The following is a 57,671-nucleotide window of genomic DNA, read 5'->3' on the forward strand; positions in this document are numbered from 1 at the left end:
AACGATCAGATCGGTGGCTCACTCAACTCGCTCGTTCCCACGCTCTGCGTGGGAATGCCTCCTGAGGCGCTCCGCGTCCCGCCCTGTGGGCATGGCTTGAATACCGGGCACTTTGTGACGCGGAGCGTCATGGGCTGCATTCCCACGCGGAGCGTGGGAACGATCGTTTAGAACTCGATGCGCACGTCGCCCTTCGGCACGCTGCAGCACGACAGAATGTAGCCTTCGGCTTCGTCTTCCTCGGTGATCCCGCCGTTGTGGTCCATCTCGACCTCCCCACCCAGCTTCATCACCTTGCAGGTTCCACAAATGCCCATGCCGCAGGCTTTGGGTATCAGCAGGCCAAGCTTGGCCGCAGCCGCGTGCACGGTTTCGCCCGGTGCCACACGAATGCTTTTGCCGGAGGCGATAAATTCCACTTGGTGCAGGTCCGCCAGGTCGACCTCTGGTGCATCAGCCGCTTGCTCGGCCTGTTCCACCGCATCGGCACGGGCCTCCGGCGGCGTGGCGCCGAAGGATTCCTCGTGATAGCGCGTCATGTCAAAGCCGGCAGCCTCCAGCAGGCGTTTCACCGCGCTCATGTACGGCGTAGGGCCGCAGCAGAACACTTCCCGCTCAAGAAAGTCCGGCACCATCAATTCCAGCATCTTGTGGTTCAAGTAACCGCGATAACCCGCCCAAGGCTCGCCCAGCCCGTGTTTTTCGCAGATCAGGTGCAGGCTGAAGTTATCGATCCGCGACGCCATGTGCTCCAGCTCGCGGTGGTAAATGATGTCTTTGGGCGAGCGGGCGCTGTGGATAAACGTCATGTCGACATTCGCGTTGGTGTCGTAGAACCAGCGCGCCATGGACATCACCGGCGTGATGCCGACACCGCCACTGAGGTACAGCACTTTGGGGCTTGGGAAGTCGATGGCATTGAACAACCCGACCGGCCCGTGCACCGCCAACTCCTGGCCTTCATGCAGGGTGTCGTGCAGCCAGTTGGAAACCCGCCCGCCCGGCACGCGCTTGATGGTCACCGAGAAGCTGTACGGCACCGACGGCGAACTGGAAATGGTGTAGGAGCGCATGATCGGCTGGCCTTCGATCTCCAGCTCCAGGGTGACGAACTGCCCCGGCTTGAAAAAGAACAGAATCGGCTGGTCGGCCATGAAGCAAAAGGTGCGCACGTCCCAGGTTTCCTGGATGACTTTGACGCAACGGACGATGTGCCGACCATTGGCCCAGGTCTGGGTGGTTACCGGGTTCAGGAAATTGTTGGACATGCTTGCTCTCCACTGCCGATGCTCGGCTTTATGGTGGCGATTCTGCGTAACGCCGCAACCGCCCATTTACCTATCTGCGACATTCACATACTTATCGCGACCAGCCCCCATACCACGGGGCTTGCGCGTCGGGATCAGAGTGGGCCATGTCGTTAATGGACAAGGTTCTGGTGTTCGGCGGCCCCACACTCGCTCCCAACAACGACGCTTTCTTTACGCCTTGCTGCAAAACCTGATTAGCCACTTTCGCCGGCCACACAGAATGGCCATGAGGACACACACGATGGACGTCACCGCAACCTTAAGCTTGGGCGATCCGCTGGAACCCGCACGCAAGGCCACCGCGCAAATGCTGCAAGAGCGCGAGCGCACTTTTTCGCTGCCGCAGCCGTTCTACTCTGATGAGCGGTTGTTTGATATCGACATGCAGGAGATCTTCCAGAAAGAGTGGTTGATCGCCGGCATGACCTGCGAGATTCCTGCCAAGGGCAACTACATCACCCTGCAAATCGGCAAGAACCCGATCATCGTGATCCGTGGCGCCGACGGCGTGGTACATGCCTTCCACAACGTGTGCCGCCACCGGGGTTCGCGCTTGTGCACCAGCGACAAGGGCAAGGTCGCCAAGCTCGTCTGCCACTACCACCAGTGGACCTACGAGCTGGACGGCCGCCTGCTGTTCGCCGGCACCGAAATGGGCGCCGACTTCGACATGAAGCAGTACGGCTTGAAGCCTGTAAACGTGAAGACGGCTGGCGGCTACATCTTCATCAGCCTGGCCGAAAACCCGCCGGCCATTGATGATTTCCTGTCGACGTTGAACCACTACATGGAACCCTACGACATGGAGAACACCAAGGTGGCGATTCAAACCACCTTGTTCGAAAAGGCCAACTGGAAGCTGGTGCTGGAAAACAACCGCGAGTGCTACCACTGCAACGCATCGCACCCGGAACTGCTGAAAACCCTGCTGGAATGGGACGACGTCACCGACCCGCGTGCCGACCAGGCCTTCAAGGACCACGTTGCCGCCTCCGCCGCTGCGTGGGACGCCGAAAAGATCCCTTACGCCCACGCCAGCTTCGGCCTGCGCAACCGCATCGTACGCATGCCGTTGCTCAAAGGCACCGTGTCGATGACCCTGGACGGCAAGCAAGGCTGCGCCAAGCTCATGGGCCGCATCAAGAACCCGGACCTGGGCTCGATGCGCATCCTGCACCTGCCGCATTCGTGGAACCACTGCATGGGCGACCACATCATCGTGTTCACCGTGTGGCCGATCAGCGCCCAGGAAACCATGGTCACCACCAAATGGATCGTGCACAAGGACGCCGTGGAAGGTGTGGACTACGACGTGGACCGCATGCGCCAGGTCTGGGACGCCACCAATGACCAGGACCGCCGCCTGGCCGAAGAGAACCAGCGCGGGATCAACTCCACCGCGTACCAGCCAGGCCCGTACTCCAAGACCTATGAGTTTGGTGTGGTGAACTTTGTCGATTGGTACAGTGAGCGGCTGCTGAACAACCTGGGCGCGGCGCCTGCGCCTTACCTCAAGGGTGTGGCAGCGCACGAGTAACTGACACACCCAAGATCAAACTGTGGGAGCGGGCTTGCTCGCGAATGCGGTGGTTCAGCCATGAATGAATTGACTGATACACCGCTATCGCAGGCAAGCCAGCTCCCACATGTACATGGGTTACTGTTCAAAAATCGATCAGCTCCCTTACAGCCCTTTGCCACCCTACCCTTCAGCCTTCGCCCAACAACTTATCCACAAAGCCACCCACAGCAATTGTGGGCAAGTGTGCTCAACCCTCGAAATTAACTGAAGAAAATCCGTGACTTATTCAAGTCTTGCGGTTTTAGCCACATCTGATCACTTATTGAACAATCTCTTGAAACCCCCTGAATACGTGGTCTACAGCAGTAGGCGAACACCTTATCCACAGAAGCACCAACAGACTTTGGGGGCAACTTCGCCAGCCTTGTGGAAAACCACCTCAAACCTTCATAAATCGGGGCATTCAGGGATTTCAGCGAGCCAATCAGGCAAATTGATCGTATTTTGATCAAGTCACTGAAAGCCTTTATTTACAAGGCTTCCAGCCGAGAGCGAACATCTTATCCACAGAAGCGCCAACAGACTTTGGGGGCAAGTTTGTACATGGTTTCAAACTTGCCCAGGAAAAAACCCAAGCAAAAACCGTCAGTTAGCCTGGTTGTTTTTCGTACAGAGGGCTGCAGGGCTTGATTAGCCGGGGGTGTGGACAACCGCGAACAGGTTATCCACAGGCGGATCAACAGGGATTGTGGGTAATCCTTTAGCGCACCACGCCTTCTTCGATGAGTAGCTTCAGAATCGCTTCAGCGCCCGCTTCAGGGCTAAGCCCCTTGAGCACCTGCCCACCGCCGCCGCTGGCCTTGGCAGTCGCCGCCTTCATCCGATCGGCGCCGCTCTTGGCCTTGATCACCTTGAGGCGCTTGGGCCGGGGCTTGGCCGGTTGCAGCACCGCACCTGTGAGTAACTCATCGTGTTCAACCTCAACCTCATGGGCCGCCAGCTCACCGCGCTGCGCCGGGCCATAGGCGCTTTGCCGTGGTTTGGGCGCGGCGTTATCCACAGTTGCCAGAAACGGCAGGCGCACCTTCAGGCGCCGCCGCTGCCCGCGCGGCAACGCTTGCAGCACATGGGCAATGCCGCCGTCGATAGACTCCACTTGCGCCAGCCCGACGATCAACGGCCAACCCAATTGCTCGGCCAACAGAAACGGCAACATGCCCGAGCCTTCGCCGGTTTCCGCCTGGCTGCCGGTGAGCACCACCTGGGCCCCGGCCTCGCGCAGGTAATCACTGAGCACCGGCAAAGCGTCGCTGCCCGCCGGTTGTTCCAGCACCTGCAACTGCGGCAGGCCCATGCCCAGGTAGCTGCGCAACGTCGGCTCGTTAACGTCACCGGCATGCAGCACCTGCAAACTATCCCCAGCCAGCTGCAGGCCCAGTTCGACAGCGCGGGCATCTTGCTCGGCGCGGCGTGGGCGGCCGGAGGTCGGGTGGGCGCCGATGGACACCAAGCTGATTACATTAGTGGTCATAGTCATGTCCTTAAGCCGCATCGCGCTTGGCGCCGTTGCGGTACACCTGCACCGCCTCGATCAAGGCTTGCAGAATCGCGGCGCTTTCGCCGATCACCGACAGGTCGGCACGCTTGATCATGTCGCAGCCAGGGTCGAGGTTGATCGCCACCACCTTGTCGCAGGCACCAATGCCTTGCAGGTGCTGGATCGCCCCGGAAATACCCACAGCCACATAAACCCGCGCCGTGACCCAGGTGCCGCTGGCGCCGACCTGGCGATCACGGGCCATAAAACCATCGTCCACTGCCACCCGTGACGCGCCTTCGGTGGCGCCCAGGGCAGCGGCGGTCTGGTGGAACAACGCCCAATCTTTTACGCCATTGCCACCAGAGAAAATAAACTCCGCCTCGGCCATCGGAATCGCCCCAGGGTCCACCGCCACTGCGCCGAGATCCTCGATGCGCGGCAGGCTGCGCGCCAGGGCTGTGGATAACTCCACGGGCAAGGCTTCGTGACGGGTTTCGCTGACGGGCTCGGCGCATTCCACCGCTGCCAGAATCAGGCGCGGCAGTGGCCGGGCCAGATCCTGCTGGCCAGCACCGGCGCGGCCGATGCACTCTTCGCCCTTGATCTGCCAGACGCGTGTGGCTGGGCGCTCTTTGAGGCTCGCGGCAAAACGCCGGCCCAATTCTCCGCCGCCACTGCGGCTGTCAGGCAGCAACCAATGGCGTGGGTTGAACTGGTTATCCACAGCCCGCAAGCCCTGGACGCGTTGCTCCGGTGAATAACCCTCGAACTCGTGGCCTTCCAACACCAGCAGGCGATCGACGCCCGCCGTGGCAAAAGCACTTTCTTTGTGTTCGCCAAACACCACGGCCAGTACCGCGCCGTCGCTGCCGGCCAGTTGCCGGGCCAGGCCGAGCAAGTCGCGGTCATGGCTGCTCAGGCGGCCGCCGACCATGTCCGGTACCACGTTGATGTAGAACGCCGGCGTTGGCACCTGGTGCAACGGCAACTGTACTTGCACCGCCGCCGTGCGCTTGGCCGCGCCGCCCTGCTGGGCGCCGCTGCGGTCGATGCGTTTGATGCCGTTGGGGCCGATAAACCCCACGCCATGCACGTTTTTGCGGATAACGCCGTTCGGCCCCATCCAGCTGTGCTGCACCGGCTGCATGGCCGCGTGCAGCGGGTGCAGGCGGTTACGGGCGATCCATTCGGCCCGTGGGTCGCGGCGGATAATGTCGCTCATCAGTGCACCTCCGCAGGTTCACGCTTATTGGGAGCCTTGGCAGGTGCGGCGTCTTCAAGCAACGCGTCGGCCACCAGTTCGGCGATGTCCTTGATCAGTGGCCGTGGCTCGACCACGCCCTCAAGCATCGCCGTGCACTGCGGGCAACCCACGGCCACCAGCTCGGCACCGGTTTCGCGGATGTCGTCCATGCGCATATCCGGGATCCGCTGCTTGCCGGGAATATCGGTGATCGGCGCACCGCCACCGCCGCCGCAGCAGCGTGAACGGAAGCCCGAGCGTTGCATTTCCTTGACCTCGATGCCCAATGCCCGCAGCACTTGGCGCGGCGCCTCGTATTCGCCGTTGTAGCGGCCCAGGTAACAGGGGTCGTGATAGGTCACGCTGCTGCCCTTGTGCTGGCCCAGGTTCAGCGCGCCCTCGCCGATCAGTTCGGCCATGAAGGTGCTGTGGTGCTGCACAACATAGTTACCGTTGAAGGCGCCGTATTCGTTTTTCAGCACGTGAAAGCTGTGCGGGTCGCAGGTGACGATGCGCTTGAAGCTGTACTTGGCCAGGGTCTGGATATTGCGTGTGGCCAGCAGTTGGAACGTGGCCTCATCACCCAGGCGCCGTGCCACGTCGCCGCTGTCGCGTTCTTCCAGGCCGAGCACGGCAAAGTCGACCCTGGCCGCTTTGAGCACTTTGACGAACGCGCGCAGGGTGCGTTGGTTACGCATGTCGAAAGCACCGTCGCCAACCCAGAACAGCACGTCGGCGCTGCCTTTTTCGCTGAGCAACGGCAGGTTCAGGTCCGCCGCCCAGTTAAGACGACCACCCGGTGCGAAGCCGCCGGGGTTGTCGGTGGCGATCAGGTTTTCCAGGACTTCGGCGCCCTTGTTCGGCGTGGCGCCTTTTTCCAGGGTGAGGTGGCGGCGCATATCGACGATGGCGTCGACGTGCTCGATCATCATCGGGCACTCTTCCACGCAGGCGCGGCAGGTGGTGCACGACCACAGGGTTTCAGCGTCGACCAGGCCGTTGACGATCGGCTGGTGCGGGTTGCCGCCGTGCTCGCCGATGGCCTTGCCAGGGTACGGGCTGCCGGCGAACTTGGCATCGGTGCCACCGGCCAGGCCGACGACCATGTCCTGGATGAGTTTTTTCGGGTTCAGCGGCTGGCCGGCAGCGAACGCCGGGCACGCGGCTTCGCACTTGCCGCACTGCACGCAGGCGTCGAAACCAAGCAGTTGGTTCCAGGTGAAATCCTTGGGTTTTTCCACGCCCAGTGGCGCGGATTTGTCGCTGAGGTCGAGCGGCTTCAAGCCGGTAGAACGGCCGCCACCAAAACGCTCGGCGCGGCGGTGCCAGGCCAGGTGCAAGGCACCGGCGAAAGCGTGCTTCATCGGCCCGCCCCAGGTCATGCCGAAGAACATTTCGCTCACGCCCCACAGCACGCCCACGCTCAACAGTGCCGCGAGCAGCCAGCCGCCGAAGTCGGCGGGCAGAATCCCGGCCACCGGCAAGGTCACCAGGAAGAAGCTCACCGAGAACGCCATGAGGCTTTTCGGCAGGCGCATCCACGGGCCTTTCGACAGGCGTGATGGCGGGTTACGCCGACGCAGATACACGAAGGTGGCGCCGACAAACATCAGCACCGAGGCCAGCAGCAACGCATAGCCGAGGATACGGTTATGCAGGCCAAAACCATGCACCAAAATGGCCAGCAACGTCGACAGCACAAAGCCCAGGGCGGTGGCGACGTGGGTGTTGGCGATGTATTTATCGCGGGCCACCACGTGGTGCAGGTCGACCATGTAGCGCTTGGGCATGGCCAGCAGGCCGCCCAGCAAGTCAACCTTGGAAGCACGCCCACGGCGCCACATGTTCACCCGGCGCAAGGCGCCGAGGGCGGCGAGGCCCAGGGCAGCGAAGAGCAGGATGGGAAGAAGGGTGTTCAACATGGTGAAGCTCCCACAATGATCGTCCCCACGCTCTGCGTGGGGATGCATCCTGTGACGCTCTGCGTCACGACCTTAAGAGCGGACGCGGAGCGTCCAGGGCAGCATTCCCACGCAGAGCGTGGGAACGATCAGGTGCGTCAGAAATCCTTGCACAAGCGCAGGGCGTCATAGATCGCGGCGTGGGTATTACGCTGCGCCACACAGTCACCAATGCGGAACAGCAAGTACCCGTCACCCGCCTCGCTCAAGCACGGCTGCGGCTTGATCGCGAACAAGGCTTCAACATCGATCTGGCCCTTGTTGCGCGAACCTTCCTTGAGCCCGTAATAAATGGCCTCGTCCGGGCGCACGCCGTTCTCGACCACCACCTGGTCAACCACACGCTCTTCCTTGGCGCCGGTGTATTCGTTCTCCAGCACCGCCACCAGCTTGTCGCCCTCGCGGTAGACCTTTTCCAGCATCATGTCGCCGGTCATGATCACTTCTTTGGGGTACATGCTGCGGTAGTAAGTCGGGAACGACGTACCGCCAATCGCCACGCCAGGCTTGATGTCGTCGGTGACGATTTCCACCTGGCTGCCTTTGTCGGCCAGGAAGTCGGCCACCGACATGCCGGTGAACTCGCAGATGGTGTCGTACACCAGCACGTTCTTGCCCGGCGCCACTTTGCCGTCGAGCACGTCCCAGCTGCTGACCACCAGGCCTTCAGCGGCGCCCCAATGTTCGTTCTGCTCGATATTCGGATGGCCGCCCACTGCCAGCACCACCACATCCGGGCGCAGGTCGAGGATGGTCTCGGCATCAGCGGCGACGCCCAGGCGCAGGTCGACTTTCAAGCGCGCCAACTCCAGCTGGAACCAGCGCGTGATGCCGGCGATCTGGTCACGCTGCGGAGCTTTGGAGGCTGTAGTGATCTGCCCGCCAATAAATTCTTTCTTCTCGAACAAGGTCACGTCGTGGCCACGTTCGGCCGCTACGCGCGCAGCTTCCATCCCGGCCGGGCCGGCCCCCACCACCACGACCTTGCGTTTGACCCCGGTGGACTTCTCGATGATGTGCGGCACGCCCATGTACTCACGGGAGGTCGCGGCGTTCTGGATGCACAGCACGTCCAGCCCTTGGTACTGGCGGTCGATGCAATAGTTGGCGCCAACACATTGTTTGATCTGGTCGATCTGGCCCATCTTGATCTTGGCGATCAGGTGCGGGTCGGCGATGTGCGCACGGGTCATGCCGACCATGTCCACATAGCCGCCTTCCAGAATCCGCGTGGCCTGGTTCGGGTCCTTGATGTTCTGCGCGTGCAGCACCGGCACCTTGACCACTTCCTTGATACCGGCCGCCAGGTGCAGGAATGGCTCCGGCGGGTAGCTCATGTTGGGGATCACGTTGGCCAGGGTGTTGTGGGTGTCGCAACCCGAGCCCACCACGCCTATAAAATCGAGCATGCCGGTGTCGTCGTAATACTTGGCGATCTGCTTCATGTCCTCGTGGGACAGGCCGTCCGGGTGGAACTCGTCACCACACAGGCGCATGCCCACGCAGAAGTCGTCACCGACCTCGGCGCGCACGGCTTTGAGCACTTCCAGGCCGAACTTCATGCGGCCCTCGAAGGTGCCGCCCCATTCGTCGGTACGCTTGTTGACCCGTGGGCTCCAGAACTGGTCGATCATGTGCTGGTGCACGGCGGACAGTTCCACACCGTCCAGGCCACCGGCCTTGGCGCGTTTGGCGGCGCTGGCGTAGTTACCGATCACGCGCCAGATCTCTTCCGGCTCGATGGTCTTGCAAGTGGCGCGGTGCACCGGCTCACGCACGCCGGACGGCGACATCAGGGTTGGCCAGTTAAAGCCGTCCCAACGCGAGCGACGGCCCATGTGGGTAATCTGGATCATGATCTTTGCGCCATGCTTGTGCATGGCGTCGGCCAGGTTCTGAAAGTGCGGGATGATGCGGTCAGTGGACAGGTTCACCGAGCTCCACCATTCCTGCGGGCTGTCGATGGCCACCACCGAGGAGCCGCCACAGATCGCCAGGCCGATACCGCCCTTGGCTTTCTCTTCGTAGTACTTCACATAGCGATCGGTGGTCATGCCGCCGTCGGTGGCATACACCTCGGCGTGGGCGGTACTGAGCACGCGGTTGCGGATGGTGAGTTTGCCGATCTGGATCGGCGCAAACATTGCTTCGAAAGCCATGGCACGGTTCCTCGACTTACAACGGCTTGACGGTGAACAGGCCGTCGTCGTGGCCCTCTTCGGAGCCTCCGTAGACTTGCTCGGCGACAGTGCGAATCTGGCTGCCGCGCGCTTGCAGAATCTGGTCCATGGCACCGGCAAACCAGCCGGTGAACATGTAGTCCACTTTGCGCCCGACCTTGCCGTACACGTAGACAAACGCCGAGTGCTCGAGCTTGACGCTGGCGGTGCCTTTGTCGAGGTCGATGTCCTGGATCTTGAACAGGCCCCAGCCGCGTTGCGACAGGCGCTTCATGTAGTGCTCGAATACCGCAACGCCTTCCAGGCCGTGGCACTCAGCTTCTTTTTCACACCAGTGCCAGGCAGATTTGTAGCCGGCCTTGTAGAGGATCTCGGCGTAGGCATCGCTGCCCAGCACTTCTTCGATGCCCATGTGGTTGTTGACGAAGAAATGCCGTGGCACATACAGCATCGGCAGGGCGTCGGAGGTCCAGACACCGGTTTCGCTGTCGACTTCGATAGGCAATTGCGGGGCGATTTTGGCCATGGAAACTTAACTCCAGAAAATTCGGTTTCAGTGCTTAGCAAAGCTTTTGCTTTGCTCTTATAAACAAGCCGTGTGAATGACTTTGGAGCCGTAGCGAGCACGTCGAGAGCAAGGAAGGACCGGAGCGACAAGCGAGACAGTACGGTACGTACGGCGAGCTTGGCGCGAGGACCTGACGCAGCTATCGGCGAGCGGAGTAGGCTCCAGAGTTATTCATTCGCCCCAGACGTCTTTCAGGACACTGACCCAGTTCTCGCCCATGATCTTGCGCACCACGCGCTCGCTGTGGCCGCGTTTGAGCAGGGTCTCGGTGAGGTTGGGGAACTCGCCTACGGTGCGGATACCCAGCGGGTTGATGATCTTGCCGAAGCTGGTCAGGCGGCGGGCGTAACCCTTGTCATGGGTCAGCATTTCGAAGAAATCCTGGCCATGGCCCTGGGTGAAGTCGGTGCCGATGCCGATGGCGTCTTCGCCGACGATGTTCATGGTGTATTCGATGGCTTCGGCGTAGTCATCGATGGTCGAATCGATGCCCTTGGCCAGGAATGGCGCGAACATGGTCACGCCGACAAAACCGCCATGGTCGGCGATGAACTTGAGTTCTTCATCGGACTTGTTGCGCGGGTGCTCTTTAAGGCCCGACGGCAGGCAGTGGGAGTAGCACACCGGTTTTTTCGATTCGAGGATGACTTCTTCGCTGGTCTTGGAACCGACGTGGGACAGGTCGCACATGATGCCGACGCGGTTCATTTCACCGACGACCTCACGGCCAAAGCCCGAAAGGCCGCCATCGCGCTCGTAGCAACCGGTGCCCACCAGGTTCTGGGTGTTGTAGCACATCTGCACCACGCCCACGCCGAGCTGCTTGAAGATCTCGACGTAGCCCAACTGGTCTTCAAACGCATGGGCGTTCTGGAAGCCGAAGATGATGCCGGTTTTGCCCTGCTCTTTTGCACGGCGAATGTCGGCGGTGGTTTTCACTGGGATCACCAGGTCGCTGTTCTCACGGATCAGGGTCTGGCTGGCAACGATGTTGTTGATCGTGGCCTGGAAGCCTTCCCATACCGACACCGTGCAGTTGGCGGCGGTGAGGCCACCTTTGCGCATGTCTTCGAACAGGTCGCGGTTCCACTTGGCAATAATCAGACCGTCGATAACGATGCTGTCGGCGTGCAACTCGGCTGGGCTCATCAGGCGTCCCCTTATTGGCGATTCATGCGCCGAATCGTCTGCCGGCGCTTTGGGGCCAGCATATGCTCAGGGGCCGACAGAGCCGGGTGCAAAAACGACAGGGGAATTGCCGAAAGCGTCAATCAACGACAAAGGCCTACATGACATCTCTGACGAGTGGCTGTTCTTTGTCCCACGCTTGAGCCAGAATTTGCTCATTACCTGATATGAGACGGCGCAATGAAATCGATTTTCCTGGCTTTGGCACTCATCGCAACCGGCGTCCACGCGGCCGAAGACACCGACAGCACGCCTTGCGATGGCATCGAAAACGACAAACAAACCCTGGAATGCGCCACCTATAACAAAACCACCGCCGAGCAATTGCTCAAGGATAACTACCAGGGCTTGCTGGAACGCATGGGTTCGACCTATGGCAGCAACAAGTCGCAACTGGCCGACATTACCGCTCGTCTGAAGGACGCCCAGCAAAAATGGGAGAAACTGCGTGATGCCGATTGCGCGGTGGACACCTTCCCGGCGGTGAATGGCAGCAAGGACTACGCGATTCAACAGAATGACTGCCTGGCGCGGATGAGTGATGAGCGGTCGGAGTTTTTGGAGTCGATTGGGCAGGAATAAGCGACAATCCCGTCACTTCCTCTCTGAAACAAGGCTCTTGCATGACTATTTGCGGCATCGAAATCAAAGGCAGTGAAGCCATCATCGCCGTCGCCTCCCTGGAAAACCAGGCGCTGACCCACGTGGCGCTGGCCACCAAAAAAATCGCGCTTGAAGACGATGATGAAGCGGCCAACGTCAAAGCCTTCGCCGCCCAGGTGAAGGCGTTTGTGCAGGCAAACGCCATCACCCGCATCGCGATCAAAAAACGCAGCAAGAAAGGCGAATTCGCCGGCGGCCCGACCACGTTCAAGATTGAAGGGGTGTTTCAGTTACTCGACGGCGTTGAGGTGACGCTGCTGTCGCCGCAGACCATCAATGCGCAGAACAAGAAGCACGATTTTGAGCTGCCCTCGACGCTGAACAAGTATCAGCACGAGGCCTACAAGGCAGCGTGCTCGGCCCTGGTAAAAAAATAAGCCACACCACCAATCCCCTGTGGGAGCTGGCTTGCCTGCGATGGCGGTGGGTCAGCACCACATATGCAAGTTGATGTACCGCTATCGCAGGCAAGCCAGCTCCCACAGTTGAGTTATGGTGTCTTTGAGTTCGGTGTACGGCTTCTGTGCAGCAGCCAATCACCAAAAGATTTGTCTTCCAGGGCATACCCGCCGCGACTCGATTTCCACACCAGCTCTTTGTCACGCAAGGCATCGATACAGGCCTGAATGGTCTGGGTGCCGGGCACCACGTCGCTGCCCATGTCCTCCAGTGCCTTACTCACAGCAGTGAGTGTGCTATCGGTAAACGGCGCAAAGGGCTCGTTGTTCTGCGAACGCTCCACCATCACCTCCAACACAGCACGCTGGGGAAGGGTGAGGTTGTTCCACGCGCTCTCAAATTCGGTCCACACGCCGGCACGCAGCAGTTCGGCGCGGCTGTGCAGCAACTGGCCCAGGTTGCTCGCCTCGCCCAACTCCAACGCCACTTCGCCGATGATGGTACGCAGCATCTCTGGGCGGCGGCCCACCAGTTCAAAGGCTTCGTCGATGTCCGCAGCGTTGAACTGATTGGTGCTGGCCAAATGCGCGTTGAGGTGCACGGTGTAGGCCTGGGTAAACTCTTTGCCGAGCAAGGGAAACGGCGTGATGCTGGAGCCGAAGAATGGCTGGCTTTTACCGAGGACCAAATGCGCGAGCTTGTCGCGATTGGAGCCGGTGAACACCAGGCGCAAGCCACTACCCTCCTCGTCACGGCCCTGGTTGAGCTGGTCTCGGGCAGCTTTCAACGCGAACATCGCGTTGATGCCGGACTCGGTGGTTAATGCGTGCTGCGCTTCATCAATCACCAGTACGACGGGCTTTTCGGCAGCGCTGTGGAGCAATTCCAAGGCTTGGGTCAGCGTCGCACCCACCGGCAATTGAGGCTTGCTGAAGTCCCAGGACAAGGTACGCAAGAAGCTTAGCTTCTCGATTCCAATGTTCTTGGCCAGCTTGCGAATACCCTTTTCATAGGGCACCAGCGCCGCAGCAATCGCGCTGGCAATCAACTCCGCGGGGTCTTTTTCTTTGTCGGCCCAGAGATCGACATACACCGTCAGCCAGCCCCGCAGCTGGCACTCCGGGATCAAGTCTTCGCGCAAAAAGGTGCTTTTGCCGGTGCGTCGAGGTGCTGCGAGGAACAGGCCTGAAGTGAAATCCTGAATCCCGGCGCCCACCAAGCCATCAGCAATGCTGCGAGCCAGCGTCGGGCGGCGAAACACAAAGCCGCTGTGCTTGGACATGGTTTTATACTCAATTATTGGAAGCACTATAAATTATAGTCGTGAGTATAATTGACTATAATTGCCGGTCAAACCACCTCCCGTCGCCGATCCTCTCTCGGGCACTTGGCAAACCGCGCCCTGTAGCTGCGGGTGAAGTACGACGGCGACTCAAACCCGCACGCAATGCTCACTTCCAGCACGCTCATGTCGCTCTGGCGCAATAGCTGCCGGGCTTTTTCCAGGCGCAGGCCGAGGTAGAAGTTGCTCGGTGTGTCGTTCAGGTGCAGACGGAACAGGCGCTCCAGTTGGCGCCGCGTGACCTTTATGGCCTCGGCCAACGCCAACGTGCTCAGCGGCGGCTCGCTGTGTTGTTCCATCTCGCCGATCACCTGCACCAGCTTCTTGTTGTTGATGCCGTAGCGCGTGGCGATCTGCATGCGCTGGTGGTCTTTGCGCGGGCGGATGCGCCCGAGTACGAATTGCTCGGACACCTGGATCGCCAGGTCCGGGCCGTGGGCCTGGGCGATCAGGTCGAGCATCAGGTCAATGGAGGCGGTGCCGCCGGCGCAGGTGATGCGGCGGCGGTCGATTTCGAACAGCTCCTGGGTCACGGTGAGCTGTGGATAAGATTCCTTGAAGGCGTCAATGGCCTCCCAGTGCAGCGTGAGGCGGTGGCCGTCGAGCAAGCCAGCCTCAGCCAGCACACAGGCGCCGGTGTCGATGGCACCGAGGGTGACGCCATCGTGGTCGAGGCGGCGCAGCCAGTGTTCCAGCGCGGGCGTGGTGAACTTCAAGGGTTCGAAGCCGGCGACCACCATCAGCGTCGCGCCTTTTTTCAGCGGCTCCAGCGCGGCGTCGGCGTTCACCGACATGCCATTGCTCGCCAGCACCGCGCCGCCATCGGCACTCAGCACGTGCCAGCGGTACAGCTCGCCGCGAAAGCGGTTGGCCACGCGCAGCGGTTCCAGCGCGGAGATAAAGCCGATGGCCGAGAAACCCGGCATCAGCAAGAAGTAGAAATCCTGGGACATGGTGGCGCTCTCGCGGGACGGGCAGCGTGCTCACTGTGATACGCCAGTTCAATCGGCCATTCAAGAGCACAGGTCGCTGCAGTGCAAGAGCTGGTCGCCGCCGTGCGTTTTGTCGCCCCAGAAGGTACGTAACTTGGCTGCACGGCGCACAAAGACGCCGGACCCCACAATAACGACCTGCCGAGGGATCCACCATGAACCGACTGATCAGCCGCTGCGTGCTTGCACTCAGCGCCAGCGCCATCTTGAGCACTAATGTACTGGCAGCGGATGCCGCTTCTTGCCAGAACGTGCGCATGGGCGTGGTGAACTGGACCGACGTAATCGCCACCAGCGCCATGACCCAAGTGTTGCTCGACGGCCTCGGCTACAAGACCAAACAAACCAGCGCCTCCCAGCAAATCATCTTCGCCGGTATCCGCGACCAGCGCCTGGACATGTTCCTGGGCTACTGGAACCCGCTGATGACCCAGACCATCACGCCGTTTGTCGACGCCAAGCAAGTCAAAGTCCTCGACAAACCGAGCCTGGAAGATGCGCGCGCCACCCTCGCCGTGCCGACTTACCTGGCGGATAAAGGCCTGAAAACTTTCGCCGACATCGCCAAGTTCGAGAAAGAACTGGGCGGCAAGATCTACGGCATCGAGCCAGGCTCGGGCGCCAACACCCAGATCAAGGCGATGATCGCCAAGAACCAGTTCGGCCTCGGCAAGTTCCAGTTGGTGGAGTCCAGTGAAGCCGGGATGCTCGCCGCCGTCGACCGCGCCGTGCGCCGCAAGGAGGCCGTGGTGTTCTTCGGCTGGGCGCCGCACCCGATGAACGTCAACGTCGCCATGACTTACCTCACCGGCAGCGACGACGCCCTGGGCCCGAACGAAGGCATGGCCACGGTGTGGAGCGTCACTTCGCCGACCTACGCCGAGCAGTGCCCCAACGTGCACAAACTGCTGACCAACCTGACCTTCACCGCCGCCGACGAGAGCCGAATGATGCAGCCGTTGCTGGATCACAAAGACGCCCTCGAGTCTGCCAGGCAGTGGCTCAAGGACCACCCGCAAGACCAGCAGCGCTGGCTCGAAGGCGTGACCACCTTCGACGGCAAACCGGCTGCGGCCAACTTGCAACTGACCAGCAAGTAACCTGATTCGCATCACCGTATCGCAGCCGCTGTTGGCTGCGAACGGCATCACTACGCCCGCCTGTAAGGAACCGCCTCATGAACCACGACGTCATCATCACCTGCGCACTCACCGGTGCTGGCGACACGACCAGCCGCAGCCCGCACGTGCCGGTCACTCCCAAACAAATCGCCGCAGCTGCGGTGGAAGCCGCCAAGGCCGGTGCCACCGTGGTGCATTGCCATGTGCGTGACCCGCAAACCGGCAAGTTCAGCCGCGATGTGGCGCTGTACCGCGAAGTGATGGAGCGCATCCGCGAGGCCGACATCGACATCATCGTTAACCTCACCGCCGGCATGGGCGGCGACCTGGAAATCGGCGGCGGCGAGAACCCGATGGAGTTCGGCCCCAACACCGACCTGGTCGGCCCGCTGACGCGCCTGGCCCACGTCGAGGAGCTGCTGCCGGAGATCTGCACCCTGGACTGCGGCACGCTCAACTTTGGCGATGGCGACACCATTTACGTGTCCACCCCGGCGCAGCTGCGGGCGGGCGCCAAGCGCATCCAAGAGCTGGGCGTAAAGGCCGAGCTGGAAATTTTCGACACCGGCCACCTGTGGTTTGCCAAGCAGATGATCAAGGAAGGCTTGCTCGATAACCCGCTGTTCCAGCTGTGCCTGGGCATCCCGTGGGGCGCACCGGCCGACACCACCACCATGAAAGCCATGGTCGACAACCTGCCTGCCGACGCCGTGTGGGCCGGTTTCGGTATCGGCCGCATGCAAATGCCCATGGCGGCGCAAGCAGTGCTGCTGGGCGGCAACGTGCGGGTCGGCCTGGAAGACAACCTGTGGCTGGACAAAGGCGTGCTCGCCACCAATGGCCAGCTTGTGGAACGCGCCAGTGAAATCCTCAGCCGCCTGGGCGCCCGGGTCATGACCCCGGCGGAAGGCCGAATCAAGATGGGCCTGACCAAGCGCGGCTAATTTGGACACCACAAAACCCTGTGGGAGCCGGGCTTGCCCGCGATGGCGGTACACCTGCACCGAATGCACCAACTGACACACCGCTATCGCAGGCAAGCCAGCTCCCACCTTGATCACCGAATATTCAGGGATTGTCGACATGAGCTTTATCACCGAAATCAAAACCTTCGCCGCCCTCGGCAGCGGCGTTATCGGCAGCGGCTGGGTATCCCGCGCCCTGGCCCACGGCCTGGATGTAGTCGCCTGGGACCCGGCGCCCGGCGCTGAAGCAGCGCTGCGCAAACGTGTCGCCAACGCCTGGGGCGCCTTGGAGAAACAAGGCCTGGCGCCGGGTGCCTCCCAGGACCGCCTGCGCTTTGTCGCCACCATTGAAGAATGCGTGAAAGACGCCGACTTCATCCAGGAAAGCGCCCCGGAACGCCTGGAGTTGAAGCTGGAATTGCACAGCAAGATCAGCGCAGCCGCCAAGCCGAATGCACTGATCGGCTCCAGCACATCGGGCTTGCTTCCGAGTGAGTTCTACGAAGGTTCGACCCACCCGGAACGCTGCGTGGTCGGCCACCCGTTCAACCCGGTTTACCTGCTGCCGCTGGTAGAAGTGGTGGGCGGCAAAAACACCGCGCCGGAGGCGATTCAGGCAGCGATCAAAGTGTATGAATCCCTCGGCATGCGCCCGCTGCATGTGCGTAAGGAAGTGCCAGGCTTTATCGCCGACCGTTTGCTCGAAGCGCTGTGGCGTGAGGCGTTGCACCTGGTCAATGATGGCGTGGCGACGACGGGCGAGATCGATGACGCGATTCGTTTTGGCGCCGGTTTGCGCTGGTCGTTCATGGGCACATTTCTGACTTACACATTGGCGGGCGGCGATGCCGGCATGCGCCACTTCATGGCCCAGTTCGGCCCGGCGCTGCAGTTGCCGTGGACCTATTTGCCTGCACCGGAGCTGACCGACAAGTTGATTGATGATGTGGTCGATGGCACCAGTGATCAGCTGGGTAAACACAGCATTTCGGCGCTGGAGCGCTATCGTGATGATTGCCTGCTGGCGGTGCTTGAGGCGGTGAAGACTACTAAGGAAAAACACGGTATGACTTTCGCTGAATAACCGCTGTTGATCTCTGTGGGAGCTGGCTTGCCTGCGATAGCAATGGTGAATCTTGCATCGCCATCGCAGGCAAGCCAGCTCCCACAATTGACCGAGTACATTTTCGGAATCCACACCATGCCTGCGCTCACGACTTACACCACAAAAATCCAGCCCGACTGGGTCGACTATAACGGCCACCTGCGTGATGCGTTCTACCTGCTGATATTCAGCTACGCCACCGACGCGCTGATGGACACCCTCGGGCTGGACAGCGAAAGCCGCGAAGCCAGCGGCCACTCACTGTTCACCCTGGAGCTGCACCTCAACTACCTGCACGAAGTGAAACTCGGCGCCGAGGTGGAGGTGCATACGCAACTGATCGCCCATGATGCCAAGCGTCTGCACCTCTATCACAGCCTGCATCTGGTGGGCGATGCGAAAGAACTGGCCGGCAACGAGCAGATGCTGCTGCACGTCGATCTGGCCGGGCCGCATTCGGCGCCGTTTACCGAGGCCACCCTGGACAAACTTATCGCCATCAGTGCCGAACAGGCCGATCTGCCGCGCCCGGCACTGCTTGGCCGAGTGATTGGATTACCACCCAAAAAATAATAAGGAGCCACCATGCAAACCGCCGCCGCTGTTGCCGATTTCCGTACTTACCCGAAGATCTGCGACCTCGCCGAGGCGCAGGTGCTGGACGATCAGATTCGCGTGCGGTGGGCCGATGGGCGGGTCAGCCCGTTCCATCATCAGTGGCTGCGCGATAACTGCCCGTGCAGCGAATGCGTGTACAGCGTGACCCGCGAGCAGGTGCTGGAGATTGTCGATGTGGACGAGCATCTGCGCGCTGTCAGTGCGCGTATCGATCAGGGTTTTCTGAGCGTGGAGTGGCACGGCGGCCATCGCAGCCATTACGACCCTGGCTGGTTGCGCGCCCACGCCTATGACGATCAATCGCGCGCCGAACGCCGTGCAGGCAAACCCAAGTCACAGCTGTGGGACAGCGACTTCGAACTGCCCATCTTTGAATACTCTGCGGTGATGGAAGACCCCAACACCCTGCTGCGATGGCTGTTGGCCGTGCGTGACTGCGGCCTTACGCAAATCCGTGGCGTGCCCACCGAGCCGGGCTCTCTGGCGTTGATCGCCAAGCGCATTTCATTTATTCGCGAGAGCAACTTCGGCGTGCTGTTCAACGTGCAGTCCAAGGCCGATGCCGACAGTAACGCCTACACCGCTTTCAACCTGCCGCTGCACAGCGATTTGCCGACACGGGAGTTGCAACCGGGGCTGCAGTTTCTGCATTGCCTGGTGAATGATGCCGACGGTGGCGAGAGTATTTTTGTCGATGGGTTTGCCATCGCTCAGGCGCTGCGCTGCGAAGACCCCGAGGCGTTTCGCGCGCTGTGTGAAATCCCGGTGGAATTTCGCAATAAAGACCGGCACAGCGACTATCGCCGCCTGGCACCGATCATTGCGCTGGATGCTTTGGGTGATGTGGCAGAGATTCGCATGGCTAACTTTTTGCGTGGGCCATTTGAGGCCAGCGTGGAGCAGATGCCGTTGTTGTATCGGGCGTATCGGCGCTTTATTGCGATGACGCGTGAGGATCGTTTTCGGCTGGTCAAGCGTCTGAATCCGGGGGAGTTGTGGTGCTTCGATAACCGCCGCACCTTGCATGCGCGCAATGCGTTTGACCCGGCTTCGGGGGCGCGGCATTTTCAGGGTTGTTACATTGATCGGGATGAGTTGCTCTCAAGGATTCTGGTGTTGCAGCGGTAGACCGAGGCGCCTGCATTCGCGAGCAAGCCCGCTCCCACATTTGACCCCATTTCAAATGGTAAAACTCGGTCAAGTGTGGGAGCGGGCTTGCTCGCGATGAGGCCAGCACAGCCACCACAAACCCCAGCCAAAAAAAAGCCCCGGGCCAGCCGTGACTGGATCGGGGCAGAGTACTTGGTGTGAGCGTGACATCCCGAGGGTGACCAAACCTTCAAGGTGCGTGCCTGGCCTTCAGTGTGCCTCTTACTGCTATCGGTAAATGACCCGAAAACGACCTGTTCATAGCCATCTGAGCCATTCGTGGATTCTGCCCTTGCCGACCGGCCGAGGGCCTACCAGAATCCCAATCAACCCCGCTCCCTACACCAGGATAAACGTCATGATGCACGCGGACTTGATTGACCAGGATGACCTGCTGAGCCAACTGCGCTCGCTGGGTTTTGAGGTATCCAGCGGCGCCAGCGCCGAACAGGCTTGCGAGTGTGCGGTGCGCGGTTTGAACCCTGCGCGAGCCAAGGCGCTCAAGTGCATGGTGGAGCAGATGTACACCGGCAGTGCGACGATCTTGCCGGCGGTACGCCAGGCGATCGACAAGCAGTTGTTGCCGGCTTTGGTGCAATTCAAGCAGAGTTCTGGCGCCTGATAGAACGCTATCGCAGGCAAGCCAGCTCCCACATTTGAAAGTATTCACAAATCAAAATGTGGGAGCTGGCTTGCCTGCGATGAAACCACCTCGGTCTAGAGCCTCACACTGGCAAACGTCGACTCATTACGCGCCTGGCTCAACGCCGACATCGGCCCCGACAACGGTGACAGCACCAGCGCCTGCGGAATCGGCATCATCGCCACCTGCTGGGTGGTGTTGGAACCTACGCGCTCATCGCGTGGCGGAATGCCAAAGTATTCGCGGTAGCACTTGGAGAAGTGCGGCGTGGACACAAACCCGCACACCGACGCCACTTCGATGATCGACATCGGCGTTTGCTTGAGCAACTGCCGCGCACGGATCAGGCGCAATTTGAGGTAGTAGCGCGAAGGCGAGCAGTGCAGGTATTTCTGGAACAGCCGCTCCAGCTGGCGGCGCGACACGGCGACGTAGACCGCCAGCTCATCCAGGTCGATCGGCTCTTCGAGGTTGGCTTCCATCAGCGCGACGATTTCCTGCAGCTTCGGCTGGTTGGTGCCGAGCATGTGCTTGAGCGGCACACGCTGGTGATCCTGTTCATTGCGGATACGCTCATACACAAACATCTCGGAGATGGCGGCCGACAATTCACGGCCGTGGTCGCGGCTGATCAGGTGCAGCATCATGTCCAGCGGCGCGGTGCCGCCCGAGCTGGTGAAGCGGTTACGGTCGAGGGTGAACAGGCGTGTGCTCATGGCTACACGCGGGAAGGCTTCCTGCATCGAGGCCAGGCATTCCCAGTGCACGCTGCAATCAAAGCCATCGAGCAAACCGGCGCAGGCCAAGGCCCAACTGCCGGTGCACACCGCGCCAAGACGGCGCGACTGACGCGCCTGGGCTTGCAGCCACGATACATGTTCACGGGTGACGGTGCGCTGGATACCCACGCCGCCGCAGACGATGATGGTGTCCAGGGCCGGGGCTTTGTGCATGGAGGCATCGGGGGTGATTTGCAGACCGTCGCTGGCCCACACCTGGTTTCCGTCGACACTCAGGGTTGTCCAGCGATACAGCTCGCGGCCGGACAGCTGGTTGGCCATGCGCAGCGGTTCCACTGCCGAAGCCAGGGAAATCAGCGTGAAATTGTCCAGCAGCAAAAAGCCGATGGATTGAGGCGCACGGTTCTGGGGTTGGGCCCCGGAGTTGAACGACGTCATCGCGGTATCTCCTCACACAAAGCGGGTGATGGCCTCAGGCGAGGCTCTTGTTATTGCGCTCGTCTCCGGCAAGGAGTGAGGCTTTAAATAGATAGAGCAAATGCCATGCCTAAAATTGAATGGCCGTCCAATAACTCCTAAAAACGACCTGATGACGCGTCTATATAAGCCCGCGCGGTGAGTGCGGGATATGCCCCGAAATGGACGTCAGACCGGCCCTGCTCAAGGGGTGTGAGCAGATCGGTAGCACTTGTGGGAAGGCGCTTTGCGGGCGTAGGAAACGTCTGTCACCGCACGCACGGGTGACGAGTGGTGGGGCGCGAGATTGTTCGCAAGCTACTTATCTATTTGCGACGCGCTAAAAGGTGGCGCTTTTGGATCCGGGTGTTCACTTTATGAGCAGTGGTGGCTGCACAACCGCTATCGCAGGCAAGCCAGCTCCCACAGGAGAATGCATTCCAAATGTGGGAGCTGGCTTGCCTGCGATGGCGGCATTACTGAATCAACACTCCACGGCACTCACCGCCAAGCCACCCCGCGAAGTTTCTTTGTACTTGTCATGCATATCCGCGCCGGTATCGCGCATGGTGCGGATGACCCGATCCAGGGAAATAAAGTGCTGGCCATCACCGCGCAGCGCCATCTGCGCCGCGTTGATCGCCTTCACCGCCGCGATCGCATTACGTTCGATGCACGGCACTTGCACCAGCCCGCCGACCGGGTCGCAGGTCAGGCCGAGGTTATGTTCCAAGCCGATTTCGGCGGCGTTGCACAGTTGCTCCGGCGTGGCGCCGAGGATCTCGGCCAGTCCCGCAGCAGCCATGGCACAGGCTGAACCGACTTCGCCCTGGCAGCCGACTTCGGCGCCGGAGATCGAGGCGTTCTTCTTGCACAGAATCCCGACCGCCGCAGCCCCGAGCAAATAGTCGACCACGTTGGCTTCGGTGACCTCTTCGCTGAACTTCATAAAGTAGTGCAGCACTGCCGGAATAATCCCCGCTGCGCCATTGGTGGGCGCGGTGACCATGCGCCCACCGGCGGCGTTTTCTTCATTGACCGCCAAGGCGAACAGGTTGACCCATTCCATGGCGCTCAAGGTTGAGCCGATCACATTCGGTTTGCCCAGTTCCTGCAAACTGCGGTGCAGTTTGGCCGCGCGACGACGCACATTCAGGCCGCCGGGCAGGATGCCTTCGTGCTTGAGGCCCTGCTCCACGCAGTCCTGCATGGCGCGCCAGAGCTTCATCAGGCCGCTGCGGATTTCTTCTTCGCTGCGCCAGGTTTTTTCGTTGGCCAACATCAGTTCGGCAACGCGCAGGTTGTGGGTCTTGCACAGCTGCAACAGCTCCACCGCGCTGGAAAAATCATACGGCAGCTCGGTACGGTCCATGTCCGCCACGCCGCTTTGCGCCTGGGCCTCATCCACCACAAAACCGCCACCGACCGAATAGTAGGTGTCGCGGTGCAGTTCGCCGTCATCAGCAAACACCACCAGGGTCATGGCGTTGGGGTGGAAGGGCAGGTTTTCGTCGAGCAGGCGCATGTCGCGCGCCCAGATAAACGGCACCGGCAAACGCCCGTCGAGCAACAGCGTGTCGGTCTCGCGCAGGCTGTGGATACGCAGGCCGATTTGCGACGGGTCAATTGCGTCCGGCCATTCGCCCATCAAGCCCATGATGGTAGCGGTGTCGCTACCGTGGCCGATGCCGGTGGCCGACAACGAGCCATAGAGCTGAACTTCGACGCGACGTACTTGTTCCAACATTCCACGTTCACGCAAGTGCTGAACGAACAACGCTGCGGCGCGCATGGGGCCGACGGTGTGAGAACTCGAAGGCCCGATGCCGATCTTGAACAGGTCGAAAACACTGATAGCCATTGCCGTGAAACTCCTCGATGGGCACGGGCGACCTGCTACGCTGAACTCGCCCGAATAGCGGCATCATCAAGCTTTTGTTGCCCCTCACGGCGTCTCACACCGACGTAACCATGCTCAGCAGCGCCGCCCTCGCACGAACGGGCGTTTTGGCCGTTTTTAGCGGTGCAGATCGCTTGAAACAGCAGTTTTGCCGTTGAAAAAATCTGTAAGCGACGTCACCGACACTGGATACGACCATCCCTGTACTGGATACGACGCCCCCTGTAGGCGTCAGATTTTCACTGGTACATGATCAGTCTCGACTCGTTTGCAAGGCACCGTGCCGTCAGCTTGAAGCACGCCCCAACCGCAACACTTATAAAGCGCGGCAAATGCCGCCAGAAAAAAGACACAGGAGTCTACCCAGATGAAAGGTTCACCCTCGTTGTTGTTGGCCGCCATGTTGAGTCTGCCAGCCCTGGCGCACGCTGCAGAACCGGCACAATGTCAGACCGTCAATTTCTCCGATGTCGGCTGGACCGACATCACCGTCACCACCGCAACCACCAGTGAAGTGCTCAAGGGCTTGGGCTACAAGCCACGCACCACGATGATCTCGGTGCCGGTGACCTACAAGTCGCTGGCCGACGGCAAGAACATGGACATTTTCCTCGGCAACTGGATGCCGACCATGGAAAACGACATCAAGCAGTACCGTGATGCCGGCACCGTGGAAACCGTACGTGCCAACCTGGAAAACGCCAAGTACACCCTGGCCGTACCCGAGGCGCTGTATAACAAGGGCCTGAAAGACTTCGCCGATATCGTAAAATTCAAGGATGAGCTGGGCGGCAAGATCTACGGCATCGAGCCGGGTAACGACGGCAACCGCACCATTCAAACCCTCATCGACAAAGACGCCTTCGGCCTGAAAACCGCAGGTTTCAAAGTGGTGGAGTCCAGCGAAGCCGGGATGCTCTCGCAAGTGGAACGCGCCACCAAGCGCGACCAGGCCATCGTGTTCCTGGGCTGGGAACCGCACCCGATGAACACCCGCTTCAAGATGAAGTACCTGACCGGCGGTGACGATTCGTTCGGCCCCAACTACGGCCAGGCCACCATCTACACCAACGTTCGCAAGGGCTACACCCAGGAATGCAGCAACGTCGGTCAGTTGCTGAAAAACCTGTCGTTCACCCTGAACATGGAAAGCACCCTGATGGGTAAAGTCCTCGACGACAAACAAAAACCCGACGCAGCCGCCAAGGCCTGGCTCAAAGCCAACCCACAAGTACTCGACACCTGGCTCGCCGGTGTGACCACCGTTGATGGCAAACCAGGGCTGGACGCCGTTAAAGCTTACCTCGCCAAATAATTAACCCGGCAACACCGCTGACCCCAGGCCGGTGCGCTGGCCTGGGATGTTTTCCCCTTCGCATGTGGACATTCACTACCATGCTGACTGAACATAAAATCCCACTAGGCCAGTACATCGCTGCCTTCGTCGAATGGTTGACCCAACATGGCGCCAACTACTTCGACGCAATCGCATCGACCCTGGAAACGATGATCCACGGCGTGACGTTCGCGCTGACCTGGTTCAATCCGCTGGCATTGATCGGTCTGATTGCGCTGCTGGCTCACTTTATTCAACGCAAATGGGGCCTGACGGTTTTTGTCATTGCCTCCTTCCTGCTGATCCTCAACCTGGGGTACTGGCAGGAAACCATGGAAACCCTCGCCCAGGTGTTGTTCGCCACCCTGGTCTGCGTGGTCATCGGTGTGCCGCTGGGCATTGTTGCCGCACACAAACCGCTGTTCTACACCATGATGCGGCCGGTGCTCGATCTGATGCAGACCGTACCGACCTTCGTCTACCTCATCCCTACCCTGACCCTCTTCGGGCTGGGTGTGGTGCCTGGCTTGATCTCCACGGTGGTGTTCGCGATTGCCGCGCCTATCCGCCTGACCTACCTGGGTATCCGCGATGTACCGCAAGAGTTGATGGACGCCGGCAAGGCCTTTGGCTGCTCGCGCCGTCAGTTGCTCTCGCGCATTGAACTGCCCCACGCCATGCCGAGCATTGCCGCCGGCATTACCCAATGCATCATGCTGTCGTTGTCGATGGTGGTGATCGCGGCCCTGGTGGGCGCTGACGGCCTCGGCAAGCCGGTGGTCAACGCACTCAACACCGCCGACATCGCCCTGGGCTTTGAAGCCGGCCTGGCAATCGTATTGCTGGCCATCATGCTCGACCGCATCTGCAAACAACCCGACGCCAAAGTAGGGGGTGATGCATGAGCATTATCCGATTCGACAATGTCGACGTGATCTTCTCCAAAGACCCACGCGAAGCGCTCAAGCTGCTGGACCAGGGCATGAGCCGTAACGAAATCCTGAAAAAGACCGGGCAGATCGTCGGCGTAGAAAAAGCCAGCCTGGACGTTGAAAAAGGTGAGATCTGCGTGCTGATGGGCCTGTCCGGCTCCGGCAAATCAAGTTTGCTGCGCTGCATCAACGGCCTCAACACCGTGAGCCGTGGCCAGCTGTTTGTGGAGCATGAAGGTCGCCAGATCGACATCGCTTCGTGCACACCGGCCGAGCTGAAAATGATGCGCACCAAGCGCATCGCCATGGTGTTCCAGAAGTTCGCGCTGATGCCGTGGCTGACGGTGCGCGAGAACATCAGCTTTGGCCTTGAGATGCAGGGCCGCCCGGAGAAAGAACGGCGCGCGCTGGTGGATGAAAAGCTCGAGCTGGTGGGCCTCGCCCAATGGCGTAACAAGAAGCCCGACGAACTGTCCGGCGGCATGCAGCAGCGCGTCGGCCTGGCCCGCGCTTTGGCGATGGACGCCGATATCCTGCTGATGGACGAACCCTTCTCGGCCCTCGACCCGCTGATCCGCCAGGGCTTGCAAGATGAATTGCTGGAGCTGCAACGCAAGCTGAGCAAGACCATCGTGTTCGTGAGCCACGACCTCGATGAGGCGCTCAAACTCGGCAGCCGCATCGCGATCATGAAAGACGGCAAGATCATCCAGTACAGCGTGCCGGAAGAGATCGTGCTGAACCCGGCGGATGACTATGTGCGCACCTTCGTCGCCCATACCAACCCGCTGAACGTGCTGTGTGGCCGCAGCCTGATGCGCACCGTAGAGAACTGCACCCACGTCAACGGCTCCATCAGCCTGGACCCGGGCGGCGATTCGTGGCTGGACCTGGCCGAAGGCAATGTGATCAAGGGCGCACGCCAGAACGGCACGCCGTTGAACCTGCAGAACTGGGCGCCGGGGCAACCGGTGGAAGGTTTGGGCCGGGTACCGACGCTGGTGGATTCCAATATCGGCATGCGCGACGCGTTGCAGATCCGGTATCACACGGGGAACAAGCTGGTGTTGCATAACAACAACCAGGTGGTGGGGATTCTGGGGGATAGCGAGCTGTACCATGCCCTGCTGGGCAAAAACCTGGGCTAGTCGACACCGCAAAACCAACTGAAGAAACTGAGTCAATGTGGGAGCTGGCTTGCCTGCGATAGCTTTAGTGAATTCACCACCGCTATCGCAGGCAAGCCAGCTCCCACATTTGACCCCATTCCACGCTTGGAACAGCGGCGCCAGTGACGGCGCCGCTCGGCTCAACCATCAGCTATAGACACGGCCAAGGAGCTGCCGATGGCTTTCAAACTGATCGAGCACGTCCCGGGTAATCTGTTCCTGGGCAAAGCCCATCAGGTCGTATTCCTGAGGTCCGTTGTGCAGGTAGACCTCGGCCCGGTAGTAACGGGTGCGCTCTTCTTCGGGCAGGTCGCTCGGTGCCGACGAGTAAGCATCCAGGCTCACTTCGTAGACAAATGGGTTGCCCTCTTCCATCTCGATGCGCACACCGATGCAACGCTTGGATTTCCCCAGCAGCGTCTGCACTTCCAGCCCTTGATCGCGCAGCGCACTCGCCGCCTCTTCCAGCGCAGGCGTAACGTGTTTGTCCATAAAGCGCTGCACAGTGCCCTGGCTCGGTTGCAGGTCCAACGCGGTCAAACGCTCGCTGAAACCACGACGACCACGCTCGGCCAATTGCGCCTGCTCCTGTTCGATGGCCACATCCTGGCGCATCGCCTTGTGCAAACCGAACATAAACAGAATCAGCACCACCGAGAACGGCAGCCCCGCCAGCACCACCATGGTTTGCATGGCTTCGAAGTTGCCAGCAAACAGCAGGCCGATGGTCACCAGGGTGATCACCACCGACCAGAAGATCCGCAGCCAGTGCGGCGCATCTTCATCCACGTTGCCGCCTTTGCACGAAAGGTTGGCCATCATCACCGCGCCGGAATCCGCCGGGGTCAGGAACAGCACAAAGCCCACGAAGATCGATACGCCGATGACGATTTTCGACGCCGGGTAATGCTCAAGCAGTTGGTAGATGGCCATAGACGGTTGCTCCAGCGCCGTCTTGCCCAACTCGACTGCGCCATGGTTCAGCACCAGGTCCAAGGCCGAGTTACCGAAAATCGACAACCACGCCAAGGTGAAGCCCAGCGGAATCAGCAGCACGCCGGCCACCAGTTCACGCACGGTACGACCACGGGAGATACGCGCGATGAACATGCCTACAAATGGCGCCCAGGAAATCCACCAGGCCCAGTAGAACAGGGTCCACAGGCCCATCCAGCGCTCGGTCTTGTCGGCGTCGCCTTCGTACACGTACAGGTCGAAGGTTTTCAGGATGATGCCGTTGAGGTAGTCACCGGTGTTCTGCACCAAGCCGTTGAGCAGGTGCAGGGTCGGGCCAAACAGCAGCACAAAGATCAGCAAGCCGCTGAACAGCACGATGTTGAGGTTGGACAGGCGGCGAATGCCGTTTTCCACACCCGACACGGCAGCGATAGTCGCCACGGTGCTCATCACGATGATCACGATCAGCAGGTTGGTGTTGCTGTGCTGCATGCCGAACAGGTTTTCAAGGCCCGACGACACCTGCATCGAACCAATCCCCAGGTTCGTCACCAGGCCCAGCAGGGTCACGAACATGCCGAAGCCGTCTACTGCGTGGCCGGCCGCGCCTTTGACCCAACGCTCGCCCACCAGCGGGTACAGCGCCGAACGCAAGGCCAGCGGCTGGTTATGACGGTACGCAAAGTACGCCACGGCCAGGCCGACCAGCGCATAGATCGCCCAGCCGTGCAGGCCCCAGTGCAGGAACGTCAACTGCAACGCCTGGCGGGCTGCGCCGTTGCTGGCGGCGGCGCCTTCGGGCGGGTTGAAGTAGTGATCCAAAGGCTCGGAAGCCCCGAAGTACAGCAGCGAGATGCCGATGCCCGACGAGAACAACATGCCGGCCCAGGCGCCGTAGCTGAAGTCCGGGGTGTCGTCCTTGCTGCCCAGTTTCAACTTACCGTAGGACGAAAACGCCAGGCCGACCACAAACACCAGGTAGGCCGCGATGACCACCATGTAATACCAGCCGAAGCTTTTCGACAGCCACGCCTGGGCTACGCCGAGCATGCGCCCGGCCTCCTGCGGGGCGATGATCAAAATGGCGGTCAACAGCAGAATGAGCGCGGTGGAGGTGTAGAACACCCAACCGTTGACCCTGACCTTTTCCGGCGGGGTCTTTATAAGAGAGGCAGAACTCATGGCGCAGATGCTCCGGGCAGTGCGAGAGAGAAACACAAGGCAACGGTTATCCCGGGACATCGATTTTTCGGCAGTCGACGGACGGGTGTTATAAAGACACCCCGAAAATTCTTGAGCCGCGCCGAGGCAGCGGCCAGGCCCTGATACGGCCTGTTTCAAGGGTTTTTGCAGGTGTCAGTGGACGTCGCTCACAGGTAGGAAAAATCTGTAGGCAGCGACCATTTGTCGCAGATCTTATTCTTTGTTGATTGAACGTTCAATCAAAACAAAATAGACTGGCCATCAAGCCGACGGACGTTTAACGCCCAACGGCAGGCCTAAGGAGAGGTGCTACATGCCCAAGGTCGGTATGCAACCCATACGCCGCCAGCAGTTGATCGAAGCCACTTTGACGGCCATCGATCAGGTTGGAATGGGAGATGCCAGCATTGCGCTGATCGCCCGTTTGGCCGGCGTCTCGAACGGCATCATCAGTCACTACTTTCAGGACAAGAACGGCCTGATCGCCGCGACGATGCGGTACTTGATGAATGTGCTGATCGAGAACGTCCACGAACGCAGGCTTGCGCTGAAGGACGACAGCCCACGGGCGCACCTTCGGGTGATCATCGAGGGCAACTTCGACGCCAGCCAGGTCAACGGACCGGCAATGAAAACCTGGCTGGCCTTCTGGGCCACCAGCATGCACCACCCGTCATTGCACAGGTTGCAGCGGATCAACGATCAACGTCTGTATTCCAACCTGTGCTGCCAGTTCCGCCGTGTGCTACCGCTGCCGCACGCACGCAAAGCAGCCCGAGGCCTGGCGGCCCTGATCGACGGTTTGTGGTTGCGCGGCGCCCTGTCGGGAGACGCTTTCGACACGGAGCAGGCGCAACGGATCGCTTACGAATACATGGATTTCCAATTGGCCAAGCAGGTGAGTTAGAGCACACATAAACGCTCAACCCCTGAACGTCTGCCGCTCAGTGTTGCCACAACCCCATGGCCCACTGGCGGCGGGTAACGCCAACCACTTATGCACTTGCGAGGACTTTATGGCCCGTTTCGAACTGCAAAAACTCTACATTGACGGCGGCTACAGCGACGCTGGCAGCGATGCCACCTTCGAAGCCATCAACCCGGCTAACGGTGAAGTTCTCGCCCAAGTGCAACGCGCCACCAAGGAAGACGTTGAACGTGCCGTGGTCAGCGCCGAAAAAGGCCAGAAAATCTGGGCTGCCATGACCGCCATGGAGCGTTCGCGCATCCTGCGTCGTGCCGTCGACATTCTGCGCGAGCGCAACGATGAGCTGGCCGCCCTGGAAACCCTGGACACCGGTAAAGCCTTCTCCGAAACCCAATACGTCGACATCGTCACCGGCGCCGACGTACTGGAATACTACGCAGGCCTGGTACCGGCCATCGAAGGCGAGCAGATCCCGTTGCGCGACACTTCGTTCGTCTACACCCGCCGCGAGCCGCTGGGCGTGGTGGCCGGTATCGGCGCGTGGAACTACCCGATCCAGATCGCCCTGTGGAAATCCGCACCGGCCCTGGCGGCGGGCAACGCGATGATCTTCAAGCCAAGCGAAGTCACTTCGCTGACCACCCTGAAACTGGCCGAGATCTACACCGAAGCTGGCGTACCGGCCGGTGTGTTCAACGTGTTGACCGGCAGCGGTCGTGAAGTCGGCACCTGGCTGACCGAGCACCCGCGCATCGAGAAAGTCTCGTTCACCGGCGGCACCGACACCGGCAAAAAAGTCATGGCCAGCGCTTCGAGCTCTTCGCTCAAAGAAGTGACCATGGAACTGGGTGGCAAATCGCCGCTGATCGTGTTCGAAGACGCCGACCTGGATCGCGCTGCCGACATCGCCATGATGGCCAACTTCTACAGCTCCGGTCAGGTCTGCACCAACGGCACTCGTGTGTTCGTGCCGAAACACCTGCAAGCGGCCTTCGAAGCCAAGATCGTTGAGCGTGTTGCGCGCATTCGCGTTGGCAACCCACAGGACGAAAACACCAACTTCGGCCCGCTGGTCAGCTTTGCCCACATGGAAAGCGTGCTTGGCTACATCGCCAAAGGTAAGGAAGAAGGCGCCCGCGTCCTGTGCGGCGGCGACCGCCTCACCGACGGCGAATTCGCCAAAGGCGCCTACGTGGCACCGACTGTGTTCACCGACTGCACCGACGAGATGACCATCGTCCGTGAAGAAATCTTTGGCCCAGTGATGAGCATCCTCACTTACGAGACCGAAGAAGAAGTGATCCGCCGCGCCAACGACACCGACTTCGGCTTGGCCGCAGGTTTGGTGACCAAGGACCTGAACCGCGCCCACCGCGTGATTCATCAGCTGGAAGCGGGTATCTGCTGGATCAACGCCTGGGGCGAGTCCGACGCCAAGATGCCAGTCGGTGGTTACAAGCAGTCGGGCGTTGGCCGTGAGAACGGCATCAGCTCGCTGAACAACTTCACCCGCATCAAATCGGTACAGGTTGAGCTGGGCGACTACGCCTCGGTGTTCTAAATCCGAGCGTTGTATTGCCCGCGAGGCCGCCATCGCGGGCAAGCCCGGCTCCCACATTTTGTGCTGTGTTAACCCAATCAAATGTGGGAGCTGGCTTGCCTGCGATGAGGCCCGACCTGACCATCTCAAAAGAGGGTGCATCCAATGTCCCAAGAATACGATTACATCATTGTGGGTGCCGGCTCCGCCGGTAACACCCTGGCGACCCGTCTGACCGAAGACGAAGGCGTCACCGTCCTGCTGCTGGAAGCCGGCGGCCCGGACTACCGTTTTGACTTCCGTACCCAAATGCCGGCCGCGCTGGCGTTTCCACTGCAAGGTCGGCGCTACAACTGGGCCTACGAAACCGACCCAGAGCCACACATGGACGGCCGTCGGATGGAATGCGGTCGCGGCAAAGGCCTGGGCGGTTCTTCGCTGATCAACGGCATGTGCTACATCCGTGGCAACGCCATGGACTACGACAACTGGTCGAAGCTGCCAGGTCTGGAAAACTGGACCTACCTCGACTGCCTGCCGTATTTCCGTAAAGCCGAAACCCGCGACATCGGCCCCAACGACTACCACGGTGGCGACGGCCCGGTCAGCGTGACCACGCCTAAAGCCGGCAACAACCCGCTGTTCCACGCCATGGTTGAAGCAGGCGTGCAAGCCGGTTACCCACGTACCGACGACTTGAACGGCTACCAGCAAGAAGGCTTCGGCCCGATGGACCGTACCGTCACGCCTAAAGGCCGCCGCGCCAGCACCGCGCGTGGTTACCTGGACACGGCTAAAAAGCGCTCCACACTGACCATCGTCACCCACGCCCTCACCGACAAAGTGTTGTTTGAAGGCAAGCGTGCCGTAGGCGTGCGTTACCTGATCGGCGCCGCTGAAGAGCGCGTTGAAGCCCGTGCGCGTAAAGAAGTCCTGGTGTGCAGCGGCGCAATCGCTTCGCCGCAGCTGCTGCAACGCTCCGGTGTTGGCCCGGCCAAACTGCTGGAAAGCCTCGACATCCCGGTGGTCCACGACCTGCCCGGCGTCGGCGAAAACCTGCAGGACCACCTTGAGCTGTACCTGCAATACGCCTGCACTCAGCCAGTGTCGCTGTACCCCTCGCTGCTCTGGTACAACCAACCGGCCATCGGTGCCGAGTGGCTGTTCAATGGCACCGGCATCGGCGCCAGCAACCAGTTCGAAGCGGGTGGTTTTATCCGTACCCGTGAAGACTTCGATTGGCCGAACATCCAGTACCACTTCCTGCCGGTGGCGATTAACTACAACGGCAGCAACGGTGTGAAAGAGCACGGCTTCCAGGCGCACATGGGCTCCATGCGTTCGCCAAGCCGTGGTCGCGTACACCTGAAGTCGAAGAACCCGCGGGACTACCCGAGCATCCTCTTCAACTACATGGCCACCGAGCAGGACTGGCAGGAATTTCGCGACGGCATCCGCCTGACCCGTGAAATCATGCAACAGCCGGCGCTGGACCAATACCGTGGCCGTGAAATCAGCCCGGGTATTGACGTGCAAACCGATGAGCAGTTGGACAAGTTCATCCGCGAGCACGCTGAAACTGCGTTCCACCCGTCCTGCTCGTGCAAAATGGGCACCGACGAGATGGCCGTAGTGGATGCCGAAGGCCGCGTGCATGGCATGCAGGGCTTGCGTGTGGTCGACGCGTCGATCATGCCGATCATCACCACCGGCAACCTCAACGCGCCGACGATCATGATCGCCGAGAAAATCGCCGATAAGATCCGTGGCCGCCAGCCACTGCCGCGCAGCACTGCCGACTACTACGTCGCAGGCGATGCGCCGGTGCGTGGCAAGCCGATGCGTGAAGTCGGCCCGACCGCGCAGTAACTCGTTGATCGTTCCCACGCTCCGCGTGGGAATGCATCCTGTGACGCTCTGCGTCACGACCTTCTAAAGCGGACGCAGAGCGTCCTAGGCGGCATTCCCACGCGGAGCGTGGGAACGATCACCTATGCTAGCCTCTGGGACTGCGCAGCCCTCAAGGAGGTCCCGATGTTCGACGCCCACCCCACCCTCAAACAGCACTTCAGTGCCCTGCGCACCCGCGCCGAATTCTTCTCGCTGCGTTACGTGCGCGAATCCGGCCAGTACCTGTCGGTCCGCAAGAACGTCGCCGAGCCGCCACACCTGAGCCACGACGAGGGCGCGATGCTCACCGTGCGTCTTAATGGCGTAGAAGCCTACGCCGCCACCAACGATATTTCCCTCGCCGGCCTGCAAGCCGCCCTTGAGCGCGCCGAGCAGCAAGCCCGGCAGATTTCGCCCCACGCCCTGCTCGACTTGCACACACAACACGTCTCCAGCGACGTGGCCGACTATTTGTCGCCAGACCTCGACCAGCCCTTCCCGTCCCTGAGCGACTGCTACCAACTGCTCGGCGATGAATCCGCCAGCGTGCCCAAGGATGAGCGCCTGGTGAGCTGGGAAGTCAGCCTGGGCACCACGCACGTCGAGCAGATCTACCTCAACAGCGCCGGTGCCGAGTTGCGCCAGGCCCAGCGTTTTGTCTTTCCGGGCCTGAGCGTCACCGCGTTCGACGGCAACGACAGCCAGACCCGCACCCTGGGCGGCACCAATTTCGGCCAGCAAGGCAGTGCGAACGTGATTCGCCGCTTCGGCCTGGCCGGCGCCGCCCGTACAGTCGCCGACGAAGCCCTGCAACTGCTGCTCGCGCCGAACACGCCCCACGGCCCACGCGACCTGCTGCTGATGCCTGACCAGATGATCCTGCAGATCCACGAGTCCATCGGCCATCCGCTGGAACTGGACCGCATCCTGGGCGATGAGCGTAACTACGCCGGCACCAGCTTTGTGAAGGCCAGCGACTTCGGCCACCTGCAATACGGCTCGCCCTTGCTCAACGTGACCTTCGACCCGGACATCCCCGAACAGCTCGCCAGCTACGGGCATGACGACGACGGCACGGCTGCCAGCAAACAATTCCTGATCCGCGATGGCCTGCTGCTCAAGCCTTTGGGCGGCGCGCTGTCGCAATTTCGCGCGAACCTGCCAGGCGTGGCCAACAGCCGCGCGTGTAGCTGGAACCGCCCGCCCATCGACCGCATGGCCAACCTCAATATCGAAGCCGGCGACAAGACCCAGGCCGAACTGGTCAGCGGCATCGAGCACGGCATTCTGATGAGTACCAACCGCTCCTGGTCCATCGATGACGCGCGCAATAAATTCCAGTTCGGCTGTGAATGGGGCCAGTTGATCGAAAACGGCGAACTCAAGGGCGTGGTCAAAAACCCCAACTACCGCGCCATCTCCGCGCAGTTCTGGCGCAACCTCAGCGCCGTCGGCGACGCCAGCACCTTCCAGGTCTTGGGCACGCCCAACTGCGGCAAAGGCGAACCCAACCAGGTGATCCGCGTGGGCCACGCCTCACCGGCCTGTGTGTTCAGTGATATCGACGTGTTTGGGGGAGACGCCTGATGAACAACTTCAAGGCACTGGTGGACTGGCTCAAGCAAGCCGTCACCGACAAGGAACACTTTCACCTGGGCTACGCTGACGAGTCGTCCGAGTTCGTGCGCTTCAACCACGCCAAGGTGCGCCAAGCCGGGCAGGTGCAACAGGCCAGCCTCAACCTCAAGCTGATCAACGATGGCCGCCACGCCGACCTCGGTATCACCCTGGCCGGTGAGCCGGCACTGGATCGCCAGCGCCTCGCCGATGGCCTGCAACAACTGCGCGAAACCTTGCCCTTGTTGCCGCAGGATCCGTACCTGCTGCTGAACCACAACGCCTGGCAAAACCACAACGAACAGTTGCGACCGCTGCCCGAGCTGGCCCAGGTGCTGGCAGACATCAGCCAAGCCGCCGAAGGCGTGGACCTGGTTGGCTTCTACGCTGCCGGCCCGATCAGCCGTGGCTTTGCCAGTTCCGACGGCGCGTTCGGTTGGCACCAGGCCAATAGCTTCAACTTCGATTTCAGCCTGTTCCACGCCAACGGCGAAGCGGTGAAGGCCAGCTACGCCGGGCACACCTGGGACAGTGCCGAGTTCGCCGCACGCTTCCAGCAGGCCCGCGAGCAGTTGGCGTTCCTCGGCCGCCCGCTGCACCAGCTGCCTCCCGGCCAATACCGCGCCTACCTTGCCCCGGCGGCGCTGGAAGAAATCTTCAGCATCGTCACCTGGGGCGGGTTTTCCGCCCAGGCCATCGCCAGCAAAGGCAGTTGCCTGCAAAAGCTCTACACGGGTGAGCAGTCGTTAAGCCCGCTGGTGAAGGTCGATGAACAGATCAGCGGCTCGTTGAGCCAGGCGTTTTCCACCGAAGGCTACCCGCGCGGCGATGTCACCCTGATCAACGCCGGCAAAGCCGAAGGCCAACTGATCAACTCACGCAGCGCTGCCGAATACGGCCTGAGCACCAACGGCGCCAGCAGCGACGAGTCGCCCAGCGCCTTGCAAATGGCCGCCGGCAACCTGGCCCAGGCCGATATCCTCAAGCAATTGGGCACTGGCTTGTACATCAGCAACCTGTGGTACTTGAACTACTCGGACCTGCCGGCGGCACGCCTGACCGGCATGACCCGCTTCGCCACCTTCTGGGTCGAAGACGGTGAGATCAAGGCGCCGGTGAGCACCATGCGCTTTGATGACAGTGTCTACAGCCTGCTCGGCTCACAGCTTGAAGCGCTGACCCTTGAACGGGAGCTGCTGTTGTCGGCGAGTACCTACAGCCAGCGCAATACCTCATCCAACCTGCTGCCGGGTGCGCTGGTCAAGCGCCTGACGCTCACTCTGTAAATACAAATCCCCTGTGGGAGCGGGCTTGTGTGGGAGCTGGCTTGCCTGCGATGCAGTCACCTCGGTGTGTCAGTCACACCGCAGTGATGCCATCGCAGGCAAGCCAGCTCCCACATAGGCCAGCTACCAGACAAGCCAGTTCCCACATAGGCTTGTATTGATTTCAGACACCTCGTTTCATCCCTTCCTACCGCAAAATCCCATCTAACACTTCTCTCCGTACGCTCTGTTGTCGCCCGCAAAAAACCTCGTTATAACGGTTAGTGGCATCCCGCCACCTACCCCACGAGAGCACGACCTTGCCCGGGAAGGGCAAGCTGGAGCGTTGACATGAACCATGGAAGTTTTGTCATAGAGAAGCTGTTCAAGCACTACAACGTGCATGTTGAGCAGCTAGGAAACGATTCGGAAAAAAACACTGTCTTGATGGTCAACGGTGCACTGTCCACCACGCGCTCTTTCGCGCGAACCAGCAAATGCCTGGCGGAGCATTTCAATGTGCTGCTGTTCGACCTGCCGTTCTCCGGCTATTCGCGCGAGCACAACACCGACCTCGACCTTGTGACCAAGGACGACGAGGTGCAAATCCTGCGCGCGCTGGTGGAGCGCTTCGAGGTCAACCATCTGGTGTCCGCCTCCTGGGGCGGCATCTCCACCTTGCTGACCCTGGCCCATAACCCGCCGTCCATCCAAAGCTCGGTGGTGATGGCGCTGGCGCCCAACCTCAACCAGGCCATGCTCGACTACGTGGAGCGTGTGCGCGTGCTGATCGAGGCCGATGACAAATCCGCCGTCGGCCACTTGCTCAACGAGACCGTCGGCAAATACCTGTCGCCGCGCCTCAAGCGCAACAACCATCGGCACCTGTCGAGCATGGCCACCACCGAATACCGCCAGGCGCGCTTTCATATCCATCAGGTGCTGGCCTTGGGCGATGGCAACTACCTGCCGGCACTCAAGCAGATTGAAACCCCGGTGCACTTCCTCAATGGCACACTGGATGAATACACGCCGGCGGCCGAGGCCCAACTGTTCAAGCAATACATTGGGCGCAGCAGCTTTGCGGTCGCCGAACACACCGGCCATCTGCTCGACCTGGAGTCGCGCGAAGCGGCCATGGCGGTGCACCGTGCGCTGTTGGATTTCCTGGTGGGAGAGCACGCAACACTGTCGGAATTAGACGAACCGCCAGTGGGAAAAGGAGCGACGGATGGCGCATAATCGCCAACACATAGCCTGATAATAAAAGGGTTCACATGCCGAATCGCGCCCCTCTCGATGCCAAGACCGCCCGCTGGCTACCCTGGGTGGTAGCGATTGCCTTCTTCATGCAGTCGCTGGACGGGACGATTCTCAACACCGCCCTGCCGGCCATGGCGCGGGACTTGGCGGAAAACCCGCTGCGCATGCAAGGGGTGGTGATCGCCTACATGCTCACCGTCGCCTTGCTGATCCCGGCTTCGGGCTGGGTGGCCGATCGCTTCGGTACCAAAAAAATCTTCTTCGGCGCCATCATGCTGTTCAGCATCGGCTCCTTGCTGTGCGCCTTGTCGAGCAGCTTGACCATGCTGGTGGGCGCGCGGGTCATCCAGGGCTTGGGCGGTGCGCTGATGCTGCCGGTCGGGCGGCTGGTGGTCCTACGCGCTTATCCGCGCTCCGAACTGGTGCGCATCATGGGTTTCATCACCATTCCCGGCCTGCTCGGCCCACTGCTCGGCCCGACCATGGGCGGCTGGATGGTGCAATACCTGACCTGGCACTGGATCTTCCTGATCAACCTGCCCGTGGGCATGGTTGGTTGCTACGCCGTGTGGAAACTCATCCCCGACTTGCGCGGCAGCGAACGCACGCGCTTTGACAGTGTGGGGTTTGTGCTGTTTGGCGCGGCGATGGTGCTGATCACCATCGCCATGGAAGGCCTGGGCGAACTGCACCTGCCGCACCTGCGGGTGATGTTGCTGTTGTTCGGCGGGCTCGCCTGCCTGGCCGCGTACTGGCTGCGTGCCGGGCATATCGATAACCCACTGTTCTCGCCGGTGCTGTTCAAGACCCGCACCTTTGCCGTGGGCATCCTCGGCAACCTGTTCGCCCGATTGGGCAGCGGCGCGCTGCCGTTTCTGGTGCCGTTGCTGCTGCAAGTGGCGCTGGGTTATTCGCCCTCGGAAGCCGGCATGAGCATGTTGCCGCTGGCGGCGGCGGCGATGTTTGCCAAGTCCATCGCGCGGCCACTGATCGAGCGGCTGGGCTATCGCGTTGTGCTCACCGGCAACACCCTGGCGCTGGGCATCATGCTGGCCAGCATGGGCCTGGTCAGCGAACACACGCCATACCCGCTGCTGCTGTGCATGCTGGCGGTGCTGGGCGCGATCAACTCGCTGCAATTTACCGCGATGAACACCGTCACCCTGATCGACCTCGACGACGCCCAGGCCAGCAGTGGCAACAGTTTGCTCTCGGTGGTGGCGCAATTGTCCTTGAGCCTGGGCGTAGCCTGTGCCGGTGCCTTGCTCGGCGGCTTTACTGCCGAAGCGGGCAATGACGGCGTGGAAAGCGTGCTGGGCGCGTTCCAACTGACCTTCCTTACCGTCGGCATCATGGCCATGCTGGCAGCGGCGATCTTCCTGCAACTGTCGCCAAAAGACGGCAAACGGGTGGTCAGCCGCGAGCACGACCTTGAGCATTAACAGGCTTCTCGTCTAGAACTTGCAGGGAAAATCCCACAGGGCTGGTACACTGCGCGACATTTTGTTTTGCAGAGCCAGTCCCGTGACTACCATCGCCACCGCTTTTAATACTTTGCCCCTGTCCGCCGCCATGCTGGCTAACCTCGACTCGCTGGGTTACGTCGAGATGACGCAGATCCAGGCGCAAAGCTTGCCGGTGATCCTCAAGGGGCTGGACCTGATCGCCCAAGCCAAGACCGGCAGCGGCAAGACCGCCGCCTTCGGCATCGGCCTGCTCAACCCGATCAACCCGCGTTACTTCGGCTGCCAGGCGCTGGTGATGTGCCCGACGCGTGAACTGGCCGACCAGGTCGCCAAGGAAATCCGTCGCCTGGCACGTGCCGAAGACAACATCAAGGTACTGACCCTGTGCGGCGGCGTGTCCCTCGGCCCGCAGATCGCTTCGCTGGAACACGGTGCCCACGTGATCGTCGGCACGCCAGGCCGTATCCAGCAGCACCTGCGCAAAGGTTCGCTGGTGCTGGACGGTTTGAACACGCTGATCCTCGACGAAGCTGACCGCATGCTCGACATGGGCTTCTACGACGCCATCGAAGACATCATCAGCAAGACCCCGCCACGCCGCCAGACCCTGCTGTTCTCGGCCACCTACCCGGTGAGCATCAAGCAGCTGGCCTCCAAGTTCATGCGTGCGCCGCAGCAGGTGAAGGCCGAAGCCTTCCACTCCGACGACCAGATCGAGCAGCGTTTCTACGAGATCTCGCCGGAAGAGCGCATGGACGCGGTGACCAAGGTACTGGCGCATTTCCGCCCGGCCTCGTGCGTGGCGTTCTGTTTTACCAAGCAGCAAGTGCAGGAAACTGTGGATCACCTGACCGCCAAAGGCATTTCCGCCGTCGGCCTGCATGGCGACCTGGAGCAGCGCGACCGTGACCAGGTACTGGCGATGTTCGCCAACCGCAGTACTTCGGTGCTGGTTGCCACTGACGTTGCCGCGCGCGGTTTGGACATTGACTCGCTGGACATGGTGATCAACGTCGAACTGGCCCGCGACTCGGAAATCCACATCCACCGCGTAGGCCGTACCGGTCGCGCCGGTGAGACCGGCATCGCCATCAGCCTGGTGGCGCCTTCCGAAGCACACCGCGCCCAGGCCATCGAGCAACTGCAAAAGTCGCCGCTGAACTGGGACCAACTGGACAACCTCAAGCCGCAAAGCGGTGGCCCGTTGCTGCCACAGATGAGCACGCTGTGCATCGCCGCCGGCCGTAAAGACAAGGTACGCCCAGGCGACATCCTCGGCGCACTGACCGGCGACGCCGGCATCCCGGGTGCCCAGGTCGGCAAGATCGCGATCTTTGATTTCCAGGCGTTCGTGGCTGTTGAGCGCGGGATCGCCAAGCAGGCGTTGCAGCGTTTGAATGACGGCAAGATCAAAGGCCGCTCGTTGCGCGTGCGGATCCTCTGACCTGATCATTCCCACGCTCCGCGTGGGAATGCATCCCGTGACGCTCTGCGTCACAAAGCGGACGCAGAGCGTCCATGGCGGCATTCCCACGCAGAGCGTGGGAACGATCTGATGAACATGAGGACACCGTTTTGCGCTCGACCGAAGTTGTGATCATTGGCGCCGGCGCCGCAGGCTTGATGTGCGCACTGACCGCCGCCGGGCGTGGGCGCAAGGTGATGCTGATCGACCACGCCAACAAGGCCGGCAAAAAGATCCTGATGTCCGGCGGTGGCCGCTGCAATTTCACCAATATGTACACCGAGCCGGCCAACTTCCTCTCGCACAACGCGCACTTCTGCAAATCCGCCCTGGCCCGCTACACCCAGTGGGATTTCATCGAGCTGGTGGCCAAGCACGGCGTGCCGTACCACGAGAAAAAGCTCGGCCAGCTGTTCTGCGATAACAAGTCCAGCGACATCCTCGGCATGCTGCTCGATGAATGCATCCAGACCGGCGTGAGCCTGCACCTGGACACCTCGATCGAGGAAATCGCCAAAGTCGACGGCGGCTATCAACTGCAAACCACCTTGGGTGAGCTGCGCTGCGAATCCCTGGTGATCGCCACCGGCGGCCTGTCGATTCCGACCCTGGGCGCCACCGGTTTTGGTTACCAGGTAGCCAAGCAGTTCGGCCACGAACTGCTGCCGACCCGCGCAGGTCTGGTGCCGTTTACCATTACCGACCAGCTCAAGGAGTTGTGCGGCGAGCTGTCCGGGACTTCCGTGGATTGCCTGGTGAGCTGCAATGACCAGAGTTTTCGCGAGAACATCCTGTTTACCCACCGTGGCCTCAGTGGCCCGGCGATTTTGCAGATATCTTCCTACTGGGAGTCCGGTGACACGGTTGAAATCAACCTGCTGCCCGACCACGACGCCCACACCTGGCTGCAACAGCAACAGGTCGAGCACCCCAACAGCGAGCTGAAAACCCTGCTGGGTGAGATCTTCACCAAGAAGATGGCCAATCTGTTGGCGCAGATCTGGTTTGTGTCCAAGCCGATGAAGCAATACACCCACGCCGAAGTGGCCGACATTGCGCAAAAGCTGTCGAGCTGGCAGTTGGTGCCGGCGGGCACCGAAGGCTATCGCACGGCCGAGGTGACGCTGGGCGGTGTAGACACGCGGGAAGTGTCGTCCAAGACCATGGAATCGCTGAAAAGCCCGGGGCTGTACTTTATTGGTGAAGTGCTGGATGTGACCGGTCACTTGGGCGGGTTCAACTTCCAGTGGGCCTGGGCTTCCGGTTACGCAGCCGCGCAATACGCCTGAAGGTTGTACGCGGTCAACATGTGGGAGCTGGCTCGTCGAATCGTCGCACCGCTGCGATAGCGGTGGTGGATTCACCGCCGCTATCGCAGGCAAGCCAGCTCCCACAGTAGTTTCGTGGTGTTCTTAAGATGTTGGCTGGAATAAATTTTGCTGTTACATGTGATCGCCACGCTTGCCGTGGCGTCATTACTGGCTCAATTTAGCGGCATCGTCCCGGAAGACTCCAGACTTCATGTCATCGACCTCGTTCAAGCAGTCCATGCGGCGCCTGTGGGCGCTGGATAAATTCAGTTACAGCGTTCGGGTATTCATCGCCCTCACCGGCAGCATGGCGCTGTGCTGGTATCAAAACGAAATGACGTTGCTGATCCCGCTGTTCCTGGGGATTATCGCCAGCGCCTTGGCCGAGACCGATGACAGTTGGCAAGGCCGCCTGAATGCGCTGGCGGTAACGCTGGTGTGTTTCAGTGTTGCCGCGCTGTCGGTTGAACTGCTGTTCCCTTATCCCTGGATCTTCGCCATCGCCCTGGCCCTGGCCAGCTTCTGCCTGACCATGCTCGGCGCGTTGGGCGAACGTTATGGCGCGATTGCATCGGCCACGCTGATTCTGTCGGTGTACACCATGATCGGTGTGGACCAGCGCGGTGGTGCCGTCACTGATTTTTGGCATGAGCCATTGCTGCTGGTGGCAGGTGCGGCGTGGTATGGCGTGCTGTCGGTGCTGTGGCAGGTGCTGTTTTCCAACCAGCCGGTGCAGCAAAGCCTGGCGCGGTTGTTTCGCGAGCTGGGGCGTTACCTCAAGCTCAAATCGTCGCTGTTCGAGCCGATCCGCCAATTGGATGTGGAAGCGCGCCGCCTGGAACTGGCCCAGCAAAATGGCCGGGTAGTGGCGGCGCTGAATGCCGCCAAAGAAATCATCCTGCACCGCGTAGGCAATGGCCGACCAGGTTCGAAAGTCAGCCGTTACCTGAAGCTGTACTTTCTGGCCCAGGATATCCACGAACGCGCGAGCTCGTCCCACTACCCTTACAACGCCCTGGCCGAAGCCTTCTTCCACAGCGACGTGTTGTTCCGCTGTCAGCGCCTGTTGCGCCAGCAAGGCAAGGCCTGCCAGGCCCTGGCCGAATCGATCCAACTGCGCCAGCCGTTCATTTACGACGACAGCTTCGCCGAAGCGCTGGGCGACTTGAACGCCTCGCTAGAACACCTGCGCATCCAGAGCAACCCGGCCTGGCGCGGTCTGTTGCGTTCGTTGCGGGCCCTGGCCGCCAACCTGTCGACCCTCGACCGTTTGCTTGGCGACGCCAGCAACCCCGACTCCCTGGCCGACGCCACCGACAGCAGCCTGCTGGACCGTGCACCGCGCAACCTCAAGGAAATGTGGACACGCCTGCGCACGCAACTGACGCCGACCTCATTGCTGTTCCGCCACGCCCTGCGCCTGCCGCTGGCACTGAGTATCGGCTATTGGATGGTGCACTTGATCCACCCCTCCCAGGGCTACTGGATCATCCTCACCACCCTGTTCGTGTGCCAGCCGAACTACGGCGCCACGCGGCGCAAGCTGGGCCAGCGGATCATCGGCACCGCCATCGGCCTGACCGTGGCCTGGGCGCTGTTCGACCTGTTCCCAAGCCCGTTGGTGCAGTCGATGTTCGCCATCGCCGCAGGCCTGGTGTTCTTTATCAACCGCACCACCCGCTACACCTTGGCCACGGCGGCGATCACCTTGATGGTGCTGTTCTGCTTCAACCAGGTGGGCGATGGTTACGGGCTGTTCCTGCCAAGGCTGTTCGATACCTTGCTGGGCAGCTTGATTGCCGGCCTGGCGGTGTTTCTGTTCCTGCCGGACTGGCAAGGCCGGCGCCTGAACAAAGTGCTGGCCAACACCCTGACCTGCAACAGCATCTACCTGCGCCAGATCATGCAGCAATACGCCGCCGGCAAGCGCGACGACCTGGCCTACCGGTTGGCGCGGCGCAATGCGCACAACGCCGATGCGGCGCTGTCGACCACGCTGGCGAATATGCTGATGGAGCCCGGGCATTTCCGTAAGGAGGCCGATGTGGGCTTCCGCTTCCTGGTGCTGTCGCATACTTTGCTCAGCTACCTTTCCGGGCTGGGTGCGCACCGTGAAACCCAGTTACCCGCCGATGTGCGTGAGCACTTGATCGAAGGGGCCGGTAACAGCCTGGCGGCGAGTATCGACGAGATTGCTACAGGGCTGGCCAACAAGCAGCCAATCGCGATTCAGAGTGATGCCGAGGAGGCGTTGGCGGCGGACCTGGAGCAGATGCCTGATGAGATTGATGAAGGGCAGCGGTTGGTGCAGACGCAACTGGCGTTGATCTGCCGGCAGTTGGGGCCGTTGCGCACGTTGGCGGCGCATTTGATCAAAGATACCAGCGCGGCGTAGACCGCTTTCGCAGGCAAGCCAGCTCCCACATTTGACTGTGTTCACAAATCAAAATGTGGGAGCTGGCTTGCCTGCGATGGGGCCAGCAGAAACACTACATCCCGTGCTCCTTCATCAACTTTGCATAACTGCCATCTGCCTTCATCCTGGCAATCTCCCGATCAAAGCTGGCCACGATCTGCTCATGCTCGGGGTTCTTCAGGCTCACCAGAATATGCAGGCTGTTCTCGCTCAGCGGCTTGGGTAAAAACTCCACTGCATTGCGCACCCGTGGCGACTCCCGTGCCAGGTAATAGCGGGCCACGAACTCATCTTCCAGCGTCAGCTTGACGCGATTGGCCGCCAGCATGCGCACGGCCATGGCGAAGTTGTGCACCGGCACTTTCTGCAACTGCGTATCCTGGTCGAACGCTGCCGAATAGGCATAGCCGCGCACCACCGCGATGGGGTCGTCGTGCAGTTGTTCCAGGTTCTGATAGTCAATGGGGTCGTCGCGGCGTTTGATAAAGCGCACGCGGTTAAGCAGGTATTCGCCGGAAAACTGGCCCAGCTTGGTGCGGGCATCGTCGTACCAGGCGTTGATCAACACGTCGTAACGGCCATCGCCCACACCCATCAGCGCCCGCGCCCAGGGCACCTGTTCGAAATCACTGGCATAGCCTGCCCGGGCCAGCGCCGTACTGACGATATCGGTGGCCAGGCCGCCGTTGATCAACGTGGAATCGGTAAAGGGTGGCCAAGCATCCGCTACCAGGCGCAGGCGCTGCGCCACCGCCGGCTGGGCCAGCAACAGCACTCCTATCAAAGCAACGGCACGAGAAAATCGCGGCATGCTCAAAGTCCTTGGCGGGCAGGCATTGGCCTGATAACAGTAGCTCATCAATGAGCCTGCATTGCAGATTACACAAAGAAGCCGGTGGCGATCGGACTGAATGATGGCAAATTGACGCCATTCACAAAAATGCTCAATTTAGACAGGACAGGCGGCGGCGCTTACTATCGGCCACAGACATTAATAAGGGAAAACGCCATGACGGTTGAATGGGTCTGCAAACATCACGAAGACCTCGGCAAAGAGCAGCTATACACCATTATGCGTCTGCGCAATGAGGTGTTCGTCGTCGAGCAAAAATGCGTTTATCAAGACCTCGACGGGCAGGATCTTTCCGGTGATACCCACCACTTGATGGCCTGGAAGGATGACGTGCTGGTGGCTTACCTGCGCCTGCTGGACCCGGAATCCCAGGGCGGTGATGTGGTGATTGGCCGGGTAATCGTCGCGCCAGTGGCACGCGGCACCGGCTTGGGGCACCAGATGATGGAAGAAGCGCTCAAGCGCATTGAAGACATCTGGCCGCAGACACCGATCTATCTGTCAGCCCAGGCGCATTTGCAGGGGTATTACGGGCGGTATGGGTTTGAGGTGGCGGGTGAGGAATACCTGGAGGATGACATTCCCCATATTGGTATGCGGCGTAGCTGAGGGCCTCTTCGCGAGCAAGCCCGCTCCCACATTTAACCGCGTACATACTTTGAAATGCGGTGGAATGTGGGAGCGGGCTTGCTCGCGAAGGCGCCAGACGATCCACCACAAAACCTCAGGGATAACCCAACACCTGCTTGACCACCCCAAGGTTCGCCTCGATCCAGCGCCGATCAATCGCGCCCCAGCTACGAATCCGATAACACCCGGCATGATTGCGCGCGCCGTCTTCCTGCTCAAATTCACACACGATATCCAGATCAGCCAACGCCGCAATCGTGTCCTGCGCCGTGCGCCGTGGCATGCCGGTGGCATCGGTCAGTGCCGGCACGCTGCTGGCCTGGCCGCTGTCGATCAGGTAGGCCACATACAGCCGGCGGTAGAAACTGCTTTTGGTCTTGCTCACATCCATGCTCGAACGCCTTGTGAAGTTAGGGCTTGCCCTGCAAGTCGCGATAAGTGAGGTACACCCGCAGGTCGAATTCCACCTGATGGTAGCCCGGCATCATGTACTCACAGAGTTTATAGAACGCCTTGTTGTGGTCCGATTCCTTGAAGTGCGCCAGCTCGTGTACCACGATCATGCGCAGAAACTCCGGTGCGGCCTCCTTGAACAACGCCGCAATGCGGATCTCTTTCTTGGCTTTGAGATTGCCGCCCTGCACCCGCGAAATCGTAGTGTGCAGGCCCAGGGCGCGGTGGGTGAGGTCCAGGCGGTTGTCGAACAGCACTTTGTCGATGGCCGGCGCGTTACGCAGGTGTTCCTGCTTGAGCGCCAAGGCATAGCTGTATAACGCCTTGTCGCTCTGCACGCCGTGGCGCTCGGGGTAGCGCTGCTCCAGGTAGGCGCCCAACTGGTCCTTGGCGATCAATTGGCGCACTTGCTCCTGGAGCGCTGCGGGGTAGGCCTGGAGGTATTTCAGCGCGGTCATGGGGTTCTGCAACAGGGTTTGAATGCCGCCAGTGTAGCGAATTCACAGCAGACGAGGGTGAGACCAGGCAGCCACTTCCTCCGCCACCAACGGTTGGGCCGCCAACGGCCCCTGAATAAAGGCGCAGCCATTGGCCTTGAGCCACGTTGACTGCTCGAGGGTTTCCACGCCCTCGGCGATCACCAACACCTCAAAATGTGCGCATAACTGAATAATACTGCGCGCCATCGCCGCGTCCCGTACCGAGCCTGGCAGGCGCGCCACCAGTTGCGGGTCGAGCTTGAGCGTATCGAACTCCAGGTCCCGCAGATGGGCCAGGGAGCATTGGCCCAGGCCGAAGTCATCCAAGGCAGTGCGCACGCCGATCTGGCGCAATAACTTGAGCTGCTTATGGGTCTCTTCAAGGTTACTCATCAGGCTGTCTTCGCTGATTTCCACCTCCAGCTGGCGCCCCTGTAACCCATGCCGCTCGAGTACCTGCTGCAGTTGGCTGGCGAGGTTGGGCATGTTGAACTGGCTGGCACTCAAGCTCACGCTCAGCACCAGCTCTTCATCGAAGGTGGCTTGCCAGGCCTGGCGCTGCGCGGCGACTTGCTGGTAGATCCAGGCGCTCAACTGGCTGATCAGCCGCGCCTCTTCCAGCAGCGGCAAGAACAAGCCCGGCGGCACATCGCCGACGCTTGGGTGCTGCCAGCGCAACAGCGCTTCGACGCCACGCAAGCGCCCGTCTTCCAGCGAAACCTGGGGCTGGTAGACCAGGGTGAAATCCTTGTTTTGAATCGCGGTGCGCACGCTGTCTTCGAGCATCAGCCGCGAACGGGCACGGCCGTTCATTTCCTGATCGTAATAGCGATATTGCTGACGCCCCGCGCGCTTGGCTTCGTACATGGCGATATCCGCCGCACGCAACAGGCCGCTCAGGTCAGAGCCGCAGTCCGGGAATGTGGCGATGCCGATGCTGACACCGAGCATCACCTCCAAACCGTCGACTTGCTGGCACACAGACACCCGTTCGATCAGTTTTTCCGCAATCTTGGCGGCCTGCTCCGGGAACTCCAGCTCCAGCAACGCGGTGAACTCATCCCCGCCCATACGCCCGAGAATGTCGTAGGAGCGCAGGCAGGCCTGCATCTGCTCCGAGACCCAGCGCAGCACGCGGTCGCCGGCGTCGTGGCCCAACGAGTCGTTGACCCGCTTGAAACCGTCCAGGTCCAGGTACAGCAATACCAGCGACTGCTCGTTACGCTCGCTGCGCAGCAAGGTGTTTTCCACCGCCTGGTGAAAGCCGCGCCGGTTCAACAGCCCGGTCAGCGGATCGGTCACGGCCTGGAACTCCAGTTGCTGATGCAGGTGGCGCACCTCGGACATGTCCAGCACGGTCACCACCATGGCCTTCTGCTCGGCGGGCAGCGGCGCGCAGGACAACGCCACCGGCACCTGCTGGCCACGGCCGGTGCGCAAGATCGCGTCGTGCTGGCGCCATGTCTCACCCCGGCGGTATGCCTCGTACATCGGGAAACTCAACCACGCGGGCACATGGGGCTTTTGCAGGAAGCTCAAGAAGCTCTCGCCCTGCAACTCGGCCATTGTGGCGTTCAGCAAGCGCGAAATAGCCGGGTTGGCGTACTCGATCACACTGCCCTCGCCCACCACCAAAAGGCCTTCGGCGGCGTTGTCGAGCACCGAGGCGTTAAAGGCACGCGCCTGCTCCAAGTCGTGGCTCAGGCGCTGCAAGGCACGGCGATTGCGCTGGTGCTCCAGCAGGGCCTGAACCTTGGGCTTGAGGACCTGCGGGTCAAAGGGTTTGAACAGATAGTCGATCGCACCGCTGGCATAGCCTTCCTGCACGGCGGCGGACGATTGAGCGTGGGCGGTGAGGAAGATAATCGGCGTCATGCGCGTGCGCTGGCTGCCGCGCATCAGGCGCGCGACTTCAAAGCCATCCATGCCGGGCATGCGCACGTCCAGCAACACCAGGTCGACCTCATGGACAAGTAGCAACTCCAAGGCTTCCAACCCGGAAGCGGCCGTAATCACGTGCCAGTCTTCACGCTGCAAAAGCGCACGCATGCTGATGAGGTTCTCCGGGTAGTCATCGACTACCAAAAGAACCGAACTGCCATCGCCGAGGTGTGGAGCGCAATCCATGCTACGTCTCTTCCTTGAGGGGCTGCACCGGTCACTTCTGCTACAAAAACCGGACAAACACTGAGGGCTCACTCTAGCCCCGCTTTAAAAAAAGCAGAAGTGACGTGGATGCCATCATTGCGCCAAAGCTCAGGAAGCCGACTAACGGTCAAGCCCTACAGCCCACGGCCTGTGGGAAACATGGCTTTTTGGCATTTAGCTGACGCCAATTATTTGCCACAAACTGTTTAACAACCGGACAACCACCGCCTATAAAGAAGTTGTACAGCCCTCGCGCTAAAGCCTTCACCCTCTGTAAAAGGCCAACACCATGATCGACCTTTCCACCTGGAACCTCAGCATCCCGGTCGGCTCCCCGCCCACGACCATCGACACCCCCAAGCTGCTGAGCGGCTTCAAAGACCAGTACTTCCAGGCCGAAGGCAGCAACGTGCAATTCTGGACACCCGTGACCGGCACCCGCACCGAAAACGCCATCTACCCACGCAGCGAGTTACGCGAAACCTACGCCGATGGGCGCCTGCGCAACTGGACTTACAACGAGGCCAACAACTTCCTGCGCGCCACCGTGGCCGTCAACCAGGTGCCCTCCAGCGGCAAAGTGGTCATCGGCCAGATCCACGCGTATGACAGCCAGAAACCACTGATCAAGCTGGAGTACCAATTCAAGGAAAAAACCCAGATCGGCAACATCGTCGCCAAGGTGCGCATGCGCCCGGATGATGGTGAGGGGCGTGTGATTACCGTCGCCAGTAATGTGCCATTGGAGAAGAGCTTCACCTATGTGATCAACCTTAATAAGGCCGGCTTGCTCAGCGTGTCTGCCGCAGACGGCCAATGGAACGAGCGCATAGGCGCGGCCTGGGGTGCCAAGCCGCTGTACTTCAAGGCAGGAGTGTATGTGCAGGACAACAGCGGCGACAGCAAGGAAGGCGCGCGGGTGACGTTTGCCAAATTGGATATTGATCACGAATAGCGCGTAAAAGAAGCCCCGTTAACAGCGGGGCTTCTTAGAAGGTTTATTGAACGCACATCAGCATAAAGCCCATCGAGGAGTCACCGGCGGGTTTGTTATCGCCGACTTTGAGTGTTAATACGTTAACGTAGTTTATGGCCGGGACACTGCCCAACTTGGCATGGCCATAGAAGATATGTTCGTTGGAACTGACATCGGTAACCGAGACCGTGCAAAAACGGGGAGGCTCTTTAAATACGCCCGGTATGAACCTGACCTTATAGGTTGAAAAGTAATCAGGCTGCGCGGTCAGCTTTACCTCTTTCAGCCACTTAGGCGACTGCGCCGTAACTTGCCCCTTTTCGTTAACAGATGCGGTGAATAGTCTGCCCTCGGCGTAGGCCAGAGATCCTGCTGCCAACAACGCCATGATAGCGCCAGCGGTTTTAATAAAGCCCATTATCAATTCTCCATCATTGAATATATTTAAAGGCCAATCTTAAAGGACCCAAGGCTGATAAAAGCGCACTTTCAATGGCGTACAAATAAAACAGAAAGTCTATAAATACACAGAGAATTTTACTGACTGGTTTCAGGACACTTCCGATTGCAAACAACTTTTGAGTCGATGATATTCGTAGGCAAACTCCGACAAACACAAAGACTATTCCCTGATCACTCCGACCTCTTAAACACACCACCGAACCCTGTGGGAGCCGGGCTTGCCCGCGATGGCGGTGTGTCAGGCACTGCTGATGTTGGCTGATACACCGCCATCGCGGGCAAGCCCGGCTCCCACATTGGTTATGCTTTGGCTGCAGGTGCTGTGCTCGTCCTACACGACCGTTGCGGGCAGACAGATCGCCGCTTATAGTTCGCCGGTCGCTGAGAACAGCGATAGGGTTTCGCAGCCCTACAGAGTTAATACCGCACCCGTCACAAACGGCCCCGGCGCTCCGCCGACGGCCGTCCTTGTTATGGCGGCTGTGCGTGGGAGACCTTCGGGTCTGCCGGGTCTTAACTCCTCGGTCTGCGAACCCGCGTACAGCTGCCACCCAATTTGTTTCGCAGCAAACGGTGGTCATTCTTCTCTGAGTTAAGGATTCACCATGACCGACCCATTACCACCCCGCCGCTTCTACCCCTGCACCGAGTCCGCCACCGACTCACCCGTGCTCTTGATCGACAGCGCCGCCCCACTGCCCGACCTCCACGCCTGCCTGCGCGAGCGCCTCAACGCAGCCCTCGAACACCTCAACCTGATGGCCTGCTCCAGCCTGCCGGACTTCGCCGAGCGCGACCTGAATAATGTGGCCAATACCGCACGTATCCTGGTGCAGGACGTGAGCGACGTGTTCCGCGTCATCGAGCACCGAGGCTTGGATACCGCCGCCTGATCAGATCCCGGCCACAAAAAGCCCGCAGCGCTGCGGGCTTCCTTTTAAACGCAGACAATTCAGCCCGCAGCGCTTGCCTCACTTTGCTTGGCACACACCAGCAAGAAGCCCGAAGAGGACTGTTGCGTCGAGCCACTATCGACCACGTTAACGAAATCTGCCCGAATGCGGCCATTTATCCTAAACTCACGCCCATTCGAGCGCGCCCCAATGGATGAGGCTCTACAATAGCTTGGTTTTTCTTCAAACACGCCCGAAACGAATATCACCTTATATACTGAGTTGCCATTTAATACGGACACCTTTACTGACTGTATCCACTCAGGCAACTGCGTAAATATCCCCCCACCGCTGTTAATAACAGCAATAAGAGGACGTTTGCTGGCAGCTGCACAGGCAAAAGAACTTACAGCCGCCAACGATAGTGCAACACCAAAACACTTAATTAAATTCATTTTCAACTCTCCATAATCGAATGCTTTAAATACACAACCGAAGCCGACCCTAAGCCAAAAAACTCATAAGAAGGCGTGTTTTTTTCAGATTACAAATAAAACAGAAAGCACCAGGATTCACGCAGCACCAAACTTACAAGCATCAGCGCCTGAGCAACCCACTTCGAATAGTTACAAGCGCCAGGCCCGCTGGTTTAAAAAGCCCAAGCACAAAAAAGCCCGCATCGCTGCGGGCTTCTTTTTAAACGACTAAGGCTTAGTTCACCTTGGCGTTCAACTCACCTTTGAGGTAACGCTGGTACATGGCTTCCAACGAGATCGGCTTGATCTTCGAAGCATTACCGGCAGTACCAAAGGCTTCGTAGCGAGCGATACACACATCACGCATGGCCGTCACGGTGGCGCCGAAGAATTTACGTGGGTCAAATTCGCTCGGGTGGGTGGCCATCAGGCGACGCATTGCTATGGCGCCCGTTTTTCCACTGGCTTTCGTCTCATCCCCAATACCACCGAATCATGAAGCGCCATTGCGCGGCCGGCGTCCCACTCCTTCTGCATCGTTGAAAACAGCTCAACGTCTATGTGTACTTTATGTGCGCTTAGCGCCTCAGACATGGCATCGCTAATTCGCTCAATAATCGCGCCTGGGTTTGCAACACCACAGTGCTTGCGACCGAACTCGATCAGTTGCTGGCGATCCGGGTAGGCCTTTGCCTTGTTCATCTTGATCGCCAAGGTACGGTCGACCAGTGACTGACCAGACTTGGGGTTGTAATTTTCATACACGGTAGTCGTTGTGACATCGAATACAGGGGCTAACTGCACGGTTTCCAGCGCACCGGGATGGGTATAGAGCACACCGAAATTTTTCAGATGAGCATCGCCATTGCGCACCATGACCGACAAGCACACAGATGAATAAAAACGTTCGAGTTCACGCAGCACATCACCCTGCCGGCAAACCTCATTTATCACCGCAGCAAGCGTTTCGTAACTTTGGGAATACTTGTAGTTGTCGTGAGGATCTTTGTTCAGTCCCAACAGCACTGCCATATCCTCGAACCCCAACCTGCCAGACTCCGTCAGATCAAAGCGCTCCATAACAAAAAGATCACCCCGTTCCGACAGCCAGAAACGCGGAGTTTGCATGCCGGCAAGGCGAGCAGCTTCCAAACAGAGGAATTCGTTCTGAGCCAAGTGTGCATATTCATCAGCGCCGGACTTCACGATCAAATCAGAACTGAGCATGGTGTTGCGACTGCCTGTCAGCTTATCCAGGTCAGGTACCAGCACCTTCGGCTGCACCCCGGAAATACCTGACTCAAAGTAGGTCTCGACCAGGAAGTCGAATACGCCTTGTGAGGCATCCGCAGAAAGGATTTCCTGCAACCCCACTTGTGCTTTCACCGGTGCAGAAGCTTCAACGGGGTTCTCGTAACTCAATCGACCGATCTGATTGCCACCAATGATCGACAGCAAACGCATTTCGTCCACCTGCATATGCTTGGCCATGCGACGTTTAATCTGATCAGCCAGGAAACCCTCCGGCACATTCATATCAAAAATCGGGTGCAGGACGTTGCTGACCGCAGGCGTCGGGTCATAGGGCATGACCAATGACACTTCAGACGAAGCCTGCGCCGAGGCATAGGCGAACGAAAACTGTGAGCCTTTGGACAGCTCACCTGCCATGCCTTGGGGCGTGGTTATGTTGAGCCGCTTGATCTTACTCATCGCGCTCTACCAACTCGGCAAGGGATTTGAGGTCGATGCGCCGATCAACCACCTCCAGGGCCATTCCCAATGCGGTAATCACCCTGAATACGGTATACATAGCCACATTCTCCCCCGCTTCAAGATCAATGATTGTCTTGCGACTGCATCGAGCTTTTTCCGCGAGCTGTTGCTGACTGTATTGCTTCGCCCGCCGCAGCTGTCTCAGCCGTTCGCCAAATGCGGGAGGATTGGTGATAAGCAAAATGTCACCCATATAGGACTTTTTAAGTATTAATCATGATTATGTCCACTATAACGGACATTTCAACCACCTTCCGTCTGTAACGCGCAGCCACAAAAAAGCCCGCATCGCTGCGGGCTTCTTTTTAAACGCTTAAGACTTAGTTCACCTTGGCGTTCAACTCACCTTTGAGGTAACGCTGGTACATCGCTTCCAACGAGATCGGTTTGATCTTCGAAGCATTACCGGCAGTACCAAAGGCTTCGTAACGTGCGATACACACATCACGCATGGCGGTCACGGTGGCGCCGAAGAATTTACGTGGGTCAAATTCACTCGGGTTGGTGGCCATCAGGCGACGCATTGCACCGGTGGATGCCAAACGCAGGTCGGTGTCGATGTTGACCTTGCGCACGCCGTACTTGATGCCTTCGACGATTTCTTCAACCGGCACGCCGTAGGTTTCTTTGATGTCGCCGCCGTACTGGTTGATGATCGCCAACCATTCTTGCGGGACCGAGGAAGAGCCGTGCATCACCAGGTGGGTGTTCGGAATGCGTTTGTGGATTTCCTTGATGCGGTCGATAGCCAGCACGTCGCCGGTAGGTGGCTTGGTGAACTTGTAGGCGCCGTGGCTGGTGCCGATGGCGATGGCCAGGGCGTCCACTTGGGTCTTTTTCACGAAGTCAGCGGCTTCTTCCGGGTCGGTCAGCATCTGGCTGTGATCCAGCACGCCTTCGGCGCCGATGCCGTCTTCTTCGCCGGCCATACCGGTTTCCAGGGAACCCAGGCAGCCCAGCTCACCTTCAACCGAAACACCACAGGCGTGAGCCATGGCCACGGTTTGTTGGGTCACGCGTACGTTGTACTCGTAGTCGGTTGGGGTCTTGCCGTCTTCACCCAGGGAGCCGTCCATCATCACCGAGCTGAAGCCCAGTTGTATGGAGCGCTGGCACACGTCAGGGCTGGTGCCGTGGTCCTGGTGCATGCACACCGGGATGTGCGGGAATTCTTCGATCGCGGCGAGGATCAGGTGACGCAGGAACGGGGCGCCAGCGTATTTGCGCGCACCGGCCGAAGCCTGGACGATCACGGGGGAGTCGGTCTTGTCAGCGGCTTCCATGATGGCGCGCATCTGCTCAAGGTTGTTGACGTTAAAGGCTGGGACGCCGTAGCCGAACTCGGCTGCGTGGTCCAGCATTTGACGCATGCTGATAAGTGCCATTGTGTTGTCTCTCCCGGTCGAGGGTCGTTAATCGTGCAAGCCTGCCGTAGCGGCGGCTGCTATTCAAGTTATTGCAGATCAAGGGGTTAAGCTTGAGCTGCTGAATCGTTATTGCAGTGTTCGGTTCGCATTCATTTCGATTTGGAACCGGCTCTACTGTGGGAGCGGGCTTGCTCGCGAATGCGGTGTGCCAGTCACAGAATTCGTCAGCTGAACCACCGCTTTCGCGAGCAAGCCCGCTCCCACATTTGAACCTCACTACAGTTGAGATCGTGTTCTGTATTACTGGGCCCTACAGCCGCGCCCAATCAAATCATCGGTGGCGACCCAGTAAACCAGGCCTTCCTCACCTTTTGTGTGAAACGCCAATTGGCCGTCGCTGTACAGCACGCCCGAGGCGGCAACCTCTTGTTTAAGGCGATAAACCTGGTCCGCACCGCCAAGGCGTACATCCACCTCGGAACGCGCCGGGTTGGTAAAGCGCCAGTTGACCTCGGCCTTGCTGTCGCAAGTCCAGGTGGTCCATTTGTCTGCCGGTTCTGCGGCCTTGTTGAACATGTTCATGCTGCTGCAACCGGCCAACAAGGCCAGGGCTGCCAGGGCGAAAACGCCTTTCATTGCCACTCCTCGAACGACGGCCCCCAGGGCCGCCACTGCTGTCGGTTAGTTGATCAGACCCGTCATGGGCAACCCTGTTCCTGACCGTTGGGCGCGGCGTCGTATTGTTCCAGCCGTTCGTTGCCGATGCGCTTGTTGATCACCGGCATGGTTTCGGCTTGCCAGTCGGCCTGGTAGCAGCTTTTTTTCGGCGCAGCCCCAGGCGCTTGCGCCTCGGGCGCAGCGCTTGGCGTGCTGCCGCAGCCGGCCAACAGGCCCGCAGCGATCACCAGTGCCAACGACTTGATCATGGGAATGCTCCTTTTCCGGATCACGAGCCTTAACCTTTGGCTCGGGTTTCCAGCACTTCAACGGCCGGCAACACTTTGCCTTCGACGAATTCGAGGAATGCGCCGCCACCGGTAGAAATGTAGGAGATCTGGTCAGCAACGCCATATTTATCGATGGCGGCCAGGGTGTCACCACCGCCGGCGATGGAGAATGCCGAGCTTTCGGCAATCGCCTTGGCCAGCACTTTGGTGCCGTTGCCGAACTGGTCGAACTCAAACACACCGACCGGGCCGTTCCACAGAATGGTCTGGGAGGCTTTCAGCAGTTGCGCGAAGTTAGCCGCGGTTTGTGGGCCGATATCCAGAATCATGTCGTCAGCCGCCACGTCAGCGATGAGCTTGACGGTGGCTTCGGCGCTTTCAGCGAATTCCTTGGCAACCACCACGTCCACCGGCAGCGGCACGCTGACTTTGGCGGCAATGGCGCGGGCCGTGTCGAGCAGGTCTGGCTCGTACAGCGACTTGCCCACCGGGTGCCCGGCTGCGGCCAGGAAGGTGTTGGCGATGCCGCCGCCAACGATCAGTTGGTTGCAGATGGTGCTCAGGCTGTTGAGCACGTCCAGCTTGGTCGACACTTTGGAGCCGGCCACGATGGCGGCCATCGGTTGTGCCGGAGCACCCAGCGCCTTGCCCAATGCATCCAGCTCAGCCGCCAGCAACGGGCCAGCCGCTGCAACTTTAGCGAACTTGGCCACGCCGTGGGTCGAGCCTTCGGCGCGGTGCGCAGTGCCGAAAGCGTCCATCACGAACACGTCGCACAGGGCCGCGTATTGCTGGGCCAGTTCGTCGCTGTTCTTTTTCTCGCCTTTGTTGAAGCGCACGTTTTCAAACAGCACGATATCGCCAGGTTTCACGTCGACGCCGCCCAGGTAGTCGGCTACCAGCGGCACGTCGCGGCCCAGGGCTTTGCTCAGGTACTCGGCTACAGGCTTGAGGCTGTTTTCGGCGCTGAACTCACCTTCGGTCGGGCGACCCAGGTGGGAGCAGACCATCACGGCCGCGCCTTTTTCCAGGGCCAGCTTGATGGTCGGCAGCGAGGCCAGGATTCGCGCATCGCTGGTGACAACACCGTCCTTGACTGGGACGTTGAGGTCTTCGCGAATCAGTACGCGCTTACCTTGCAGATCGAGGTCGGTCATCTTCAACACGGTCATGGGTCGCAGTTCCTGAATTACTGTTGAGGTTGTTTGGTAGCGATGTGCAGATAGTGCCCTGCCACATCCAGCATGCGGTTGGCAAAGCCCCATTCGTTGTCGAACCAGGCCAGGATGTTCACCAGCCTGGGGCCGGAAACACGGGTCTGGCTGGCATCGACAATCGCCGAATGCGGGTCATGGTTGAAATCACAACTGGCGTGCGGCAATTCGGTGTAGGCCAAAAGGCCTTTGAGCGGGCCGCTGGTGGCGGCGTCGCGCAAGATCCGGTTGACCTCCGTCGCGTCAGTGTCGCTGACGGTTTGCATGGTGATATCCAGACAGGACACGTTCACCGTCGGCACCCGTACGGCTTTGGCCTGGATTCGCCCGGCAAGTTCCGGCAACAGTCGCTCGATGCCACGGGCCAGGCCGGTAGACACTGGAATTACTGACTGGAACGCCGAGCGCGTGCGGCGCAGGTCTTCATGATGATAGGCGTCGATCACCGGCTGGTCGTTCATCGCCGAGTGAATCGTGGTGATCGACACATAATCGATACCGATCGCCTGATCCAGCAGGCGCAACAGCGGCACGCTGCAGTTGGTGGTGCAGGAGGCGTTGGACACCAGCAGCTCATCGCCGGTCAGGCAATCCTGGTTGATGCCGTAGACGATGGTGGCGTCCACATCCGCCTC

Annotated in this window: 50 protein-coding genes and 1 pseudogene (1 of these 51 running past the window's edge); 25 read left to right on the plus strand and 26 right to left on the minus strand. The window is 60.1% G+C overall.

The window, feature by feature from the left end:
- Positions 1-167: 167 nt before the first annotated feature.
- Positions 168-1,268 (minus strand): glycine-betaine demethylase subunit GbcB, encoded by a 1,101-nt coding sequence (gbcB, locus tag K0H48_RS25330; RefSeq protein WP_138813546.1) that lies wholly within the window; start codon positions 1,266-1,268, stop codon positions 168-170.
- Between the two features lie 283 nt (positions 1,269-1,551).
- On the opposite strand from gbcB, the gene gbcA reads away from it, so the two are divergent.
- Positions 1,552-2,847: a glycine-betaine demethylase subunit GbcA gene (gene gbcA / locus K0H48_RS25335; protein ID WP_138813545.1), complete on the plus strand. Its 1,296-nt coding sequence runs from the start codon at positions 1,552-1,554 to the stop codon at positions 2,845-2,847.
- A 745-nt stretch (positions 2,848-3,592) separates the two neighbouring features.
- On the opposite strand, the gene K0H48_RS25340 is transcribed toward gbcA, so the two are convergent.
- The 6 genes from K0H48_RS25340 to K0H48_RS25365 form a co-directional block, all read right to left on the minus strand.
- Positions 3,593-4,363 carry an electron transfer flavoprotein subunit beta gene (locus K0H48_RS25340; protein ID WP_219269676.1) on the minus strand — a complete coding sequence of 257 codons (771 nt, stop codon included), beginning with the start codon at positions 4,361-4,363 and terminating at the stop codon, positions 3,593-3,595.
- Between the two features lie 10 nt (positions 4,364-4,373).
- The gene (locus K0H48_RS25345) at positions 4,374-5,594 is read right to left on the minus strand and encodes an electron transfer flavoprotein subunit alpha/FixB family protein (RefSeq protein WP_219269679.1); all 1,221 of its coding nucleotides are present in this window, start codon (positions 5,592-5,594) and stop codon (positions 4,374-4,376) included.
- Entirely contained in the window at positions 5,594-7,537 is a 1,944-nt protein-coding gene (gene dgcB, locus K0H48_RS25350) for a dimethylglycine demethylation protein DgcB (RefSeq protein ID WP_219269682.1), read from the minus strand. Before dgcB ends, K0H48_RS25345 begins: the two co-directional genes overlap by 1 nt.
- A gap of 137 nt (positions 7,538-7,674) precedes the next feature.
- Complete coding sequence (gene dgcA / locus K0H48_RS25355; protein ID WP_219269685.1) at positions 7,675-9,735, minus strand: dimethylglycine demethylation protein DgcA; 2,061 nt, start codon at positions 9,733-9,735, stop codon at positions 7,675-7,677.
- A 16-nt stretch (positions 9,736-9,751) separates the two neighbouring features.
- Positions 9,752-10,282 carry a DUF5943 domain-containing protein gene (locus K0H48_RS25360; RefSeq protein ID WP_219269688.1) on the minus strand — a complete coding sequence of 177 codons (531 nt, stop codon included), beginning with the start codon at positions 10,280-10,282 and terminating at the stop codon, positions 9,752-9,754.
- Positions 10,283-10,495: 213 nt separating this feature from the next.
- On the minus strand, positions 10,496-11,473 hold the full coding sequence (locus tag K0H48_RS25365) for a dipeptidase (RefSeq protein ID WP_219269691.1): 978 nt from the start codon (positions 11,471-11,473) through the stop codon (positions 10,496-10,498).
- 219 nt (positions 11,474-11,692) lie between these two features.
- Between K0H48_RS25365 and K0H48_RS25370 the strand changes: the two genes are divergently transcribed.
- On the plus strand, positions 11,693-12,094 hold the full coding sequence (locus K0H48_RS25370; RefSeq protein ID WP_017139363.1) for a lysozyme inhibitor LprI family protein: 402 nt from the start codon (positions 11,693-11,695) through the stop codon (positions 12,092-12,094).
- A gap of 41 nt (positions 12,095-12,135) precedes the next feature.
- Positions 12,136-12,552: a DUF3010 family protein gene (locus K0H48_RS25375; protein ID WP_219269694.1), complete on the plus strand. Its 417-nt coding sequence runs from the start codon at positions 12,136-12,138 to the stop codon at positions 12,550-12,552.
- 113 nt (positions 12,553-12,665) lie between these two features.
- On the opposite strand, the gene K0H48_RS25380 is transcribed toward K0H48_RS25375, so the two are convergent.
- Positions 12,666-13,856 carry an AAA family ATPase gene (locus tag K0H48_RS25380; RefSeq protein WP_219269697.1) on the minus strand — a complete coding sequence of 397 codons (1,191 nt, stop codon included), beginning with the start codon at positions 13,854-13,856 and terminating at the stop codon, positions 12,666-12,668.
- A 68-nt stretch (positions 13,857-13,924) separates the two neighbouring features.
- The gene (locus K0H48_RS25385) at positions 13,925-14,869 is read right to left on the minus strand and encodes a GlxA family transcriptional regulator (protein WP_065929451.1); all 945 of its coding nucleotides are present in this window, start codon (positions 14,867-14,869) and stop codon (positions 13,925-13,927) included.
- Between the two features lie 194 nt (positions 14,870-15,063).
- Here K0H48_RS25385 and K0H48_RS25390 point away from each other — a divergent pair, with 194 nt between their 5' ends.
- The 6 genes from K0H48_RS25390 (at position 15,064) to K0H48_RS25415 (ending at position 20,488) form a co-directional block, all read left to right on the plus strand.
- Positions 15,064-16,008, plus strand: coding sequence for a choline ABC transporter substrate-binding protein (locus tag K0H48_RS25390; RefSeq protein WP_056857774.1), 945 nt, complete (start codon positions 15,064-15,066; stop codon positions 16,006-16,008).
- Positions 16,009-16,085: 77 nt separating this feature from the next.
- On the plus strand, positions 16,086-16,973 hold the full coding sequence (locus K0H48_RS25395; protein ID WP_017139368.1) for a 3-keto-5-aminohexanoate cleavage protein: 888 nt from the start codon (positions 16,086-16,088) through the stop codon (positions 16,971-16,973).
- 139 nt (positions 16,974-17,112) lie between these two features.
- Positions 17,113-18,078: an L-carnitine dehydrogenase gene (locus tag K0H48_RS25400; RefSeq protein ID WP_017476440.1), complete on the plus strand. Its 966-nt coding sequence runs from the start codon at positions 17,113-17,115 to the stop codon at positions 18,076-18,078.
- Between the two features lie 117 nt (positions 18,079-18,195).
- Positions 18,196-18,672 carry a thioesterase family protein gene (locus K0H48_RS25405; RefSeq protein ID WP_219269700.1) on the plus strand — a complete coding sequence of 159 codons (477 nt, stop codon included), beginning with the start codon at positions 18,196-18,198 and terminating at the stop codon, positions 18,670-18,672.
- Between the two features lie 12 nt (positions 18,673-18,684).
- A complete protein-coding gene (locus tag K0H48_RS25410) occupies positions 18,685-19,845 on the plus strand; it encodes a gamma-butyrobetaine dioxygenase (protein ID WP_219269702.1) in 1,161 nt (386 codons plus the stop codon).
- A 379-nt stretch (positions 19,846-20,224) separates the two neighbouring features.
- On the plus strand, positions 20,225-20,488 hold the full coding sequence (locus K0H48_RS25415) for a hypothetical protein (protein ID WP_219269705.1): 264 nt from the start codon (positions 20,225-20,227) through the stop codon (positions 20,486-20,488).
- A gap of 95 nt (positions 20,489-20,583) precedes the next feature.
- On the opposite strand, the gene K0H48_RS25420 is transcribed toward K0H48_RS25415, so the two are convergent.
- Entirely contained in the window at positions 20,584-21,687 is a 1,104-nt protein-coding gene (locus K0H48_RS25420) for a GlxA family transcriptional regulator (RefSeq protein WP_138813534.1), read from the minus strand.
- Positions 21,688-22,189: 502 nt separating this feature from the next.
- Positions 22,190-23,566 carry an L-serine ammonia-lyase gene (locus K0H48_RS25425; protein ID WP_219269707.1) on the minus strand — a complete coding sequence of 459 codons (1,377 nt, stop codon included), beginning with the start codon at positions 23,564-23,566 and terminating at the stop codon, positions 22,190-22,192.
- 406 nt (positions 23,567-23,972) lie between these two features.
- Here K0H48_RS25425 and K0H48_RS25430 point away from each other — a divergent pair, with 406 nt between their 5' ends.
- The 3 genes from K0H48_RS25430 to choV all read left to right on the plus strand — a co-directional run bounded on the left by K0H48_RS25430 (position 23,973) and on the right by choV (position 27,021).
- Positions 23,973-24,920: a choline ABC transporter substrate-binding protein gene (locus tag K0H48_RS25430; protein ID WP_138813532.1), complete on the plus strand. Its 948-nt coding sequence runs from the start codon at positions 23,973-23,975 to the stop codon at positions 24,918-24,920.
- Between the two features lie 80 nt (positions 24,921-25,000).
- Entirely contained in the window at positions 25,001-25,846 is an 846-nt protein-coding gene (gene choW, locus K0H48_RS25435; protein WP_078739495.1) for a choline ABC transporter permease subunit, read from the plus strand.
- Positions 25,843-27,021 (plus strand): choline ABC transporter ATP-binding protein, encoded by a 1,179-nt coding sequence (choV, locus tag K0H48_RS25440; RefSeq protein ID WP_056857764.1) that lies wholly within the window; start codon positions 25,843-25,845, stop codon positions 27,019-27,021. The genes choW and choV overlap by 4 nt, the downstream gene beginning before the upstream one ends.
- A gap of 168 nt (positions 27,022-27,189) precedes the next feature.
- Here choV and K0H48_RS25445 read toward each other — a convergent pair whose 3' ends face one another.
- Complete coding sequence (locus K0H48_RS25445; RefSeq protein ID WP_342366714.1) at positions 27,190-29,124, minus strand: BCCT family transporter; 1,935 nt, start codon at positions 29,122-29,124, stop codon at positions 27,190-27,192.
- Positions 29,125-29,515: 391 nt separating this feature from the next.
- Between K0H48_RS25445 and betI the strand changes: the two genes are divergently transcribed.
- The 10 genes from betI to yccS all read left to right on the plus strand — a co-directional run bounded on the left by betI (position 29,516) and on the right by yccS (position 44,341).
- Positions 29,516-30,109, plus strand: coding sequence for a transcriptional regulator BetI (gene betI, locus K0H48_RS25450; protein ID WP_010207128.1), 594 nt, complete (start codon positions 29,516-29,518; stop codon positions 30,107-30,109).
- A gap of 109 nt (positions 30,110-30,218) precedes the next feature.
- Entirely contained in the window at positions 30,219-31,691 is a 1,473-nt protein-coding gene (betB, locus tag K0H48_RS25455) for a betaine-aldehyde dehydrogenase (protein WP_017139377.1), read from the plus strand.
- A 144-nt stretch (positions 31,692-31,835) separates the two neighbouring features.
- The gene (betA, locus tag K0H48_RS25460; protein ID WP_219269709.1) at positions 31,836-33,539 is read left to right on the plus strand and encodes a choline dehydrogenase; all 1,704 of its coding nucleotides are present in this window, start codon (positions 31,836-31,838) and stop codon (positions 33,537-33,539) included.
- Between the two features lie 165 nt (positions 33,540-33,704).
- Positions 33,705-35,147 carry a TldD/PmbA family protein gene (locus K0H48_RS25465; RefSeq protein WP_219269715.1) on the plus strand — a complete coding sequence of 481 codons (1,443 nt, stop codon included), beginning with the start codon at positions 33,705-33,707 and terminating at the stop codon, positions 35,145-35,147.
- Complete coding sequence (locus tag K0H48_RS25470) at positions 35,147-36,463, plus strand: TldD/PmbA family protein (RefSeq protein WP_219269717.1); 1,317 nt, start codon at positions 35,147-35,149, stop codon at positions 36,461-36,463. The genes K0H48_RS25465 and K0H48_RS25470 overlap by 1 nt, the downstream gene beginning before the upstream one ends.
- A gap of 330 nt (positions 36,464-36,793) precedes the next feature.
- Positions 36,794-37,684, plus strand: a complete 891-nt coding sequence (locus tag K0H48_RS25475) for an alpha/beta fold hydrolase (RefSeq protein WP_219269725.1) — start codon at positions 36,794-36,796, stop codon at positions 37,682-37,684.
- A 35-nt stretch (positions 37,685-37,719) separates the two neighbouring features.
- On the plus strand, positions 37,720-39,147 hold the full coding sequence (gene mdtD, locus K0H48_RS25480; protein WP_138813525.1) for a multidrug transporter subunit MdtD: 1,428 nt from the start codon (positions 37,720-37,722) through the stop codon (positions 39,145-39,147).
- 130 nt (positions 39,148-39,277) lie between these two features.
- Positions 39,278-40,615, plus strand: coding sequence for an ATP-dependent RNA helicase DbpA (gene dbpA, locus K0H48_RS25485; protein ID WP_232626477.1), 1,338 nt, complete (start codon positions 39,278-39,280; stop codon positions 40,613-40,615).
- Between the two features lie 131 nt (positions 40,616-40,746).
- Positions 40,747-41,925 carry an NAD(P)/FAD-dependent oxidoreductase gene (locus K0H48_RS25490; protein ID WP_219269728.1) on the plus strand — a complete coding sequence of 393 codons (1,179 nt, stop codon included), beginning with the start codon at positions 40,747-40,749 and terminating at the stop codon, positions 41,923-41,925.
- 232 nt (positions 41,926-42,157) lie between these two features.
- Positions 42,158-44,341, plus strand: coding sequence for a YccS family putative transporter (gene yccS, locus K0H48_RS25495; protein ID WP_219269731.1), 2,184 nt, complete (start codon positions 42,158-42,160; stop codon positions 44,339-44,341).
- 94 nt (positions 44,342-44,435) lie between these two features.
- Here the strand turns inward: yccS and K0H48_RS25500 are convergent, their stop codons facing one another.
- Entirely contained in the window at positions 44,436-45,173 is a 738-nt protein-coding gene (locus tag K0H48_RS25500; RefSeq protein WP_219269734.1) for an ABC transporter substrate-binding protein, read from the minus strand.
- A gap of 198 nt (positions 45,174-45,371) precedes the next feature.
- On the opposite strand from K0H48_RS25500, the gene K0H48_RS25505 reads away from it, so the two are divergent.
- Positions 45,372-45,824: a GNAT family N-acetyltransferase gene (locus tag K0H48_RS25505; protein WP_219269736.1), complete on the plus strand. Its 453-nt coding sequence runs from the start codon at positions 45,372-45,374 to the stop codon at positions 45,822-45,824.
- Positions 45,825-45,939: 115 nt separating this feature from the next.
- On the opposite strand, the gene K0H48_RS25510 is transcribed toward K0H48_RS25505, so the two are convergent.
- The 3 genes from K0H48_RS25510 to K0H48_RS25520 are packed head-to-tail and all read right to left on the minus strand — an operon-like array spanning position 45,940 to position 48,904.
- Positions 45,940-46,236 carry a helix-turn-helix domain-containing protein gene (locus tag K0H48_RS25510; protein WP_065929470.1) on the minus strand — a complete coding sequence of 99 codons (297 nt, stop codon included), beginning with the start codon at positions 46,234-46,236 and terminating at the stop codon, positions 45,940-45,942.
- A 19-nt stretch (positions 46,237-46,255) separates the two neighbouring features.
- Positions 46,256-46,756: a M48 family metallopeptidase gene (locus K0H48_RS25515; protein WP_017139389.1), complete on the minus strand. Its 501-nt coding sequence runs from the start codon at positions 46,754-46,756 to the stop codon at positions 46,256-46,258.
- 42 nt (positions 46,757-46,798) lie between these two features.
- The gene (locus tag K0H48_RS25520) at positions 46,799-48,904 is read right to left on the minus strand and encodes a bifunctional diguanylate cyclase/phosphodiesterase (protein ID WP_219269739.1); all 2,106 of its coding nucleotides are present in this window, start codon (positions 48,902-48,904) and stop codon (positions 46,799-46,801) included.
- Positions 48,905-49,214: 310 nt separating this feature from the next.
- Between K0H48_RS25520 and K0H48_RS25525 the strand changes: the two genes are divergently transcribed.
- Complete coding sequence (locus K0H48_RS25525) at positions 49,215-49,880, plus strand: polysaccharide lyase family 7 protein (protein WP_219269742.1); 666 nt, start codon at positions 49,215-49,217, stop codon at positions 49,878-49,880.
- A 43-nt stretch (positions 49,881-49,923) separates the two neighbouring features.
- Here K0H48_RS25525 and K0H48_RS25530 read toward each other — a convergent pair whose 3' ends face one another.
- Positions 49,924-50,319: a hypothetical protein gene (locus K0H48_RS25530; RefSeq protein ID WP_219269745.1), complete on the minus strand. Its 396-nt coding sequence runs from the start codon at positions 50,317-50,319 to the stop codon at positions 49,924-49,926.
- 649 nt (positions 50,320-50,968) lie between these two features.
- Between K0H48_RS25530 and K0H48_RS25535 the strand changes: the two genes are divergently transcribed.
- Positions 50,969-51,256, plus strand: a complete 288-nt coding sequence (locus K0H48_RS25535; protein ID WP_219269748.1) for a fructose-bisphosphate aldolase — start codon at positions 50,969-50,971, stop codon at positions 51,254-51,256.
- A gap of 59 nt (positions 51,257-51,315) precedes the next feature.
- On the opposite strand, the gene K0H48_RS25540 is transcribed toward K0H48_RS25535, so the two are convergent.
- From K0H48_RS25540 to epd, 9 genes and pseudogenes are all read right to left on the minus strand, one after another.
- Positions 51,316-51,711 (minus strand): hypothetical protein, encoded by a 396-nt coding sequence (locus K0H48_RS25540; protein ID WP_219269753.1) that lies wholly within the window; start codon positions 51,709-51,711, stop codon positions 51,316-51,318.
- Positions 51,712-51,967: 256 nt separating this feature from the next.
- Positions 51,968-52,186 (minus strand): annotated as a pseudogene (locus K0H48_RS25545) (fructose-1,6-bisphosphate aldolase); the annotation flags it as partial.
- The gene (locus tag K0H48_RS25550; protein WP_219269759.1) at positions 52,174-53,445 is read right to left on the minus strand and encodes a type II toxin-antitoxin system HipA family toxin; all 1,272 of its coding nucleotides are present in this window, start codon (positions 53,443-53,445) and stop codon (positions 52,174-52,176) included. The pseudogene K0H48_RS25545 and the gene K0H48_RS25550, both read right to left, overlap by 13 nt.
- On the minus strand, positions 53,438-53,701 hold the full coding sequence (locus tag K0H48_RS25555) for a helix-turn-helix transcriptional regulator (RefSeq protein WP_257627105.1): 264 nt from the start codon (positions 53,699-53,701) through the stop codon (positions 53,438-53,440). The genes K0H48_RS25550 and K0H48_RS25555 overlap by 8 nt, the downstream gene beginning before the upstream one ends.
- A 127-nt stretch (positions 53,702-53,828) precedes the next feature.
- Positions 53,829-54,893 carry a class II fructose-bisphosphate aldolase gene (gene fba, locus K0H48_RS25560; protein WP_003177554.1) on the minus strand — a complete coding sequence of 355 codons (1,065 nt, stop codon included), beginning with the start codon at positions 54,891-54,893 and terminating at the stop codon, positions 53,829-53,831.
- Between the two features lie 282 nt (positions 54,894-55,175).
- Complete coding sequence (locus tag K0H48_RS25565; RefSeq protein WP_219269762.1) at positions 55,176-55,511, minus strand: MliC family protein; 336 nt, start codon at positions 55,509-55,511, stop codon at positions 55,176-55,178.
- A gap of 62 nt (positions 55,512-55,573) precedes the next feature.
- A complete protein-coding gene (locus tag K0H48_RS25570; protein WP_056857743.1) occupies positions 55,574-55,801 on the minus strand; it encodes a hypothetical protein in 228 nt (75 codons plus the stop codon).
- A 29-nt stretch (positions 55,802-55,830) separates the two neighbouring features.
- Positions 55,831-56,994, minus strand: a complete 1,164-nt coding sequence (locus K0H48_RS25575) for a phosphoglycerate kinase (RefSeq protein WP_219269765.1) — start codon at positions 56,992-56,994, stop codon at positions 55,831-55,833.
- A 17-nt stretch (positions 56,995-57,011) separates the two neighbouring features.
- On the minus strand, positions 57,012-57,671 hold the 3' portion of the coding sequence (gene epd / locus K0H48_RS25580) for an erythrose-4-phosphate dehydrogenase (RefSeq protein WP_219269770.1). 396 nt of this gene lie beyond the right edge of the window; 660 of the gene's 1,056 nt are visible here — the last part of the coding sequence; its start codon lies off the right edge, out of view; its stop codon occupies positions 57,012-57,014.

This window comes from Pseudomonas sp. Xaverov 259 (assembly GCF_019352915.1).
Lineage (GTDB): Bacteria > Pseudomonadota > Gammaproteobacteria > Pseudomonadales > Pseudomonadaceae > Aquipseudomonas.

What these genes read in the sequence shown, in the direction of transcription:
- gbcB (WP_138813546.1), bottom strand. Translation starts at nt 1,268, where the DNA reads ATGTCCAACAATTTCCTGAACCCGGTAACCACCCAGACCTGGGCCAAT.
- gbcA (WP_138813545.1), top strand. Translation starts at nt 1,552, where the DNA reads ATGGACGTCACCGCAACCTTAAGCTTGGGCGATCCGCTGGAACCCGCA.
- K0H48_RS25340 (WP_219269676.1), bottom strand. Translation starts at nt 4,363, where the DNA reads ATGACCACTAATGTAATCAGCTTGGTGTCCATCGGCGCCCACCCGACC.
- K0H48_RS25345 (WP_219269679.1), bottom strand. Translation starts at nt 5,594, where the DNA reads ATGAGCGACATTATCCGCCGCGACCCACGGGCCGAATGGATCGCCCGT.
- dgcB (WP_219269682.1), bottom strand. Translation starts at nt 7,537, where the DNA reads ATGTTGAACACCCTTCTTCCCATCCTGCTCTTCGCTGCCCTGGGCCTC.
- dgcA (WP_219269685.1), bottom strand. Translation starts at nt 9,735, where the DNA reads ATGGCTTTCGAAGCAATGTTTGCGCCGATCCAGATCGGCAAACTCACC.
- K0H48_RS25360 (WP_219269688.1), bottom strand. Translation starts at nt 10,282, where the DNA reads ATGGCCAAAATCGCCCCGCAATTGCCTATCGAAGTCGACAGCGAAACC.
- K0H48_RS25365 (WP_219269691.1), bottom strand. Translation starts at nt 11,473, where the DNA reads ATGAGCCCAGCCGAGTTGCACGCCGACAGCATCGTTATCGACGGTCTG.
- K0H48_RS25370 (WP_017139363.1), top strand. Translation starts at nt 11,693, where the DNA reads ATGAAATCGATTTTCCTGGCTTTGGCACTCATCGCAACCGGCGTCCAC.
- K0H48_RS25375 (WP_219269694.1), top strand. Translation starts at nt 12,136, where the DNA reads ATGACTATTTGCGGCATCGAAATCAAAGGCAGTGAAGCCATCATCGCC.
- K0H48_RS25380 (WP_219269697.1), bottom strand. Translation starts at nt 13,856, where the DNA reads ATGTCCAAGCACAGCGGCTTTGTGTTTCGCCGCCCGACGCTGGCTCGC.
- K0H48_RS25385 (WP_065929451.1), bottom strand. Translation starts at nt 14,869, where the DNA reads ATGTCCCAGGATTTCTACTTCTTGCTGATGCCGGGTTTCTCGGCCATC.
- K0H48_RS25390 (WP_056857774.1), top strand. Translation starts at nt 15,064, where the DNA reads ATGAACCGACTGATCAGCCGCTGCGTGCTTGCACTCAGCGCCAGCGCC.
- K0H48_RS25395 (WP_017139368.1), top strand. Translation starts at nt 16,086, where the DNA reads ATGAACCACGACGTCATCATCACCTGCGCACTCACCGGTGCTGGCGAC.
- K0H48_RS25400 (WP_017476440.1), top strand. Translation starts at nt 17,113, where the DNA reads ATGAGCTTTATCACCGAAATCAAAACCTTCGCCGCCCTCGGCAGCGGC.
- K0H48_RS25405 (WP_219269700.1), top strand. Translation starts at nt 18,196, where the DNA reads ATGCCTGCGCTCACGACTTACACCACAAAAATCCAGCCCGACTGGGTC.
- K0H48_RS25410 (WP_219269702.1), top strand. Translation starts at nt 18,685, where the DNA reads ATGCAAACCGCCGCCGCTGTTGCCGATTTCCGTACTTACCCGAAGATC.
- K0H48_RS25415 (WP_219269705.1), top strand. Translation starts at nt 20,225, where the DNA reads ATGATGCACGCGGACTTGATTGACCAGGATGACCTGCTGAGCCAACTG.
- K0H48_RS25420 (WP_138813534.1), bottom strand. Translation starts at nt 21,687, where the DNA reads ATGACGTCGTTCAACTCCGGGGCCCAACCCCAGAACCGTGCGCCTCAA.
- K0H48_RS25425 (WP_219269707.1), bottom strand. Translation starts at nt 23,566, where the DNA reads ATGGCTATCAGTGTTTTCGACCTGTTCAAGATCGGCATCGGGCCTTCG.
- K0H48_RS25430 (WP_138813532.1), top strand. Translation starts at nt 23,973, where the DNA reads ATGAAAGGTTCACCCTCGTTGTTGTTGGCCGCCATGTTGAGTCTGCCA.
- choW (WP_078739495.1), top strand. Translation starts at nt 25,001, where the DNA reads ATGCTGACTGAACATAAAATCCCACTAGGCCAGTACATCGCTGCCTTC.
- choV (WP_056857764.1), top strand. Translation starts at nt 25,843, where the DNA reads ATGAGCATTATCCGATTCGACAATGTCGACGTGATCTTCTCCAAAGAC.
- betI (WP_010207128.1), top strand. Translation starts at nt 29,516, where the DNA reads ATGCCCAAGGTCGGTATGCAACCCATACGCCGCCAGCAGTTGATCGAA.
- betB (WP_017139377.1), top strand. Translation starts at nt 30,219, where the DNA reads ATGGCCCGTTTCGAACTGCAAAAACTCTACATTGACGGCGGCTACAGC.
- betA (WP_219269709.1), top strand. Translation starts at nt 31,836, where the DNA reads ATGTCCCAAGAATACGATTACATCATTGTGGGTGCCGGCTCCGCCGGT.
- K0H48_RS25465 (WP_219269715.1), top strand. Translation starts at nt 33,705, where the DNA reads ATGTTCGACGCCCACCCCACCCTCAAACAGCACTTCAGTGCCCTGCGC.
- K0H48_RS25470 (WP_219269717.1), top strand. Translation starts at nt 35,147, where the DNA reads ATGAACAACTTCAAGGCACTGGTGGACTGGCTCAAGCAAGCCGTCACC.
- K0H48_RS25475 (WP_219269725.1), top strand. Translation starts at nt 36,794, where the DNA reads ATGAACCATGGAAGTTTTGTCATAGAGAAGCTGTTCAAGCACTACAAC.
- mdtD (WP_138813525.1), top strand. Translation starts at nt 37,720, where the DNA reads ATGCCGAATCGCGCCCCTCTCGATGCCAAGACCGCCCGCTGGCTACCC.
- dbpA (WP_232626477.1), top strand. Translation starts at nt 39,278, where the DNA reads ATGCTGGCTAACCTCGACTCGCTGGGTTACGTCGAGATGACGCAGATC.
- yccS (WP_219269731.1), top strand. Translation starts at nt 42,158, where the DNA reads ATGTCATCGACCTCGTTCAAGCAGTCCATGCGGCGCCTGTGGGCGCTG.
- K0H48_RS25500 (WP_219269734.1), bottom strand. Translation starts at nt 45,173, where the DNA reads ATGCCGCGATTTTCTCGTGCCGTTGCTTTGATAGGAGTGCTGTTGCTG.
- K0H48_RS25505 (WP_219269736.1), top strand. Translation starts at nt 45,372, where the DNA reads ATGACGGTTGAATGGGTCTGCAAACATCACGAAGACCTCGGCAAAGAG.
- K0H48_RS25510 (WP_065929470.1), bottom strand. Translation starts at nt 46,236, where the DNA reads ATGGATGTGAGCAAGACCAAAAGCAGTTTCTACCGCCGGCTGTATGTG.
- K0H48_RS25515 (WP_017139389.1), bottom strand. Translation starts at nt 46,756, where the DNA reads ATGACCGCGCTGAAATACCTCCAGGCCTACCCCGCAGCGCTCCAGGAG.
- K0H48_RS25520 (WP_219269739.1), bottom strand. Translation starts at nt 48,904, where the DNA reads ATGGATTGCGCTCCACACCTCGGCGATGGCAGTTCGGTTCTTTTGGTA.
- K0H48_RS25525 (WP_219269742.1), top strand. Translation starts at nt 49,215, where the DNA reads ATGATCGACCTTTCCACCTGGAACCTCAGCATCCCGGTCGGCTCCCCG.
- K0H48_RS25530 (WP_219269745.1), bottom strand. Translation starts at nt 50,319, where the DNA reads ATGGGCTTTATTAAAACCGCTGGCGCTATCATGGCGTTGTTGGCAGCA.
- K0H48_RS25535 (WP_219269748.1), top strand. Translation starts at nt 50,969, where the DNA reads ATGACCGACCCATTACCACCCCGCCGCTTCTACCCCTGCACCGAGTCC.
- K0H48_RS25540 (WP_219269753.1), bottom strand. Translation starts at nt 51,711, where the DNA reads ATGAATTTAATTAAGTGTTTTGGTGTTGCACTATCGTTGGCGGCTGTA.
- K0H48_RS25550 (WP_219269759.1), bottom strand. Translation starts at nt 53,445, where the DNA reads ATGAGTAAGATCAAGCGGCTCAACATAACCACGCCCCAAGGCATGGCA.
- K0H48_RS25555 (WP_257627105.1), bottom strand. Translation starts at nt 53,701, where the DNA reads ATGGGTGACATTTTGCTTATCACCAATCCTCCCGCATTTGGCGAACGG.
- fba (WP_003177554.1), bottom strand. Translation starts at nt 54,893, where the DNA reads ATGGCACTTATCAGCATGCGTCAAATGCTGGACCACGCAGCCGAGTTC.
- K0H48_RS25565 (WP_219269762.1), bottom strand. Translation starts at nt 55,511, where the DNA reads ATGAAAGGCGTTTTCGCCCTGGCAGCCCTGGCCTTGTTGGCCGGTTGC.
- K0H48_RS25570 (WP_056857743.1), bottom strand. Translation starts at nt 55,801, where the DNA reads ATGATCAAGTCGTTGGCACTGGTGATCGCTGCGGGCCTGTTGGCCGGC.
- K0H48_RS25575 (WP_219269765.1), bottom strand. Translation starts at nt 56,994, where the DNA reads ATGACCGTGTTGAAGATGACCGACCTCGATCTGCAAGGTAAGCGCGTA.